Raw genomic sequence first — 56352 nt, 5'->3', positions numbered from 1 at the left:
AGTATACTAAAAGAAGCGTAGTAATAATATAGTGATTCAGGTAAACCTTTTGTAATCGGTGAATCAGTGTTCACTACGAAATTTGTATAATGATAAGCTTGGGTTTTTCTTATGTTATTCGGACCTATTGCCCAATCTCCCTGTTGCCATCCCATACACGCACCGCCAAAGTAGAGAACACCTCCATTTGCGACCCATTCATCTATTTCGGCCATACGAGTTCGCAAAACATAATAGACGCTTTGTGGTTGGTCTGAAGCTAACACTATACGATCAAATTGACTAAAATCTACGGTGGCAAGTTTAGTTGAGTCAACGACAGTATAAGTCATATTATGTTCATTAAATGTTTGATTCCAGATGCTCGATTCCCAAGGTAAAACTTGTTGAATTAAAAGAATGTTTTCTGCTCTGAACTGCAATTTAGACGGAGTATAAAATTCAATGACTTTTTGAACACTTTGTTTATTTACAGCATCAGAGTATGTGTTATCTTGGGAAGTGATGGTTAAATTGACGGTTTCAGCTTTGTTATTACGTAAGCCGATGCTGCCTTCTCCATTATCATCCTCATCTATTACCAAGGGATTTGATTTCAACGTGGAGCTATCACTCGTAACATGTACTGTTGCATTAGTAGCTGGATTTCCATAATCATCTGTAACTTTTATATTCACTTTTCCTTCTTCTTTCGTAGAAACCCGTGCGTTTTCCACTTCAGCCCAAAGATTTGTTGCTTCTCCTATAGCCGAGCCCGTTTGAAAAGAAAAAGTATAACTAGCATTATTTGAGTTGTTCTCTGTGCTTTTTAAGTCGGCTTTAACCGACAGGGTAACCTCTTGAATTGAATGGCGTTTTAGATTTCCATGAGTAACGGTAATTCGTTTGCTCTCAGGATCGTATGTACTTTCGGTGGAAATGCCGTTTATGGCAACATCAAATTTTCCGCTTGAAATCTTTTTTTGAAACCTCTTGAATGCGGGAGCCTTCTCATCCAAACTGATTTCAATTTGTGTATCAGGTCGAACACCAGTAGCTCCATCATCAGGCATTACTGAAGCAATAGGTAACATCTTTTGTAGTTGGGACTCTCCATTTACCTGAACTGCGGTCTGTGGATTTTGAATTGATGAAGCCGCTTCCGCCGTCCATGCTAGTGAAAAGGCCAGCAAAAAAACTAAAATCGATGAAAACAATTTTTTCATAAAAAACTCCCCCATAGCTTTTTATACAACGATTCAAGTTATTCTCCTTTCCTACAAAAAATACCTCTTTATATCTAGTTAATTATCTGGACAAATTGTGGCCTTAGTCATAATCTTTTCAATCGACTGGACCTTTAGACTTATTTGCATAAAACTTGTAATATGCTCATAACCATTTTGAGAAGCATTTCAGCTTCATTGTTCTGAGATTGATTGAGATAGGTGGTGTACACATGGCTGTTCCAGGTAATCAACGGGAATGAAAGTTTTGTAAAACGTAATGATAACCAAAAACAACAAAGATTTGGTTAATTTTTTTGTTGTATAGAAGCAACGGGAACCATTGAAAATGGTACCAATACCTTTCCGAGTGGAGTGATTAAAAGATGGCCGACCAGCTTAAGCCGGGGCAAGAACTAACAGCAAACCAACAGATCACCGCAAACAATGGGCGAGCATTCCTGATCATGCAGGATGATGGGAACTTCGTACTCTATGAAGTACACCGAGGCAACAACATACCGGTTTGGGCGTCCGGCACCGACGGCAGTGGTGCCGTGAAAGCAGTCATGCAGGATGATGGCAACCTTGTCGTCTACAAGGCAAATGGACAGGCGGTCTGGTCTTCTGACACCTGGGGGAACGCCGGAGCATATCTCATTCTTCAGGACGATGGGAATGCGGTGGTCTACACCAACCAGGGAAATGCGATCTGGGACTCAGGAACGTGGCGCCATAGTCGAAAGCTTGGTTTTAACCCAGCGGATCACGGGTTTTTGTTTCCAAACAGTTTCATCAATTCTGTGGCTAAGATTCCGGGCTATGGACAGGTGACAACCGAGGGACGGTGCGGCGGAATGGCTTTTGCCGCGCTCGACTACTTCCTCGGGGGCATTCCAGTTCCGAAATACGCCGGGAACTTGTTTAATGCAAATGTTCCCCCGGATGGACACTGGCTTGCGGATTACATTTACAGTCGGCTTATGGACAGCTTCCTTGTACCTTCCTCCATCAAGTATATTCATTGGTCCGTAGCGTCCGATCATGCTACCACCTTTGGAGGAAAGGGAGTTACCCGCTGGACGAAGGAGGAAGAATTTCCAAAGCTACGGTCGCGCATCGATGCCGGTCAGCCGGTTGTCCTCGGGCTGATAGATGCAACCAGCCTCGGGGAGATCGGATCGAAGAATCACCAGGTTCTAGCCTATGGGTATGAGTGGCATTCGAAAGCTGACATTATGAAAGTGTTCGTGTACGATAACAACACGGTAGGAAGGGAGGTAGTTTTGTCCTCCGAACCAGGCAACCCTCACTTTGACGCCACGAACACCGACCCTTGGCGGGGATTTTTCGTAGTCGACTACCAGCAGAAGACCCCGCCTGTGTTCACGACCATGCCGCCTGCGGCCAATGCTGCGGTCCGATACGGTCAGACCATTAAGGTAAGTCATCTCATGACGGGGCTGACTCTCCATTCGCACGCACTGAACTACGGCCACCGCGGCAGCTCAGGTCAGCAGCAGGTAACCTGCTTCAGAGGGGCAGATGACAATGACCTCTGGAGGGTCAAGGGACCACATGGTACGGAAGCGAATCATAGGAAAGATGAAGTAGTCCAACATGGCGATGTGATCCGGCTTGAGCACGTGGTTACGCAATGCAACCTGCACAGCCACTCGGGACACCCTTCCCCTGTCACCGGTCAGCAGGAGGTGACCTGCTTTGGCGCCGGAGATCAGGGAGACGACAACGACAACTGGCGGGTCGAGGTCGACGGTGGTGGTCAGTGGACCGCTCAGCGACGAGTCCGACTTGTCCACCTGAGCACCAACCATACGCTTCACTCCCACCGCGGGCTCAGCGATTCCCGCTGGACTGCCGGCCAACAGGAGGTAACCGGCTTCGATGGCCGTGACCACAATGACTGGTGGTGGCTCCTCGAAATTCGATGAGAGTGATCATGTTTCAAGTTGTCGGGTGACATGAAGAAAGCCGCTTACCGGGTAAAGAACCGGCAGGCGGCTTTCGTGTAATCCATACCCCCAATCTTAACAACCTCGTGATTTCCTCGATTGGGCCACAGTAACCTGCGACCTCGCCGTCCGCGTTTTTGACGATAAAAAAAGACCGCTATTCAACTAAACAGCTCCGTTCTTTTATGTGCACCTTTGTTTAGAATGGTTTATTAAATTTTTTATAATTCATAAATAAAATACGATACCTTTATAAATATTCCGTGATCAGAGTGTAGCAAGAAATTTAATGGCATCCAACATATATAGGTGGTTTAAAATTACTTTTTTTCTAGTACCGTTCCCTCTAGATTGATATGTGGTCAAAATCGTTTTCAGGCATAAAAAAGACCCCCAAACCAAAAGGTCTGAGAGCCTTCCAAACGCCAATAATTAACGTTTTGAGAACTGAGGTGCACGGCGAGCGCCTTTAAGACCGTATTTTTTACGTTCTTTCATGCGTGCGTCACGAGTCAGCAAGCCTGCACGTTTAAGAGTCAAACGGTATTCTGGATCCGCTTGAAGAAGTGCGCGGGCAATTCCGTGGCGGATTGCTCCGGATTGTCCTGCGTAGCCGCCTCCATTTACGCTAACCAATACATCATAGTTAGAAGCAGTTTCCGTAAGAGTTAGCGGTTGTTTGATATCTTCAATAAGAGCTGGAGATGGAATGTAATCTGTAATTTCACGTTGATTAACAACGATACGTCCTTCGCCTGGTACTAAACGCACGCGTGCTACAGAGCTTTTGCGGCGGCCTGTACCGTAATATTGAACCTGTGCCAAAATAGTTAACCTCCCTTAATTATCCTCGAAGCTCGTAAACTTCTGGTTGTTGTGCCTGATGCGGATGCTCAGCGCCACGATATACATTTAATTTCTTGAACATTTGGCGGCCTAAAGAGTTTTTAGGAAGCATGCCTTTGATCGCTAGTTCAAGCATTTTTTCTGGATAGTTTGTACGCATCTCAAGAGCAGTTCTTGATTTTAACCCACCTGGATGTTGAGTATGGCGGTAATAGATTTTGTCTGATAGTTTTTTACCAGTCAATTCGATTTTTTCAGCGTTGATGATGATCACATGATCTCCTGTATCAACGTTTGGTGTATAAGTCGGCTTATGCTTGCCGCGCAAAATTGAAGCAACTTCAGTAGACAGACGACCAAGCGTCTTATCAGCTGCGTCAACAACATACCATTTACGTTCAACTGTACTTGCTTTTGCCATTGGTGTTGTACGCATTATATTTCCCTCCTGGTTCATTTCCATATGTTAAAGTTTCAATAAACAAATTGCTACGTTCTATTTCAAAACACGAATAAGTTTCCGGGGCTTATTTGTGGGGTTGAAATACATACCATATGATATCTTATAACTTTCTAGTCCTGATGTCAAGCTAATGTTACACCTGGATTAGTTGTCATAATTCACTTGCCATAAATAGAGGCCGTGAGCAGGTGCTTTTTTTCCTGCAGCCTGCCGGTTTTTAGCCTCTATGATATCCGTAATGTGATCCAGCGATATTTTGCCTGAGCCAACAGCAAGGAGCGTTCCGACAATAATCCGGACCATATTATATAAAAAGCCATTCCCAACAATGATCATCTGCAGGCCTTCATCGGTTTTCTCCCATTCCAGCTTATAAATGGTTCGCACTTTGTTTTCTTTACCGCTTTTAGGAGAACAAAAGCTGGTGAAATCATGGGTACCGACAAGGAGGTTTCCTGCCTCCTGCATCGCTTTCAGCTCAAATGGATATGGATAATGATAGCTATACAGGCGACGAAAGACGTCAGGATGCTTGCTTGTATCGATAAAATAGCGGTATTCCTTCCAACTCGTCCCGTATCTGGCATGAAAGCTTTCATCCACCGTCTCCGCTTGTCTGACAACGATATCAGGCGGCAGCAATGAATTTAAGGCATAAGGCCATTTGTGATCAGGGATCGAAAGCGGAGAATCGAAATGAACACACTGGCCGACTGCATGGACACCGCTGTCTGTTCTCCCTGATGAAATGACACTGATTTTCTCTTTCGATTTATGAAGCACTTTCAATGCTTTTTCAAGCTCTTCTTGCACCGTTCGTTGGTTCGGTTGGACCTGAAATCCGTAAAACCGACTTCCGTCATAGGATAAAATTAATTTTATTCTCATACAGATCACCTAAGTTCGCAAAACAAATAATACGACAGCCAGAATGCATAGGCAAAACAGGGCTGCTGTATCCTTCAAGCCCCAGACAAGCTGCCGGTATTTCGTTCTCCCTTCGCCTCCTTGATAACCTCTTGCTTCCATCGCAGTAGCAAGATCCTCAGCGCGTTTAAAGGCACTGACAAATAAAGGGACTAAAAGAGGAACAATGGCTTGAATCCGGTCTTTTATCGGACCGCTTGTGAAGTCTGCACCTCTTGCCATTTGCGCCTTCATTATTTTATCTGTTTCCTCTAAGAGGGTCGGAATGAAGCGCAAAGAAATCGACATCATCAATGCGAGCTCATGAACAGGCAGCTTGATTTTTTTCAAGGGACCCAGAAGGCTTTCAATGCCATCTGTCAATTCAATGGGAGTCGTCGTCAAAGTTAGAAGGGTTGTAATCATAATAAGATAAACGAACCGCAACGAAATAAAGACCCCTTGAACCAAGCCTCCCTGGTGAATATTAAGAAAACCAAGATCTAAAAGAACCGGGCCTTCTTTTGTCATCAATATATGAAGCAAAAACGTAAATAAAATAATAATTAGAACTGGTTTTAACCCATTAAGCAAAAAACGCCACGGCAGCCTTGTCAGAAGCACCGTAAAAAGTGTAAATAGGCCGAGTATCACATAAGTAAGGAAGTTATTGGCTAGAAATACGATAAAGACAAAGAAAAAGATCGATAATAGCTTTGATCTCGAGTCAAGCCTGTGAACAATCGATGAGCCGGGTACATATTTACCAATAATGACGCTATCTATCATAAGGCATTCTCCTTCTGCAGGAGTGCGAGGATTTCGTCAGCCGTTTCTTCGATTGACAAAGCCGGCAAGGAAAAAGATTTTCCCAGCTTTTGCTGAAGCAGGCTCTGAAACTTTATTGTTTCAGGCATGTCCAACCCGAGTGAGGATATATCCGTTTCTTTTGAAAAGAGTTCACGCGGGGTTCCTTTAGCTTTCACCGTACCTTTGTTCATAACGATCATTTCATCTGCATATCGTGCGGCATCCTCCATGCTGTGTGTGACAAGAATCGTCGTCACGCCGCTTTTTTGATGAAGGTCATAGAACATGTCCATAATTTCCTGCCTTCCTCTTGGATCAAGCCCTGCCGTCGGCTCATCGAGAACGAGGACTTCCGGCTCCATTGCCAGCACTCCCGCAATCGCGACCCTGCGCTTTTGACCGCCGCTTAATTCGAAAGGAGATCGTTCCAGAACGTCTTCAGGTAAATGGACCATGTGAAGCAGCTCTTTCGCTTTTTCTTCGGCTTTCTGTTTACTGACTCCGAAATTCATTGGCCCGAATATGATATCCTTCAACACGGTTTCCTCAAATAGCTGATACTCGGGAAATTGAAACACGATTCCTACCTTTTTTCGCAAGCTTTTTAAATCCTTATTCTTTTTTCCTGCTTCTAATACTGTGCCGCCCAATGTAACGCTCCCTTTTGTCGGCTTTAAAAGGCCATTCAAATGCTGAAGCAGGGTGGATTTCCCTGATCCCGTATGGCCGATTACTGCGACGTAGCTTCCTTCATTGATCTCGGCGTTGACGTCAAAAAGAGCAAGCCTTTCAAAGGGAGTCTTCATCTGGTATCTGTGCTCTAAATCTTTGATTGTAATGTCCAAAGCTCATCCACCAGCCCTTCATGCGTCAAATGATCTTTCGTAAGCGGCACTCCCTTTTCTTTTAACAGCCTGCTCAAACGAAATGAAAAAGGCAAATCGAGACCAATTTCGACAAGCTGGTCATCCATTTTAAAGATATCATCAGGGGTGCCTTCCGCATATTTTTTTCCGTCATTCATGACGATGATTTGGTCAGCCTTGGCTGCTTCGTTCAAATCATGGGTAATCGAAATGACGGTAACCATGCTTTTGTCTTTTAACTGCCTGACTGTTTCCAAGACTTCTTCTCTTCCGCGCGGATCCAGCATAGACGTTGCTTCGTCTAAAATGATCAGATCGGGCCGGGCGGCAAGAACTCCCGCAATCGCTACCCTTTGCTTCTGCCCGCCGGATAGATGGTGCGGCTCTTGATCAAGAAAGTCTTGCATATTTACCTGTTTGGTCGCCCAATCAACTCGTTCGATCATATCCTCGCGGGGTACACCGTTATTTTCTAAACCAAAAGCCACATCATCACGTACGGTGCTGCCGACGAACTGATTATCAGGGTTTTGGAAGACCATGCCGATCTTCTTTCGAATGGCCCATATTGAGTCTTTTGTAAGCTGCAGGCCATCAACGATAACTTCCCCCTCATCCGGAAGAATCAATCCATTTAAGACGCGGGCAAGCGTTGATTTTCCAGAGCCGTTATGTCCTACGATCGCCAGCCATTTCCCGCGCTCCACTTGAAATGAAACGTTATCTAAAGCCGGCTTGGCCGAATTCTCTTGATAACGGAATGTAATGTTATTGGCAGTGATCAGCGTCTTATCGTCCATAGCCCGGCACCCTTTCCTTCTCCAACGTAAAAAAGCTAAAAAAAAGGGCATAGATTCAGTTTATCAACTGCCACGCCCTTCTTTTTAATCGCACACGATATTTGATTAAACGAGTTCGATGATAGCCATCGGAGCTCCGTCACCACGGCGCGGTCCAAGCTTCATAATGCGAGTGTATCCGCCTTGGCGCTCCTCGTAGCGAGTCGCAACATCAGAGAATAGCTTTTGAAGAGCATCTTGGTTGTTCTCTTCATTAGCAACCTCATTGCGTATATATGCAGCTGCTAAACGACGGGCATGCAAATCTCCGCGTTTACCAAGCGTGATCATTTTTTCAACTACTGAGCGAAGTTCTTTCGCACGTGCTTCAGTTGTTTCGATGCGCTCGTTAATGATTAAATCAGTCGTTAAATCACGAAGCATCGCTTTACGCTGAGCACTTGTACGTCCTAGTTTTCTATATGACATGTGGATTCCCTCCTTTAAACGAAATTCCTTTCTTACACAAGAAAATGCTAGTTCACATGGTAACTAGTCAATCATCCTTGCGAAGGCCAAGCCCAAGCTCTTCCAGCTTCGCTTTTACTTCTTCTAGCGATTTGCGTCCAAGGTTGCGAACCTTCATCATATCTTCTTCTGTTTTGTTCGCGAGCTCTTGAACGGTATTAATGCCAGCGCGCTTTAGGCAGTTGTAAGAACGAACAGAAAGATCAAGCTCTTCAATCGTCATTTCAAGAACTTTTTCTTTTTGGTCTTCTTCTTTTTCCACCATAATTTCCGCGTGCTGAGCTTCGTCAGTTAAACCGACAAAAATATTTAAGTGCTCTGTTAAAATCTTTGAGCCTAGTGCTATGGCTTCTTTTGGTCCAGTACTTCCATCTGTCCAAACATCGAGTGTAAGTTTATCGTAGTTTGCAATTTGGCCTACACGAGTGTTTTCGACCTGATAAGAAACGCGGGATACCGGAGTGAAAATAGAATCAATCGGGATAACGCCAATCGGCTGGTCATCTCGCTTGTTTGCATCAGCACGAGTATATCCACGACCTCTTTGAGCAGTCAAACGAACTCGAAAACTCGCATTCTCTCCCAAAGTAGCGATTTGAAGATCCGGATTTAGAATCTCTACATCACTGTCATGCGTAATATCGGCGGCTGTAACAATACCTTCACCCTGCACATCAATTTCAAGTGTCTTCTCCTCTTCGGAGTAGATTTTGAGTGCGAGTTTCTTAATGTTTAAGATGATCGATGTAACATCTTCAACAACGCCTTCGATTGTTGAGAATTCGTGCAGAACACCGTTTCGATTTTTGGTTTTTCAATTTCAATCATCACATAAAACCCTCCTTCAAAACGTCGAAACCCCGGAAAGAATCAAGAGATTCTAACCGAAATTCCCCAATGTTCAGTCCCGTATGTGCTAGGAAACGAAACGCTGATTCGTTTCATAAATAACTGTATCATAACCCATTATTGACAGGGACACAAAATCTATACAAACAATTTATACACGGCGACGTTTTGGCGGACGGCATCCGTTATGAGGAACTGGTGTTACGTCTCTGATTGCAGTAACTTCTAGTCCGGCAGCTTGAAGGGCGCGAATTGCAGCTTCACGGCCTGAACCAGGACCTTTAACAGTAACTTCCAACGTTTTCAATCCATGCTCAATTGATGCTTTTGCAGCAGTTTCTGCAGCCATTTGAGCAGCGTATGGAGTCGATTTACGAGAACCTTTGAATCCTAGGCTTCCGGCACTAGACCAAGAAACAGAATTACCTTGTGTATCCGTAATCGTTACAATTGTGTTATTGAACGTTGAACGGATATGAGCGATACCAGCTTCAATATTCTTTTTTACACGGCGTTTACGTGTATTTGTTTTACGAGCAGCAGCCATTCTAAATTACCTCCCTTACGTTATTTTTTCTTGTTAGCTACAGTACGACGCGGACCTTTGCGGGTACGTGCGTTGTTTTTTGTGTTTTGTCCGCGAACAGGCAAGCCACGGCGATGACGAATTCCTCGGTAGCTTCCGATTTCAATCAGACGTTTAATGTTAAGAGATACTTCACGGCGAAGGTCACCCTCAACTTTTAATTTGTCAATGCTGTCACGGATTTTTCCTAGTTCTTCCTCGGTCAAATCACGGACGCGTGTATCTTCAGATACTCCCGCTTCTTTAAGAACCTTGCTTGCAGTTGAGCTTCCGATTCCAAAAATATAAGTCAAAGAAACAACGATACGCTTGTCGCGCGGGATATCTATTCCAGCAATACGAGCCATGCTTTTGGCACCTCCTTAAATTTATCCTTGTTTTTGTTTATGTTTTGGGTTTTCACAGATCACCATTACTTTGCCTTTTCTGCGAATAACTTTACATTTTTCACAGATCGGTTTAACAGATGGTCTCACTTTCATGTGTTTCCAACCTCCTTCAGTGTCCGGAGTGCTTTATTTGTAACGGTACGTAATTCTGCCACGGGTTAAGTCATATGGAGATAATTCTACCGTAACTTTGTCTCCAGGTAAAATGCGAATGAAGTGCATGCGAATTTTACCAGATACATGAGCCAAAACAGAATGACCATTCTCAAGTTCAACTTTAAACATCGCATTTGGCAGAGTTTCTATAACAGTGCCTTCCACTTCAATTACATCGTCTTTCGCCATTCAAGTGTCTCCCTTCTTCAAATCAGTAACTTGCTTTCTGACAAATCCAATTTGTCACATGCCCTGTTTCGTATATACTGTTCTGAACTTCCGGAGATACGCGGGTCGTAAAGGTTACATGATTGATATTTCTTCTTAGGAGAATGAGATTTACGTCTCTCCGTTTGTAATTAGGATACGTGAATCATCATATATGCCTGCCTACAACAACATCCTGCTTTTCTTACAGATTGAGTCAGGTTAAACCTCTCATCAAGCGAAGTTTTGCTTTCATTCGACTCCACTAGGCTTTTGTCAGTATATCAAAACCCGAGTCAGTAATCGCGATTGTGTGCTCAAAGTGAGCGCAACGCTTTCCATCTACCGTAATGACCGTCCAGTTATCAGCCAGCGTTTTTACATACCGGCTGCCGGCGTTCACCATTGGCTCAACGGCAAGTACCATACCCGGCTTTAATCGCGGTCCTTTGCCAGGAGGGCCATAGTGGGGAATTTGCGGATCTTCATGCAATTCCTGACCTACTCCGTGACCGACATATTCTCTGACGATGGAAAATCCTTCTCCCTCCGCATAGCTTTGTATCGCATGGGAAAGATCAGATAAACGGTTGCCCGGTTTCGCTTCCTGTAAGCCTCTATATAAAGATTCCTCTGTTACATCCAAAAGATTTTGATCTTCTTCTGAGATCGTTCCAACTGGATATGTCCAAGCAGAGTCACCGTGATATCCATTGTATTTAGCGCCAATGTCAATACTGACAATATCACCATCATGAAGCACACGGCTTCCTGGAATGCCATGTACCAATTCTTCATTTACCGAAATGCAAATGCTGCCAGGAAATCCGTTATAACCTTTAAAAGATGGGATTGCCTCATGCTGCCTAATGAAACGATCTGCAATCTGGTCTAACCTTTTCGTTGTTACACCCGGCTTAATATGCTGCTTTAATTCCTGATGTGTTAACGCAACGATTTGACCGGCCCTTCGCATAATTTCCAATTCGCGGGGCGTTTTACAGATAATCATTTGTTTAAGCTCCCAAGCAAATCCTTGATATCTCCATATACTTCATTGATGTTCTTTTGGCCGTCAATATCGACGAGATAGCCTTTATCAGAATAAAACTCAAGCAGCGGCTTTGTCTGCTTTACATTGACTTCCAACCTGTTGGAAACCGTTTTTTCGTTATCATCTTCCCGTTGATAAAGTTCTCCACCGCACTTATCGCATACCCCTTCTTTTGAAGGAGGATTAAAAACCAAATGATAAGTGGCGCCGCAATTCTTGCAAATCCTGCGGCCTGTCAGCCGTTCCATCAATATATCTTTATCAACGTTGATGTTTATCACATAATCAATTGACTTATCTTGCTTAGCTAAAATGTCTTCAAGAGCACCTGCCTGAGCGACGGTCCTTGGAAATCCGTCTAACAGGAATCCATTGCTGCAATCATTCTTTCCAAGTCTCTCTTCGACGATACCTATTGTCACCTCATCGGGGACAAGTTCACCTTTATCTATAAAGGACTTCGCTTTGAGACCCAGAGCTGTTTCTTCTTTCATCGCAGCACGAAACATGTCGCCAGTCGAGATGTGAGGGATGCCGTAATCTTCTACAATTCGTTCAGCCTGGGTGCCTTTACCGGCTCCCGGCAGCCCCATTAAGACTAAGTTCATTTCCGTTTCCCCACACTTTCTCTTGTTTTAGAGGAATGGGATGCCCCATCGCCTCTAGCCTTTCATAAATCCGCGATAATTCCTTTTAACAAGCTGACTTTCAAGCTGTTTCATCGTCTCAAGGGCAACTCCCACGACGATTAGCAAGCTTGTTCCGCCAATCTGTGCATTTTGGGGCAGACCGGCAACTTGGATGAAGATAATAGGAAGAATCGAAATTACTGACAGGAATATCGCACCAACAAACGTAAGTCGATACAATATACTCGTTATTTTCTCCTGCGTCATCTTCCCAGGTCGAACCCCTGGTATATAACCGCCTTGTTTCTGCAGATTCTCAGCCATCTGCTCTGGATTAACCTGAACAAACGCATAAAAATAAGTGAAAGCAATAATCAAGGCTACGTAAATAATCATTCCGACAGGCTGTGAGTAATTAAACGTATTTTGAATCCAGTCTGTTACAGCATTTGAGCCGAAGAAACCGGCAATTAGAGGCGGTGTATAGATAAATGACACAGCAAAAATAACCGGGATTACCCCCGCAGGATTCACCTTAAGCGGAAGATGGGTAGACTGTCCTCCAGCTTGAGGCGTGCGGCCAGACCCTTTTGCGTACTGAATGGCGATTTTCCTCACTGCCTGTTGAATAAAAATAACTCCAACAATAACAGCTAACACAGCAAGCACGATGAGGATTGATGTTAAAATTCGCATAAACAGCTGATCCCCAACATCAGTAAACTGTTGAGCGTAAATCTGATTCAACGTCTGCGGGATTCCTGCAACGAGGCCCGCAAAGATAATGATTGAGATTCCGTTCCCAACGCCGTGTGAAGTGATTTGTTCACCTAACCACATTAAAAAAGCAGTTCCGGCTGTGAGTACGACAGCAATAACCAAATACGTACCAATGCCCGGATTCTGAATTAACATGCCACCGGCCATACTATTAAACCCGTATGACATGCCCAATGCTTGGATAAATCCGAGGACGATAGTAAAGTACCTTGTAAACTGAGCTAATTTACGGCGGCCAACCTCACCTTGCTTAGACCATTCGGTAAACTTCGGAACAACATCCATTTGCAAGAGCTGAATGATGATCGAAGCTGTAATATAGGGCATGATCCCCATTGCCAAAATGGAAAAATTGAAGAGAGCACCGCCGCCAAACGTATTGAGAATACCAAATACGCTCATCTGATCCTGCTGCTGCAGAACATCTGCATTAACATTCGGAACCGGTATAAACGCACCGATTCGAAAGATGATTAGCATTAAAAGGGTGAAAATGATTTTGTTCCGGATATCACGCACACGCATAAAGTTGGAGATTGTCTTAAACAAGTTAGATCACCTCAGCTGTACCGCCAGCAGCCTCAATTGCTTCTTTAGCAGAAGAGGAGAATTTATTGGCTTTTACAGTTAATTTTTTCTCTAATTTACCGTTGCCAAGAATCTTTATTCCTGATCTTAATTTGCTTACTGTACCAGTTTCTAAAAGAAGTTCAGGAGTAACTTCTGTTCCTTCTGCAAAGCTGTTCAGTTTTTCAAGGTTAACTACAGCGTAATCCTTGCGGTTAATGTTTGTAAATCCACGCTTAGGAAGACGCTGGAACAAAGGCATTTGCCCACCTTCAAAACCCGGACGTACGCCGCCGCCTGAACGAGCGTTTTGACCTTTATGACCTTTACCTGATGTCTTACCATTGCCAGAGCCGATTCCGCGTCCAACACGATTACGTGTTTTACGAGAGCCTTCTGATGGTTTTAATTCATGAAGTTTCATCGTGACACCTCCTTAGCTTGAAAAGTTAATTATTGTTCTTTTACAGAAACTAAATGTGATACTTTATTAATCATACCGCGAATCGCCGCGTTATCTTCGTGAACAACCGTTTGGTTTGTTTTCTTTAAACCAAGCGTTCTAACTGTTACACGTTGATCTTCAGGACGGCCGATTACACTGCGAGTGAGGGTAATTTCTAATTTGTTAGCCATAATCGTTCCCTCCTTATCCTAACAGTTCTTCAACTGATTTTCCACGTAGCTTTGCAACTTCTTCTGCACGCTTAAGTGAGCTTAAGCCTTGAATAGTTGCGCGGATCATGTTGATCGGTGTATTTGAACCAAGAGATTTAGAAAGAATATCAGCTACTCCAGCAAGTTCAAGTACGGCACGAACCGGTCCTCCGGCAATAACACCAGTACCTTCTGAAGCAGGCTTAAGCAGAATGTTTCCTGCGCCAAAACGTCCAATGACTTCATGTGGAATAGTGCTTCCGACTGTAGGCACTTCAATTAAATTCTTTTTCGCGTCTTCTACTGCTTTGCGGATCGCTTCAGGTACTTCTTGTGCTTTACCTGTTCCAAATCCGACATGGCCGTTTTTGTCACCAACAACGACTAGAGCAGCAAAACGGAAACGACGACCACCTTTAACAACTTTCGCAACACGGTTAACGGTTACTAAGCGCTCTTCTAACTCTAATTTGTTTGGATCTATTAGTTTACTCATTTTTTATGTGTCCCTCCTTTTTTCCTTAAAATTCAAGACCTGCTTCACGAGCAGCGTCAGCAAGGGCTTTGATACGTCCGTGATACAAATAACCCCCACGGTCAAATACAACATTCGCAATGCCTTTTTCAGCTGCGCGTTTTGCAACGAGCTCGCCTACTTTAGCAGCAGCAGAGACATCTCCGCCGTTGTCAGCGTTCAATTCTTTATCCAAAGTAGAAGCACTCGCCAATGTAACTCCGTTTACATCATCGATCACTTGTGCGTAAATGTTTTTGTTAGAGCGGAAAACATTCAGACGCGGTCTTTCAGCCGTTCCTGAGATCTTTGAGCGAACACGAGCGTGTCTTTTTAGACGAGTAGCGTTTTTGCTTGCTTTTGTAATCATTAGGGTCACTCCTTTCTTCACTTTAAGCGGTGTTACTTAGCAGATTTACCTTCTTTGCGGCGAACCATTTCACCCTCATAGCGAATTCCTTTGCCTTTGTATGGCTCAGGGGAGCGGACGGCGCGAATGTTAGAAGCAGTGGCACCTACACGTTCTTTGTCCGTTCCTTTTACTACGATTTTTGTTTGTGATGGCACTTCAATTTCAATACCTTGTTCAGGGACGATTTCAACCGGATGAGAGTATCCAACGCTTAAAACAAGCTTATTGCCTGATTTAGAAGCACGGTAACCGACACCGACTAATTCTAATCCTTTTTCAAAGCCTTTATTCACACCTTCTACCATGTTGCCGAGCAAGCTTCTTGTTGTACCATGAAGAGCACGGTGTTCTTTGTGGTCAGAAGGACGGTTTACAGTTAGTACATTGTCCTCGATCTTAATTTCAATATCAGGGTGAAACGTACGGGTTAATTCTCCTTTAGGACCTTTCACAGTTACAGTGTTGTTATTGTTCGTTACTGTAACACCTGAAGGGATCTCAAGCAGCTTTCTTCCTACACGAGACATATTTTACACCTCCATCCTTATTATACTTATTACCAAACGTAAGCTAGTACTTCTCCGCCGGCTTGTTTCGCACGGGCTTCTTTATCAGTCAAAACTCCTTGAGAAGTTGAGATGATAGCAATCCCTAAACCGTTCAAAACGCGAGGAACTTCGGTTGATTTTGCATAAACACGAAGACCAGGCTTACTGATTCTTTTTAAGCCAGTGATAACTCGTTCGTTGTTTTGGCCGTATTTCAAGAAAACACGGATGATTCCTTGCTTGCTGTCTTCAACGAATTCGACGTCACGGACGAAACCTTCACGTTTTAAGATTTCAGCAATTTCTCTTTTAAGTTTAGAAGCAGGGATTTCAAGCTTCTCATGACGTACCATGTTCGCGTTGCGAATACGAGTCAGCATATCTGCAATCGGATCTGTCATAACCATTATTAATTAACCTCCTTCCCGTTTACGGGGATTACCAGCTGGCTTTTTTAACGCCAGGAATTTGTCCTTTATATGCAAGTTCACGGAAACAAATACGGCAAAGTTTAAACTTACGAATAACGGAATGTGGTCGACCGCAGCGTTCGCAGCGAGTATATTCCTGAACTTTAAACTTAGGCTCTCGTTTTTGTTTCGCAATCATAGACTTTTTAGCCATGATTTCGCCTCCCTTTCCTATTTATTTCTGGAACGGCATACCTACTTGAGTCAATAGTTCACGAGCTTCTTCGTCTGTATTTGCAGTCGTAACAATAACGATATCCATACCGCGAACCTTAGTTACTTTATCGTAATCAATTTCAGGGAAAATCAACTGTTCTTTAATGCCCAATGTGTAGTTTCCGCGACCGTCAAATGATTTTTTAGAGACTCCGCGGAAATCACGTACGCGTGGTAAAGAAACAGCAATAAGTTTATCAAGGAAATCATACATGCGCTCTCCGCGTAGAGTTACTTTCGCTCCGATCGGCATTCCTTCACGAAGACGGAATCCAGCGATTGACTTCTTCGCACGAGTAACAACAGGTTTTTGACCAGCGATAAACGTAAGCTCTTCAACTGCTGTGTCGATTGCTTTCGCGTTTTGTACAGCATCGCCAATACCCATATTAATTACAATTTTTTCGATTTTCGGCACTTGCATGACAGAATCATAATTGAACTTTGTCATTAATCCAGGTGTAATTTCTTTTTTGTACTTTTCTTTAAGGCGGTTCATGAGATAGACCTCCCTTCCTTTATTACTATTTATCTAGAACTTGGCCCGATTTTTTAGCAACACGGACTTTCTTTCCGTCTTCCGTTTTATAACCAACACGTGTGCCTTTCCCTGATTTCGGATCAATCGGCATAACGTTGGACACATGGATAGGTGCTTCTTGGTTTAAGATTCCACCTTGTGGATTTGCTTGTGTCGGTTTTGAGTGCTTTTTAACGATATTCACACCTTCAACCAAAACACGCTCTTTCTTTGGAAAAGATGCAAGGATCACTCCTTCTTTGCCCTTGTCTTTACCGGAAATAACCACTACTTTATCGCCTTTTTTAACATGCATTCTGATCGCACCTCCTTAGCAAGGCATTTCATTCATTAAATAACTTCTGGAGCTAGAGAAACAATTTTCATAAAGTTGTTTTCACGCAATTCACGGGCTACTGGTCCGAAAATACGAGTACCACGCGGGCTTTTGTCATCACGAATAATGACACAAGCATTTTCATCAAAAGTGATGTAAGAACCGTCATTGCGGCGTGCACCGCTTTTCGTCCGAACGATAACAGCTTTTACCACATCACCTTTTTTGACAACGCCTCCTGGTGTTGCTTGTTTAACCGTACAAACAATGACATCACCAATATTTGCTGTTTTGCGGCCTGATCCACCCAAAACCTTAATCGTTAAGACTTCACGTGCACCAGAGTTGTCAGCGACTTTTAAACGAGACTCCTGTTGAATCATTTTGCGACCTCCCTTCGGAATAAATCCCGAACTTTAATTAGATAACAATAGCTTCTTCGACAACTTCAACTAAACGAAAACGTTTCGTCGCAGATAACGGACGAGTTTCCATGATTCTTACGATGTCACCGATTTTAGCTTGATTATTTTCATCATGCGCTTTGAATTTTTTAGAGTATTTAACACGCTTGCCGTAAAGCTTATGCTTTTTGTATGTTTCTACAACAACCGTAATGGTTTTATCCATTTTATCAGAAACAACACGGCCTTGATAAACCTTGCGTTGGTTACGTTCACTCATGGTACGAAACCTCCTATCTTTTCTTATTTGCTGGAAGCAAGTTCTCTTTGGCGAATCACGGTTTTCATACGCGCAATTGATTTGCGCACTTCACGGATGCGAGCTGTATTTTCAAGCTGTCCAGTCGCAAGTTGAAAGCGAAGGTTGAAAAGCTCTTCTTTAAGAGATTTTACTTTTTGTTCAATTTCAGCAGTGGTTAGGTCACGAATTTCATTAGCTTTCATTTGATTCACCACCAATTTCTTCACGTTTTACGAATTTAGTCTTAATTGGAAGCTTGTGTGCAGCAAGACGTAAAGCTTCACGAGCAACTTCTTCAGATACACCCGCGATTTCAAATAAAATTTTACCTGGTTTTACTACAGCAACCCATCCTTCAGGAGCACCTTTACCGGAACCCATTCGAACTTCAAGTGGCTTTGCAGTATATGGTTTTGAAGGGAAAATTTTAATCCAAACTTTACCGCCACGTTTCATGTAACGAGTCATGGCAATACGAGCAGCTTCAATTTGACGGTTCGTAATCCAAGATGCTTCTAGAGCTTGAAGACCATACTCACCGAAGTTTACCTCAGTTCCGCCTTTTGCACGACCGCGCATTTTTCCACGGTGTTCTCTGCGGTATTTCACACGTTTAGGCAATAACATGATTATTTTCCTCCTTCCTGAGTGTTCTTCTTAGCAGGAAGTACCTCTCCACGATAGATCCATACTTTAACGCCAAGCTTACCGTAAGTGGTGTCAGCTTCACATGTAGCGTAATCGATGTCCGCACGTAGTGTATGGAGTGGAACAGTTCCTTCACTGTAATATTCAGAACGGGCAATATCTGCACCGCCAAGACGACCTGAAACCATTGTTTTAATTCCTTGTGCTCCAGCACGCATCGTACGTTGGATCGCTTGCTTTTGCGCACGGCGGAAAGAAATACGGTTTTCTAATTGACGAGCGATGTTATCTGCAACAAGCTGAGCATCTAGATCAGCTTTTTTGATTTCAAGAATGTTGATGTGTACACGTTTCCCGGTTAGTTCGTTAAGGGCTTTACGAAGTGCTTCAACTTCCGAACCACCTTTACCGATAACCATACCAGGCTTCGCTGTATGAACAGTAATATTCACACGGTTAGCAGCACGTTCAATTTCCACTTTAGAAACAGAAGCGTCAGCTAGGCGTTTGCTGATGTATTCACGGATTTTAAGGTCTTCATGCAATAAGTCAGCGTAATCTTTACCAGCGAACCATTTAGATTCCCAATCACGAATAACTCCAATGCGAAGACCGACTGGATTTACCTTTTGACCCACGAGTTATCCCTCCTTCTTTTCTGATACAACGATTGTAATATGACTCGTACGTTTGTTGATTTGGCTTGCACGTCCCATAGCGCGCGGACGGAATCTTTTCAACGTCGGGCCTTCATTTACGTAAGCTTCAGTAACAACTAGGTTGTTTGCGTCCAATTCATAGTTGTGCTCAGCATTGGCAATAGCAGAGTTTAATACTTTTTCAATAATCGGAGAAGCAGCTCTTGGTGTATGGCGTAGAATTGATACTGCTTCACCTGCTTGCTTGCCTCGAATCAGGTCCATTACTAGACGAGCTTTACGAGGAGCAATGCGTACTGTTTTTGCAACAGCTTTAGCGTCCATTTAGGTTGCCTCCTCTCTTAGCGTCTTGTTTTTTTATCATCACTAGCATGGCCTTTGTAAGTACGAGTTGGTGCAAATTCACCCAACTTGTGACCTACCATATCTTCTGAAATGAAGACAGGTACATGTTTGCGTCCATCATAGACAGCAAGTGTGTGACCGATAAATTGCGGGAAAATGGTTGAACGGCGTGACCAAGTTTTAATCACTTGCTTTTTATCCGTTTCGTTTAACTTTTCGACTTTCGTCATTAAATGTTCATCGACAAATGGTCCTTTTTTCAAGCTGCGAGCCATTTTGGAACCTCCCTTCGTGATTGCACTACGGTCCGAAATGAACCGTAGACAATCGCGTTATTTTTTACGGCGACGTACAATAAATTTATCTGACTTGCTCTTTTTCTTACGAGTTTTAAATCCAAGTGTCGGTTTGCCCCAAGGTGACATTGGTGATTTACGTCCGATAGGCGCACGTCCTTCACCACCGCCATGAGGGTGATCGTTAGGGTTCATAACAGAACCGCGGACTGTCGGGCGAACACCTTTCCAGCGAGAACGTCCAGCTTTACCAGTGTTGATTAGTTCATGCTGTTCGTTTCCTACTTGGCCAACCGTTGCACGGCAAGCAGAAAGAATCATGCGAACTTCACCAGAATTAAGTCTTACGAGTACGTATTTGCCTTCTTTACCTAGAACCTGTGCAGACGTTCCTGCAGAACGAACAAGCTGTCCGCCTTTTCCAGGTTTCAACTCAATGTTGTGCACAACTGTACCAACAGGAATGTTGACGAGCGGAAGTGCATTTCCTACTTTGATATCAGACTCTGCACCAGAAGAAATTTCCGTACCAACTTCGATTCCTTTCGGAGCCAAGATGTAACGTTTTTCTCCATCTGCATAGCTGATTAGAGCAATATTTGCTGAGCGGTTAGGATCGTATTCTACTGAAGCAACGCGTCCAGGTATACCATCTTTATCGCGCTTAAAGTCAATGATACGGTATTGACGCTTATGTCCGCCACCTTGGTGACGTACAGTCATTTTTCCTTGGTTGTTGCGTCCTCCTTTTTTATGAAGGGGAGAAAGCAAAGATTTTTCTGGTTTATCAGTTGTGATTTCAGCAAAATCTGAAGTTGTCATCCCACGACGTCCATTAGAGGTCGGTTTATACTTTTTAATCGCCATTTTGAGTTTCCCTCCTTCTTTTTATAATTTAGGCTTCAAAAATTTCGATTTCTTTGCTATCTTCAGTAAGTTTAACAATCGCTTTTCTGCGACGGTTTGTTTTACCAGTATAGCGTCCAACTCGCTTGAACTTGCCTTTATAGTTCATAATGTTGACTTTTTCAACCTTCACACCGAAAATCGCCTCAACCGCATCTTTCACTTCGGTTTTATTGGCTCTTACATCTACGTCGAACGTATATTTCTTCTCTTCGGACATTAATTCAGCAGAACGTTCAGTAATAACGGGGCGCTTAAGAACATCACGATGATCTTTCATTACGCGAGCACCTCCTCTACTTTTTCAACCGCTGCTTTCGTAATCAGAAGCTTCTCATGGTTTACAACGTCTAATACGCTGATACCATCAACATTGACAACAGTAACTCCAGGAATATTACGAGCAGATAATGAAACTGTCTCGTTATGATCAGCAGTTACGATTAAAGCTTTCTTCTCAACAGAAAGACCTTTAAGGATCGTTGCCATTTCTTTCGTTTTAACAGCTTCAAGCGTTAAATCTTCAAGAACGACTAGATTGTTGTCAGTTACTTTAGAAGACAATACTGATTTGATCGCCAAGCGGCGAACTTTTTTAGGTAGCTTATAAGAATAGCTGCGTGGTGTTGGGCCAAAAACAATTCCACCTCCGCGCCATTGCGGTGAACGGATTGAACCTTGACGGGCACGTCCTGTACCTTTTTGGCGCCATGGTTTGCGGCCTCCGCCACGTACTTCAGAACGATTTTTAACTTTATGTGATCCTTGGCGTAAGGATGCTCTTTGCATAAGGATGGCATCGAATACGACACTCTCATTCGGCTCGATTCCGAATACAGATGCGTTTAATTCGATGTCTCCGTTTGAAGAGCCGTTTTGTTTATATAATGTTACTTTTGGCATGACCATTTTCCTCCTTTCCTAAGAGAATTATTTAGATTTAATTGCGCTTTTTACAGTTACCAATGATTTTTTAGGTCCAGGGACATTCCCTTTTACTAAAATAACATTGCGTTCAGCATCTACTCTGACAATCTCTAGATTTTGAACAGTAATTTTTTCTCCGCCCATGCGGCCTGGCAATGCTTTGCCTTTAAATACACGGTTTGGATCAACCGGTCCCATTGAACCTGGACGACGGTGGTAGCGTGAACCGTGAGTCATAGGTCCGCGAGATTGTCCGTGGCGCTTAATTGCACCTTGGAATCCTTTACCTTTCGATACTCCTGTTACATCTACAATTTCTCCAGCAGAGAAAACATCAACTTTGACTTCCTGACCAACTTCATACGCATTCACATCTACACCGCGTAATTCTTTTACGAAGCGCTTAGGTGCAGTTTCTGCTTTTGCAACGTGACCTTTTTCAGGTTTGTTTGAAAGCTTTTCACGTTTGTCTTCAAAACCGATTTGGATCGCTTCGTAGCCATCGTTGTCAGCTGCCTTCTTTTGAAGAACGACGTTTGGGTTCGCTTCAATTACAGTCACTGGAATTAGATCACCGTTTTCAGCAAATACTTGCGTCATACCAATTTTTCTTCCTAAGATTCCTTTGGTCATTCGTCACACCTCCTGTTAATTTAAATGGTTTATTCTATAAACTTATAGTTTAATTTCGATATCTACACCTGATGGCAGGTCTAAACGCATAAGTGCATCGACAGTTTGTGGAGTCGGGTTCACGATGTCGATTAGACGCTTATGTGTACGCATTTCGAATTGTTCACGAGAATCTTTGTATTTATGAACCGCACGAAGAATCGTGTAAACTGATTTTTCAGTTGGCAACGGAATCGGACCTGATACATTAGCACCAGAACGTTTTGCCGTTTCTACAATTTTCTCAGCTGATTGATCAAGAATTCTATGATCATATGCTTTTAAACGAATACGAATTTTTTGTTTTGCCATTATTTTCCCTCCTTTTCGCCTACTTTAAGTTAGACAGTTCTCCGTGAGAAAACCTCACTCACCTTGCCATGGCAAAGCGGCCTGGTGTGTCAGCAACCTCTCACTTCATCGCAGTCAAAGACCAACATGCACTATTATACAAAAATACGAGGCATGATGCAAGAAAATATTAAAATTCCTGTGCTTTGCACACTTTTTTCATTATACAGATTAACCCTGCCGACTTCAAGAGTAATCATTTTCTAATTTTATCCCTTATACGGGATTCTCATAACAGGGGTTATTGGTCATTAAGGGAGGGCTGGAAAGAGGAAGATAAGGTTGGCTTCAGGTGACGATGATTGATGATGAACCAAATAGAAAAAAGCGAGACCCTATTAGGATCTCGCTTTTTTTATATATTGATTATTCAACGATAGTTGTAACAACACCAGATCCAACAGTACGTCCGCCTTCACGGATAGAGAAGCGAGTACCATCTTCAATAGCGATAGTTGAAATCAATTCAACATCCATTTCGATGTTGTCTCCAGGCATAACCATTTCTACGCCTTCAGGAAGCTGAATGATACCAGTTACATCAGTTGTACGGAAGTAGAACTGAGGACGGTAGTTTGAGAAGAATGGAGTATGACGTCCACCTTCTTCTTTAGAAAGAACATAAACTTCAGCTTTAAATTTGTGGTGCGGAGTGATCGTACCTGGTTTAGCAAGTACTTGACCACGTTGGATATCTTCACGGGCAACACCGCGAAGAAGTGCACCGATGTTGTCTCCAGCTTCAGCATAATCAAGAAGCTTACGGAACATTTCAACACCAGTAACTGTAGTCTTTTTCTTATCTTCAGCAAGACCAACGATTTCTACTTCGTCACCGACTTTAACTTGTCCGCGCTCAACACGGCCAGTAGCAACTGTTCCACGGCCAGTGATTGAGAAAACATCCTCAACAGGCATCATGAAAGGCTTGTCAGTGTCGCGTTCTGGAGTTGGGATGTATTCATCAACAGCATCCATTAGTTCAAAGATTTTTTGCTCGTAATCAGCATCTCCTTCAAGAGCTTTAAGAGCTGAACCTTGAATTACAGGAATGTCATCTCCAGGGAAGTCATATTCAGAAAGAAGATCACGAACTTCCATTTCAACTAGTTCAAGTAGTTCTTCGTCATCAACCATGTCGCATTTGTTTAAGAATACAACAATGTAAGGAACACCAACGTTTTTAGAAAGAAGGATGTGCTCACGAGTTTGTGGCATTGGACCATCAGCAGCAGAAACAACTAGGATTGCTCCGTCCATTTGAGCCGCACCAGTGATCATGTTTTTAACATAGTCAGCGTGTCCAGGGCAGTCAACGTGTGCATAGTGGCGAGTATCAGTTTCATACTCAACGTGTGCAGTTGAAATTGTGATTCCGCGCTCACGCTCTTCTGGAGCACCATCAATTTGATCGTAAGCCATTGCTGCACCTTTACCAGATTTCTTATGAAGTACTGTTGTGATAGCAGCAGTTAAAGTTGTTTTACCATGGTCAACGTGTCCAATTGTGCCGATGTTGGCATGTTGTTTGGAACGGTCGAATTTTTCTTTAGCCATTCTATAAAATCCTCCTTAAAAGCTTGTTTTTAATGTATAAAGAGTGATAGAAAGTGAAAGCAAAAGTTTCACTTTCTCATCTTACACTAGTAGTTATACTTTAATGAAGCGGCAAAATCAATTATTCACCGCGATTTTTTTTGATAATTTCTTCGCTGATGCTTTTTGGCACTTCTTCATAGTGATCAAAGTGCATTGAGAATACACCGCGACCTTGTGTGTTAGAGCGAAGTGATGTTGCATAGCCGAACATTTCTGATAGTGGAACCATCGCGCGAACGATCTGTGCGTTACCGCGGGCATCCATACCTTCAACACGTCCGCGACGGGATGTTACATCACCCATGATGTCACCCATGTATTCTTCAGGGATAACAACTTCAACCTTCATGACTGGCTCAAGAATAACCGGGCTACATTTTTTAGCGGCATTTTTCAATGCCATAGAAGCCGCGATTTTAAAGGCCATTTCATTCGAGTCAACGTCATGGTACGAGCCGTCATACAGCTTAGCTTTAATATCAACTAGCGGATATCCGGCAAGTACACCGTTTTGCAATGAATCCTCAAGTCCGGCTTGAACCGCTGGGATGTACTCACGAGGAACGACACCACCGACGATTGCATTTTCAAATTCGAAGCCTTTTCCTTCTTCGTTTGGTGAAAATTCAATCCAAACGTGTCCGAATTGTCCGCGTCCGCCAGACTGACGCACGAACTTTCCTTCTACTTGAGCAGGAGAGCGGAAAGTTTCGCGGTATCCAACCTGTGGAGCACCAACGTTAGCTTCTACTTTGAATTCGCGTTTCATACGGTCAACGATAATGTCAAGGTGAAGTTCACCCATACCTTCGATGATGGTTTGACCTGTTTCTTGATCCGTATGCGCACGGAATGTTGGATCTTCTTCAGCAAGCTTACCAAGGGCGATAGACATCTTGTCTTGGTCAGCTTTTGATTTTGGTTCGATCGCAACAGAGATAACCGGCTCAGGGAATTCCATTGATTCCAAGATAACCAAGCTTTTCTCGTCACAAAGAGTATCGCCAGTTGATGTATCTTTTAGACCAACTGCTGCAGCAATATCCCCCGCATAAACAGTCGAAATTTCTTCACGGCTGTTTGCGTGCATTTGAAGGATACGGCCGACACGCTCACGCTTACCCTTAGAAGAGTTTCTTACGTATGAACCGGAATCAAGCGTTCCTGAGTAAACACGGAAGAAGGTAAGTTTACCAACGTAAGGGTCAGTCATAACTTTAAACGCTAAAGCTGAGAAAGGAGCATCGTCGGAAGATTCACGAACGACTTCTTCTTCAGAATCTGGAAGAATCCCTTTAATTGGTGGTACATCAATCGGAGCCGGAAGGTAATCAAGAACTGAGTCAAGAACCAACTGTACTCCTTTATTTTTGAACGCAGAGCCGCATAGAACCGGATAGAACTCAACATTACAAGTTCCTTTACGGATCGCAGCCTTTAGTTCAGGAATTGTGATCTCTTCACCTTCAAGGTACTTCTCCATAAGCTCTTCATCAAGCTCAGCAACTGCTTCTACTAAGTTCGCACGATGCTCTTCTGCAAGTTCTTTGTACTCGTCAGGGATTTCTTTCGCTTCTGAGCGTGTACCCAAATCATCCTCATAGAAATAAGCTACGTTCTCTACAAGATCGATAATTCCTTCAAAGTTATCTTCAGCGCCAATTGGTAATTGAATCGCATGAGCGTTAGCTTGAAGGCGGTCTCTTAACGTACCGACAGAGTAAAGGAAATCCGCACCGATTTTATCCATTTTGTTGACAAATACAACACGCGGTACTCCGTATGTTGTTGCTTGGCGCCAAACAGTTTCTGTTTGAGGCTCAACACCGGATTGCGCGTCAAGTACTGCCACAGCGCCATCAAGTACCCGGAGAGAACGTTCAACTTCAACTGTGAAGTCTACGTGTCCCGGTGTATCGATGATGTTAATGCGGTAACCTTTCCAAGACGCAGTTGTTGCTGCGGATGTAATTGTAATACCGCGTTCTTGCTCCTGTGCCATCCAGTCCATTTGTGAAGCTCCTTCATGAGTTTCACCAATTTTATGGATACGGCCGGTATAGAACAAGATGCGCTCTGTCGTTGTTGTTTTACCGGCATCAATGTGAGCCATGATACCGATATTACGTGTTTTTTCTAAGGAGAACTCTCTTGCCATTTGGTAACTTCTCCTTCCTTATTAGGAAATTAATTATTTTAGTATATTGAAGATTACCAGCGATAATGAGCAAATGCTTTATTTGCTTCCGCCATTTTATGAGTATCTTCACGTTTTTTCACTGCTGAACCAGTGTTGTTTGCTGCATCAAGAATTTCATTAGCTAAACGCTCTTCCATAGTTTTTTCACCACGAAGACGAGCGTAGTTTACTAACCAACGAAGACCTAAAGTTGTACGGCGCTCTGGACGCACCTCAACAGGAACTTGATAGTTTGAACCGCCGACACGGCGAGCTTTTACTTCTAGTACAGGCATGATGTTTTTCAATGCTTGTTCGAAAACCTCCATTGCTTCGTTGCCAGTACGTTCTTTAATGATGTCGAATGATTTGTATAGGATTGTTTGAGACTTTCCTCTTTTACCATCAATCATCATTTTGTTGATTAAGCGTGTAACAAGCTTTGAATTGTAAATTGGATCTGGTAACACGTCTCTTTTTGCTACAGGACCTTTACGAGGCATCTGAATATCCTCCCTTCATAGAAATTGATTATTGATTTCTCTTAAATTACTTGCCTTTAGGGCGTTTTGTACCGTATTTAGAACGGCCTTGCATACGATTTTCAACTCCAGCAGTATCAAGCGCACCACGTACGATGTGGTAACGAACTCCCGGTAAATCCTTTACACGTCCGCCGCGAATTAGGACAACACTGTGTTCTTGAAGGTTGTGCCCAATTCCAGGGATGTATGCTGTAACCTCGATGTTGTTAGACAAACGAACACGAGCATACTTACGAAGTGCAGAGTTTGGTTTTTTCGGTGTCATTGTACCCACACGAGTACATACCCCGCGTTTTTGTGGTGAGGATACGTTTGTCATTTCTTTTTTGAAACTGTTGTATCCTTTGTTAAGCGCAGGTGATTTTGAAGTTTCAACCTTGCTTACGCGACCTTTGCGAACTAATTGATTAATAGTTGGCATGATATTGTTTCCTCCCTTCCTTGCTTTTTATAACCCACATACCCAGGTGGTTCATTAATAGGTAAAAAACAATGCCTTTGCATTACAAAGAAATAACGCAAAAACAAGTACGTTATTGAATAATGGCAACAGCTGCTGCCCTAACCTCTATTCCGCAAGCTTTGCCGAGCTTTTTCATGGAATCAACCATAGAGACTGCCACTTCCCGTTCTTTGGCAAGCTGGATCACACCAGCCGTCAAATGAGGGTCGGCATCTTCTGCTACGACTATTTCCTTGACTGAATTTCGTTTAAGAGCTTTTACTGTTTGCTTCGTACCTATAATAATCGTTTCTGCCTGCATTACTTTATCATAAGACACGAATATATCCTCCAAAGTAACAGGTTTAGTTTTTCACACCTTGGATATAGTATCATTCAAAAAGAAGGATGTCAACATTCTATGACATATTTTAGTGACATCCTTCATTTTCTATTTTTTATTCAACCGGGACCATATCCTCTGATGGCTGAACATGTGATACTGGTTTAACTTTACGGTAATTTTGCATTCCTGTACCTGCAGGAACAAGCTTACCGATAATGACGTTTTCTTTCAATCCAAGCAGCTCGTCGCGTTTTCCTTTAATTGCAGCGTCGGTAAGAACACGTGTTGTTTCTTGGAAGGACGCAGCAGATAAGAAGGAATCCGTTTCAAGCGATGCTTTTGTAATACCGAGGATCACAGGACGGCAGGTTGCCGGACGGTTCCCTTCCAATAGCACCTTTTTGTTTGCTTCTGTAAACTGGTGGATATCAAGAAGAGTCCCTGGCAATACTTCAGTATCTCCAGCATCAATGACACGCACTTTTTTAAGCATTTGACGTACCATAACCTCAACGTGTTTATCGCCGATTTCAACACCCTGCATACGGTAAACCTTTTGTACTTCATGAAGCAGATATTCTTGTACAGCCGTAATATCTGTTACTTTTAAAAGTTCTTTCGGATCAATCGATCCTTCAGTAAGAACTTGGCCTCTTACAATTTGATCTCCTTCTACTACTTTAAGGCGTGCGTTGTAAGGTGCTGTATATGAACGAGATTCTACCTCGCCTTGAATGACAATCTCTTGTTGTTTATCCCGAACATCATTAACCTCAGTAATGACGCCGTCGATTTCGGAAATTGTCGCTTGGCCTTTCGGATTTCTTGCTTCAAACAGCTCTTGAATACGCGGCAAACCTTGAGTAATATCGTCCCCCGCAACTCCACCGGTGTGGAAGGTACGCATGGTAAGCTGCGTTCCCGGCTCTCCGATCGATTGGGCAGCAATAATTCCAACCGCTTCGCCTACTTCTACATCTTGGCCAGTTGCAAGGTTGCGTCCGTAGCATCGTTTACATACCCCGTGAGGAGTATTACAAGTAAACGCAGAACGGATCCAAACCTCATTAATGCCAGCTTCCACAATTTCAATTGCTTTGTCCTCATCGATCAGTTCGTTCTCTTCGATTAACACAGCGCCCGTTTCAGGATGCTTGACGGTCTTGCGGGCAAATCGTCCAACCAAGCGTTCATCAAGGCGTTCAATAATTTCTGTTCCTTCTTTAAGATCCTTTGCAAGAATTCCTCGATCTGTACCACAGTCTGTTTCTCTGATGATAACATCCTGGGCAACATCAACGAGCCTTCTTGTCAAATAGCCAGAGTCAGCCGTTTTAAGAGCTGTATCGGCAAGACCTTTCCGTGCGCCGTGAGTTGAGATAAAGTATTCCAATACTGTTAAGCCTTCTCGGAAGCTCGATTTAATTGGAAGTTCGATAATGCGTCCAGAAGGGTTGGCCATCAAACCGCGCATACCAGCAAGCTGGGTAAAGTTCGAGGCGTTACCACGGGCTCCGGAATCACTCATCATGTAAATTGGGTTGACTTCGTCTAATGACTTCATCAACTTGCTCTGAATCACATCTTTTGCTGAGCTCCAGATGCTGATTACACGTTCGTATCTTTCTTCCTCCGTGATTAATCCACGTCTGAATTGCTTAAGAACATTGTCTACTTTTCCTTGTGCTTCTTCAAGAATAGCCTGTTTGTCATCAAGGACGACGATATCAGAAACACCAACCGTAATACCAGCTTTTGTTGAATACCTAAAACCGAGATTTTTCATACGATCAAGCATCTTAGATGTTTCGGTAATATGGAACTTCTTAAAGATTTCGGCAATAATTTTACCTAATATCCCTTTTTTGAATGGAGAATTGATTTCTTGCTTTTCAATTACATCCTTTATATCCGCACCATTATCAACGAAGAAACGATCAGGTGTCTTCTCTTCAATATTGCTTTTGGTCGGCTCATTCATATAAGGGAATGACGGCGGTAAAATTTCATTGAAAATTAATTTCCCGACAGTTGTTACCAGCAATTTCTTACGTTGTTCTTCGGTAAATGTTGTGTTTTTCAATGAATTTACAGCTACAGCTACCCGCGTATGCAAATGAACGTAGCCGTTTTGGTATGCAAGCAGCGCTTCATCTGTATCCTTAAAGACCATACCTTCCCCGATCGCGCCCTTGCGCTCTAAGGTGAGATAATAGTTCCCGAGAACCATATCTTGAGAAGGGGTAACAACCGGTTTACCATCTTTAGGATTCAGGATGTTTTGTGCCGCAAGCATCAATATACGTGCCTCAGCTTGAGCTTCAGCAGATAACGGAACGTGAACAGCCATTTGGTCGCCGTCAAAGTCCGCATTATACGCTGTACACACCAATGGGTGAAGACGGATTGCCCGGCCTTCAACAAGCGTTGGTTCAAATGCTTGAATTCCCAATCTGTGAAGTGTCGGTGCACGGTTAAGAAGAACCGGATGCTCTTTAATAACAGACTCAAGCACATCCCATACCTCTGGCTGCACGCGCTCAATTTTACGTTTTGCACTTTTAATGTTATGAGCTAAACCTTTTTCAACAAGCTCTTTCATAACAAAAGGCTTAAACAGCTCCAACGCCATTTCCCTTGGCAGCCCGCATTGGTACATTTTCAGATTCGGCCCTACAACAATAACCGAACGTCCTGAATAGTCAACGCGTTTTCCTAATAGGTTTTGACGGAAGCGCCCTTGTTTACCTTTCAGCATATGTGAAAGAGATTTAAGCGGCCTGTTGCCAGGTCCTGTTACAGGACGGCCGCGGCGGCCGTTATCGATTAAAGCGTCAACCGCTTCTTGAAGCATCCGTTTTTCATTTTGTACGATAATGCTTGGAGCCCCAAGATCCAGCAACCGTTTTAAACGGTTGTTACGGTTAATGACGCGGCGGTATAAGTCATTTAAGTCGGAAGTCGCAAACCGTCCGCCGTCAAGCTGAACCATTGGGCGCAGCTCAGGAGGAATAACAGGAAGCACATCAAGGATCATCCAAGATGGTTTATTTCCTGAATTACGGAAGGCTTCCAACACCTCAAGGCGCTTAATGGCACGTGTCCGCCTTTGACCTTGGGATGTTTTCAATTCTTCTTTCAGCGTATCTACTTCTTTATTTAAATCAATATCGGATAGAAGCTTGTTAATAGCTTCAGCTCCCATTGACGCATGAAATTTATTGCCGTACTTATCATAATAAGAACGGAATTCTTTTTCAGAAAGAAGCTGTTTCTTTTCAAGCGGCGTATTGCCCGGGTCTGTCACCACGTAAGACGCAAAATAGATAACTTCCTCCAAAGCGCGCGGAGACATATCAAGCACGAGGCCCATGCGGCTTGGTATTCCTTTGAAGTACCAAATATGAGAGACAGGGGCAGCCAATTCGATATGCCCCATTCTCTCACGACGTACTTTTGCACGTGTAACTTCCACTCCGCAGCGGTCACAAACAACGCCTTTATAACGTACCCGCTTGTATTTGCCGCAATGACATTCCCAGTCTTTTGTAGGACCAAAAATTCGTTCGCAGAACAAACCGTCTTTTTCGGGTTTTAACGTCCGATAGTTTATTGTTTCGGGTTTTTTTACTTCACCAAATGACCATGAGCGGATTTTATCAGGTGAAGCGAGACCGATGTTCATATACTCAAAATTGTTCACATCTAGCAAGGGGCTTACCTCCCTTTTAATCTTCGGGTTATACCCATTTCACTTGCTGAAAAAATTGTCAGCTGCTTATTCTTTCGTCACAACACCACGTTCTAGATCAGCGGGAGCAAATTCTTCAGCAGGGTCATCGTTCGTCAGAACCAAGTCCTCAGCTTGCTTTGCTTCCTCATCATCTTCCAGGTCTCTCATCTCTATTTCTTCTTCATCGCCGGAAAGAATCTTCACATCCATACCCAAGCTTTGAAGCTCTTTAATTAATACTTTAAATGACTCTGGAACACCCGGCTCCGGAACATTGTCGCCTTTCACAATCGCTTCATATGTTTTTACACGTCCGACAACGTCATCGGATTTCACGGTTAAGATCTCTTGAAGGGTATAGGCTGCACCGTATGCTTCAAGGGCCCATACTTCCATTTCTCCAAACCGCTGTCCGCCGAATTGCGCTTTACCGCCAAGAGGCTGCTGCGTAACAAGAGAGTAAGGTCCGGTTGAACGGGCATGAAGCTTATCATCAACCATGTGCGCAAGCTTAATCATGTACATAATTCCAACAGATACCCGGCTGTCAAATGGCTCTCCGGTACGTCCGTCGTACAAGACTGTTTTTGCATCTCTTGCCATTCCAGCTTCTTCGAGAGTTTCCCATACATCTTCTTCACGAGCGCCATCAAAAACAGGTGATGCGACATGAAGTCCGAGGCTGCGTGCAGCCATACCGATGTGAAGTTCAAGCACTTGCCCGATATTCATACGGGAAGGCACTCCAAGTGGGTTTAACATGATATCAATCGGCGTTCCGTCCGGCAAATAAGGCATATCTTCTTCAGGAAGAATTTTAGAAATAACCCCTTTGTTTCCGTGACGTCCGGCCATTTTATCTCCTTCAGAAATCTTACGCTTCTGAACAATGTAAACTCTGACCAGCTGGTTAACGCCTGGAGGCAGTTCATCTCCATCTTCACGATTAAAGACTTTGACATCAAGAATAATACCTTCTCCTCCATGAGGTACACGAAGAGACGTATCTCTGACTTCACGGGCTTTTTCACCAAAGATGGCGTGCAGGAGGCGTTCTTCTGCTGTAAGCTCAGTAACCCCTTTTGGCGTTACTTTACCGACCAATAGATCGCCGTCTTTTACTTCGGCGCCAACACGGATAATACCTCGTTCATCGAGATTGCGCAGCGCATCCTCTCCGACATTTGGTATATCGCGTGTGATTTCTTCCGGTCCGAGCTTGGTATCACGGGCTTCTGACTCGTATTCTTCAATATGGATTGAAGTATAGACATCATCCTTAACGAGACGTTCGCTCATAATAATGGCATCCTCGTAGTTATATCCGTCCCAAGTCATAAATCCGACCATGACGTTTCTTCCGAGAGCAAGCTCACCTAATTCCATAGATGGACCGTCGGCAAGAATTTCACCCTTTACGACTTCATCACCCACACTGACAATCGGGCGTTGGTTGTAGCACGTACCTTGGTTTGAGCGAATAAACTTTAACATGCTGTATTTATCAAGGTTGCCTTTTATCTTTTGACCGTCTACTTCTTCGTAACGGCGAACCCACACATTTTTGGCTTCCACACGTTCAACGACACCAGGATAGCGGCAAATAACGGCTGATCCTGAGTCTTTGCCGGATACATACTCCATACCGGTACCAACAATAGGGGCTTCAGGATTCATAAGAGGGACAGCCTGCCGTTGCATGTTTGCTCCCATTAACGCACGGTTTGAGTCATCGTTTTCTAAGAATGGGATACATGCTGTCGCTGCAGAAACTACCTGCTTAGGCGATACATCCATGTAATCGACACGGTCTTTTGGAACAACGGTATTTTCCCCGCGGAACCTGGCAACAATTTGGTCATCAATAAATGATCCGTCATCGCCTAAGCGTGCATTTGCTTGGGCAACTACATAGTTGTCCTCTTCGTCTGCTGTCAGATAATCAATTCTAGGCGTGACTTTCCCTGTTTCCGGATCAACGCGGCGATAAGGGGTTTCGATAAACCCAAAACGATTGACTTTCGCAAAAGAGGAAAGTGAGTTAATCAAGCCGATGTTCGGACCCTCAGGTGTTTCGATCGGGCACATACGGCCGTAATGGGAATAGTGAACGTCGCGCACTTCCATGCCGGCGCGCTCACGAGTTAAGCCTCCTGGCCCAAGGGCAGACAAGCGGCGTTTATGTGTCAATTCCGCTAACGGATTTGTTTGGTCCATGAACTGTGAAAGCTGAGAGCTTCCGAAGAACTCTTTAATCGATGCAATCACAGGTCGTATGTTTATCAACTGCTGTGGTGTAATGGTATTCGTATCCTGAATCGACATTCTTTCACGAACGACGCGTTCCATCCTGCTGAGTCCAATGCGGAATTGGTTTTGCAGCAATTCGCCAACGGAACGAAGGCGACGGTTACCAAGATGGTCGATGTCATCAGTGTCCCCTACACCATGAAGCAGGTTAAAGAAATAGCTGATTGAAGAAATAATATCTGACGGCGTTATGTTTTTAACACCCTCTTCAATAAACGCATTTCCGATTACATTTATAGTTTGCTCCCCGTCTTTATCAGCAGGAGAATAAATTTTAATTGACTGAAGCAGTACATCGTCTTCCACCACTCCGCCATTCGGGTGAAGCTTTTTGAAGCCAATACCGTTTTCGAGATACGGCAATACTTTATCAAGAGCTCTTCTATCTAAAATGCTGCCTTTTTCCGCTAAAATTTCTCCTGTTTCAGGATCAACTAGCGTCTCAGCTACTCTCTGATTGAACAAACGGTTTTTGATATGAAGCTTCTTATTAATCTTGTAGCGTCCAACGCTCGCAAGGTCGTATCTTTTCGGATCGAAGAATCTAGAGTCAAGCAAACTCTTCGCATTATCCACTGTTGGCGGTTCTCCAGGACGAAGGCGCTCATAGATTTCAAGAAGCGCTTTTTCTGTCGTTTCTGTATTATCTTTATCTAGTGTATTGCGTAAAAACTCGTTTTCACCAATCAAGTCGGTGATTTCTTGATCTGTTCCGAAACCAAGTGCACGCAAAAGAACCGTAACTGGCAACTTACGAGTACGATCAATACGGACATACACCACATCTTTCGCATCAGTTTCGTATTCTAACCATGCGCCACGGTTTGGAATGACAGTCGCAGTAAATCCTCTTTTACCGTTTTTGTCTACTTTACCACTAAAATATACACTTGGAGACCGTACAAGCTGGGATACAATGACACGTTCAGCACCATTAATAATAAATGTACCTGTGTCGGTCATGATAGGAAAATCACCCATAAAGACATCCTGGTCTTTTACTTCACCTGTTTCTTTATTAATCAATCGAACCTTCACTCGAAGCGGCGCAGAGTACGTCACATCACGTTCTTTTGATTCTTCCACAGGATACTTCGGATCTCCCAAACTGTAATCAATGAACTCTAAAGAGAGGTTGCCAGTGAAATCCTCAATTGGCGATATGTCTTGAAACATCTCTCTAAGTCCCTCATCAAGAAACCACTGATAAGAAGAGGTTTGAATTTCAATGAGATTTGGTAATTCTAACACTTCGCTAATACGTGCATAGCTTCTGCGTTGGCGGTGTCGTCCATACTGAACAAGTTGACCTGTCAACTGATTCACCCCTCAAATCATACGTAATATATGTGTAGAAGCATCTCATTAATTGAGATCCTTTTACAAGACAAAACAAAAAAGGGTTTCTTCCTGAGAAAACCACAATCCTGAAACAAAATTCCGATTTTATTAGTTTTTCCATAAAAACGCAATATATACATAAAAATTTCCAAACGAACTGTATACATTGGCATTTTATAATATTAACATAGCCTAAATTACGAGTCAAACTATTTCGCCTGGATAATAAAGTATCCTTTCTTTTTTTCTATCACGGATACATTTTGAAAGAGTGATTCTAATTTTTTTAACGCCGATGCTGCACCTTGTTTTTTTTGGATGACGACCCAAAGCTCACCTGAGTCAAGCAAATAATCCGCACTTTTTTCAAAGATTTCATGTACAACTTTTTTTCCGGCGCGTATTGGGGGATTGGTTACTATAGAAGCAAATGAATGAACAGGATTCACATTCGAAAATAAATCGCTTTGATAAATTTTCGTATTGGTGATTTGGTTGATTGCTGCATTTTCAACGGAAAGCTCTACAGCTCTTTCATTAATATCCACCATATGAACGGTTCGATCTTTGTAATCAGAGGCAATTGATAATCCAATCGGTCCGTAGCCACACCCGAGATCTAAAATATCTCCACTCACTTTAGGTTCGGTGAAGGTGTCTACTAACAACCTGGAGCCAAAGTCTACTTCTTTTTTTGAAAACACACCGCTGTCACTGACAAATGTGAATGGATGATTTCTCAATGTGTACGTCCATTTTTTTCTATCACTTTTCACTGCAGGTTTTTCCGAATAATAGTGGTCACTCACGAGTTAACCTCCTACCGTGTCTTAATGCTGATGCCCTGCTTTATATACATATCAGAGAAAGCCCGCTTATTCAAAAGCGGGCTTTCTCAAGGGAAGGTTAAGCAAAAATTACTTAACTTCTACAGAAGCGCCAACTTCTTCAAGCTTAGCTTTAAGTTCTTCTGCTTCTTCTTTAGCAATACCTTCTTTAAGTGGTTTTGGAGTGTTGTCAACTAGTTCTTTCGCTTCTTTCAAGCCAAGACCAGTGATTTCGCGAACAACTTTGATTACTTTGATTTTTTGAGCTCCAGCACCTTCAAGTACTAGATCAAATTCAGTTTGTTCTGCAGCAGCATCTCCGCCGCCAGCTCCACCAGCTACAGCTACAGGAGCAGCAGCAGTTACGCCAAACTCTTCTTCGATTGCTTTTACTAATTCATTTAACTCAAGAACACTTGCTTCTTTTACGGAAGCAATGATTTCTTCGATATTTAAAGCCATTTGTAATTCCTCCATATTAATTTATTTTATTGAAATACTGTTTGTTTTAAGCACCTTGTTCTTCTTTCTGTTCTGCAACAGCCTTAGTTGCAAGAGCAAAATTGCGGACTGGAGCTTGAAGAACGCTAAGCAACATAGAAAGAAGCCCTTCGCGTGATGGAAGTTCAGCTAGTGCTTTCACATCTTCCACTGTCGCAACTTGTCCTTCTATAACGCCAGCTTTGATTTCCAACGCGTCGTTTTCCTTCGCAAAATTGTTGATCACCTTTGCAGGGGCAATTACGTCTTCTGCGCTGAAAGCAATCGCGTTTGGACCAGTCAATACTTCGCTAAGTCCGTTAAGTTCAGCCTGTTCAACTGCACGGCGAGTCATTGTGTTTTTGTACACTTTGAACTCAACGCCTGCTTCACGAAGCTGTTTACGAAGCTCAGTTACTTGCGCTACATTTAGCCCGCGGTAATCAACAACTACCGTTGACTTGCTTTCACGCAATTTCGTTGCAATTTCATCAACGATTACTTTTTTTGTTTCAATTACGCTGCTCATTGTTACACCTCCTGTGCTTTTTGTGCAACACTTATACCGATCTGGTGATCACTTTCTTTACTAAAATCGGATTTCATATAAAAAGCCTCCATAGGCATGGAGGCTGTATATACAATTATACGATGTACGTAAAAACTGTGAGATATACACCTCGGCAGGAAATTAAGCGCGGGATTGGCACCTGCTGTCTACGGTATAAATGAATATTCTATTTTACAACGACTTGAATTATATCAAATCTGCAGATCATAAGTCAATACTTATTTTACAGAGAAGGATGACGGATCAACTTTTACGCCAGGTCCCATTGTAGAAGTAACGGCGACGTTTTTCATGTAGATCCCTTTAGCTGCAGCTGGTTTTGCTTTTAGCAGCGTGTCATACAATGTTGTGAAATTTTCTGCAAGTTTTGCTTCATCGAAAGATACTTTTCCAATCGGCGCGTGTACGTTACCTTGTCTGTCAACACGGTATTCCACTTTACCTGCTTTAATTTCTTTTACTGCTTTTTCAACTTCAAATGTAACAGTTCCTGTTTTAGGGTTAGGCATTAAACCTTTTGGTCCAAGCACACGGCCAAGTTTACCAACTTCACCCATCATGTCAGGAGTTGCAACGATAACATCGAATTCGAACCAGCCTTGTTGAATTTTGTTAACAAATTCAGCGTCTCCAACGTAATCTGCACCAGCAGCTTCAGCTTCTTTCGCTTTTTCTCCTTTAGCGAAAACTAGAACGCGCTGAGTTTTACCTGTACCGTTTGGCAAAACAACTGCTCCGCGGATTTGCTGGTCATTCTTCCGAGGGTCAACTCCCAGACGAAATGCCACTTCAACTGTTGCATCGAACTTCGCTGTATTTGTTTTTTTCACAAGCTCAACCGCTTCGTTCACACCATATGCTTTTGTACGGTCAACAAGCTTGCTAGCTTCTGTGTATTTCTTACCTTTTTTAGCCATTTTTATTTCCTCCTTAGTGGTATTAGCGGAATAACCTCCCACGAATAAGGGTTGCGAAATTCGCAACCCAGAAAAATTAGTCTTCGATCACAATACCCATGCTGCGGGCGGTACCTTCAACCATACGCATTGCCGCTTCAACATCTGCCGCATTCAAATCAGGCATTTTTGTTTCTGCGATTTCACGTACTTTGTCGCGATTCAATGTAGCGACTTTATTACGGTTCGGTTCACCTGAACCAGACTCAATTCCAGCCGCTTTTTTCAACAATACAGCTGCTGGTGGAGTTTTCGTAATAAATGTAAATGAACGGTCTTCAAAAACCGAAATTTCAACTGGAATAATTAAGCCAGCTTGGTCAGCTGTACGAGCGTTAAACTCCTTACAGAATCCCATGATGTTTACACCTGCTTGACCCAATGCTGGTCCTACTGGCGGAGCTGGATTTGCTTTTCCGGCAGGAATTTGCAATTTTACAATTTTAACTACTTTTTTAGCCACGAGACACACCTCCTTAAGTCCGTGATGTGGTCATAGGGTCTCAGTATTGCACCCTCCCACTCAACTGTTCATTCTTTATATGAATGAGAAAATAGTAACTATAGATTGTCTTTGTCCCCAAGACATACTGACCTAAACATGTTACCACTTTTCATTTGCTATTTCAAGCCAATTTCAATTACAATTTATCAATTTGGGAGAATTCCAATTCAACGGGTGTTTCTCTTCCAAACATATTCACGTAAACTTTCACTTTATGTTTATCATGATCAATTTCTTCAATGCTACCTGTGAAATTGGCAAATGGTCCGTCAATGACTTTCACTGTTTCTTTCAGCTCAAAATCGACTTCCACTTTCCGTTCTTCAAGTCCCATTCTTTTTAGAATTCTATCCGCTTCTCCCGGAAGCAAAGCCGTTGGTTTTGACCCTGATCCTGCAGATCCGACGAAACCTGTTACTCCGGGCGTATTCCGAACGACGTACCATGAATCGTCCGTCATTAAAATCTCTACCAAAACATATCCGGGGAACACTTTCTTTTTCACTACTTTTTTCTTGCCGTTTTTATAATCGGTTTCTTCATCTTCCGGAACAACGACACGGAAAATCTTATCCTGCATTCCCATCGATTCAACGCGCTTTTCAAGGTTAGCTTTCACTTTGTTCTCATACCCTGAGTACGTGTGCACAACATACCAATTCTTTTCCATTTCATCAGGACTGTTCGTCCTTCCCTCCCCTTGATTTCAATATATTTATTCTTGCTTCATCTCGATTCTCACAATCATTTTGAAACAATGAAAAAACCCGCTCAAACGGGTTTTGGGCAGTCATATTAAATTCTATTATAGCACGAGTTGCGTAAAATTATTCAACTATTAAACGAATTAGCTGAGAAATTCCCAAATCTAAAACAGCAAAAAAGATAGTAAAGAAGATGACAGTTGCAATAACAATAATGGTGTAACGAGTTAGCTCATTGCCTTTAGGCCAGCTAACCTTCTTCATTTCTTTCCCTACACTTTTAAAAAATTTAATCATTACGAGACCTCCACAGAATAAAAAACAAGCCCGAATTACTTTGTTTCTAAATGACTAGTATGTGAATTGCAAGTTTTGCAAAATTTTTTAACTTCAAGGCGCTCTGCAGTATTTGTGGAGCTTTTCTTCGTGGTATAATTTCTGTTTCCGCACAAGCTGCAAGCTAACGTTATTTGTTTTCTCATGTTTACACCTTTTTTTCATCTTTCATTTCTCAAGTAAGATACCATAATCTAAAAAAATTTGTCAACAGGCGTCTAAACGGCACAAAAATTGAAAGCATTGTCATCTATAGGCTGATTTCACGCAGCTCAAGATATTTTTCAAGTTTTCTTTTGACCCGTTGAAGTGCATTGTCAATCGATTTCACGTGACGATTTAAATCTTCAGATATTTCCTGATAGGATCTGCCGTCAAGGTACAGCGCTAAAACCTTTCTTTCGAGATCACTGAGGAGCTCTTCCATTTTCAGTTCAATATCGTGAAACTCTTCTTGATTAATAATCAATTCTTCAGGGTTGAGTTCCTTCGTTCCGGAAATGACATCTAATAATGTCCGATCCGATTCTTCGTCGTAAATCGGCTTGTCCAAAGAAATATAAGAATTTAAGGGAATATGCTTCTGGCGAGTAGCAGTTTTAATAGCGGTAATAATTTGGCGGGTAATGCATAGCTCTGCAAATGCTTTAAAGGATGAAAGCTTGTCTTCTTTGAAATCACGGATGGATTTATAAAGGCCAATCATTCCTTCTTGCACAATATCCTCCCTGTCGGCTCCTATCAAAAAATAGGATCTGGCCTTCGCTCTTACAAAATTGCGATACTTCGTAATGAGGTAATCAAGCGCATCACTGTTTCCTGCATGAACCTGTTCAACAATCTGCTCATCTTCTAAAACGGTAAATTGCTCTTTGTTGAGTTTCTGCTGGTTGTTTTGTAAGTTCACTCCTATCCCCCCGACCGCACGTAGATAGAAATATTATACAGTAGCAGACAAAACAGCGTCAACCTAATCAAGGTCTCCCCGCCTCCATTTTTCAAACGTTTTCATAACGTCCTCGGATAAACGGATTTTCCCTGAAGGTTTTTCCGATGTGATCTGCTTGACCTGTTTGCCAATTTTCTTTTCAATCGCTTCAATTTCTCTCAGCAGTTCCCTGGCGGATTTTCTTAAAGCTCCCTGCCCGAATATCGCCCATTGCTCAGTGTAATCGGATGTAGCCACGTGAATTTGGGTCCTGACGTTATTAAGGACCGAGGCCAGCTTCTCAATCCGTTCATCCGCAGTTTCGTTTTCTTTGGTAAAAATGATTTCTACTTTATGTTTCATGCGCTTCTTTTCAATGCCTTTTACATGATGGGCGTCAAATACGATAACCACTCGGTAGCCCGTGTAAGATTGGTATTCTGCCATTTTTTCAATAAGCACATCTCTGGCTTGTTCGAAATGGTTTTTTTTCAAATCTTTTAGTTGAGGCCAGGCTCCAATCATGTTGTACCCATCTACCAGCAGGATATCCATTTTATTTTATTCCCCTAATGGCTGACGTTTCCGAAGTACTTCATACATGAGAAGCGCAGCAGCAACAGATGCATTCAAAGAACTGACATGTCCGGCCATTGGCAGGCGGACGAGGAAATCGCACTTTTCTTTGATTAAACGCCCCATTCCCTTTCCTTCGCTCCCGATTACGAGTGCTAACGGCATATTCCCATCCATTTGGCGGTAGTCGTCTAATCCTGCGGCATCTGTGCCAACGATCCATACTCCGCTGTCCTTTAATTCATCAATCGTACGTGAAAGATTGGTCACCCTGGCTACCGGTACATGCTCAATAGCGCCTGTAGATGCTTTTGCCACCGTTGTGGTTAAGCCGACAGACCGGCGCTTCGGTATAATAATTCCGTGCGCTCCAGCTGCATCTGCAGTCCGCATAATTGATCCCAAATTATGAGGGTCTTCTATTTCATCCAATACGAGAAAAAACGGCTGTTCATTTTTTTCCGCAGCTTTTCGAAAAAGATCGTCAACATTTGCATAATCGTAAGCCGCCACTTGGGCAATAACTCCTTGATGATTGCCGGAAACCATCTGATCCAGTTTTTTTCTCGGGACATACTGGATAGTGATTCCTTGATCTTTTGCCAGGTCAATCACCTGCTGCGCTTGTCCTTTTCCTGTATTCTCCGCCATCCAGAGCTTGTATAGCGTCCGATTGGATTTTAACGTTTCAATGACTGCATTTTTACCAATCACATAATCATGCTGGGTGCTCATTGTGATTCCCCTCCCGTCGTTTTTATTCTTAGCGCCGCACCCACCAGTTCGTTCAGCCGGCTTTCTTTTTTTCCAAGAAACAAATATCCTATGACGGCTTCAAAAGCAGTGCTGTATCTGTAGGTTTGGACATCGGTGTTTTTCGGAATCGTACCGGATTTGGCATTCCTTCCTCTTCTGATTACTGCTTCTTCTTCTTCGGTAAAAAAGGATTGCTCCTGAAGATTGAACAGGATCCTTGCCTGGGATTTTGCCGACACGAGCTGACTGGAGCGTTTATGAAGCTCGTTTGGCTTGACGATTCCCAGCTTAAGCAGGTGATGCCTGACGTAAATTTCAAACACGGCATCACCTATATAAGCAAGCGCCAAACCATTTAACTGCTTGAAATCCTTTATTTCTTCCAATTCAAGCATATTCTTAATCTCCCCGTTTCCATCTGGTTCCCTGAGGAGTATCTTCTAAAATGATATTTAACTCTTTTAAGTGGTCACGAATCTCATCAGAAGTTTGAAAATCCCTGTTTTTACGGGCTTCAATTCTTTTTTGGATTAATTTTTCAATCTCTTCATCAACAATTTCATTCTCTTTCAGAGAAAAACCCAGGACGTTAGATTGCTCATCGAAAAGACGAATCATATGATCAATAACCTCTGTGCTCGTATGTTTTTCGTTTAAATAAAGATTGGCTTGTTTCGCAAGCTCAAACAGCACGGATATAGCATTTGCCGTATTGAAATCATCGTCCATCGCTTCTTCAAATTCCGCTCTCAACTGATTTGCGATTTCTATCCAGTGTTCATTGTCTGAAGTTAGGTTTGTGCTGCTGTTCTTTCTGTGCTGCAAATTTGCGTAAGAGGTTTTCAATCTTACAAAAGCATTTTTTGTGCTTTCCAACAAGTCAAGCGAGTAGTTAATCGGATGTCTGTAATGAACCGACAACATGAAAAATCGCAAAATTTGCGGATCGTGCTCTTTAATAATGTCATGAACAAGAATGAAATTCCCCAATGATTTGGACATTTTTTCATTGTCTATATTAATATATCCGTTGTGAAGCCAATAGTTAGCAAACTGCTTTCCTGTCATCGCTTCAGATTGGGCAATCTCATTTTCGTGATGCGGAAAGGTTAAGTCTTGGCCGCCGGCATGAATGTCAATGGTATCCCCTAAATATTTTCTCGCCATGGCCGAGCATTCAATATGCCAGCCGGGACGCCCTTCTCCCCATGGGCTCTCCCATGAGATTTCGCCTTCTTTCGCAGCTTTCCAGAGCACAAAATCAAGCGCGTCTTCTTTTTTATCGCCAACCTTAATTCTCGCTCCGGATCTCAGCTCGTCGATCGATTGATGTGAGAGCTTCCCGTATCCATCGAATGATCTCGTTTTGTAATATACGTCTCCGTTAGCTTCATACGCATATCCTTTATCAACCAACGCTTGGATGAAATCGATAATATTATCCATGTTTTCCGTGACGCGAGGATGCACATTTGCTTTTTTGCAGCCAAGCGCTTCTACATCGTCAAAATACGCCTTAATAAACCGCTCTGCAATCGCCGGAACGTCTTCACCTAAAGTATTCGCAGCCTTGATGAGCTTATCGTCCACATCTGTAAAATTTGAAACGAAATGAACATCATACCCTTTGTACTCCAAATACTTTCTGATAGTATCGTACACAATCGCAGGGCGCGCATTTCCTATATGAATATAATTATAAACAGTCGGACCGCAAACATACATTTTGACCTTGCCCTCTTCAAGGGGAACAAACTTTTCTTTTTGCCTGGATAACGTGTTATACAAATAGATTGTCATTTTCCTTCTTCCCTTTCTATTCGGCGAAGTTCTTCCTTCAATTCCTGAATTTGCTTTTCCAGCTCACGGAACTTGTCTGCTACAGGATCTCCTATATCTTGATGATTTAAATCCTTATCGACTTTTTTTCCGTTTCTCCTGACAACTCGGCCCGGAATGCCTACTACAGTTGAACAATCTGGTACATCGTGCAATACAACAGAGCCTGCACCGATTTTAGAACCCTTGCCGATCGTTATTGATCCTAGCACCTTTGCTCCAGTAGCGATGAGGGTGTCATCTTGGATAGTGGGATGCCTTTTTCCTTTTTCTTTTCCAGTGCCTCCAAGAGTCACACCTTGAAAAACCGTTACATTGTTCCCGATTTCACAAGTTTCTCCGATGACGACACCCATACCATGATCGATAAAAAACTTTCGCCCGATTTTCGCTCCGGGATGAATTTCAACCCCGGTAAAAAATCGGCTGAGTTGAGAAATAACGCGGGCAATAAAAAACATTCTTCGTTTAAAAAAGCCATGAGCGATCCTGTGGGCCCAAATCGCATGCAATCCTGAATAAGTCAAAATCACTTCAATACGGCTTCTGGCTGCTGGATCTTGTTCGAATATGACATCAATATCTTCTTTGAGAAGCTTTAAAAACACTTTGTTCCCCCATTCTCCCTTATCAAGCTCTTATCAATAGAAAAACGCCTCTGTCAATGACAGAGACGTTTATTACGCGGTTCCACTCTGTTTAGAAAGCAGCCGCACTGCTGCCTTCCCAACTCTCATCCTGTTAACGGTGGATCAGCCGCCTCTGAATACTTGAGTTTAACAATGGACTTTCTTCAAAGAACTTAAGGGTGCATTCCAAAGCTGGGCGCCTTGAGCCTCTTTCAGCCGGGGAAGCTCTCTCTGCAAAGGTCCTGGTTTTGTACTTTTCCCTCTCAACGCTTTTCGATTATATGTTGCTTATGCGATGCAGCACAGTATCTATGCCCAACAGCTCTATCGCTTGAGGCAATTCCGGACCATGGGTTTGACCCGTCGTTGCTACGCGGATCGGCATAAATAATTTTTTCCCTTTATGTCCGGTTTCTTTTTGTACTGCTTTGATTGCTGACTTAATATGATCGGCAGTGAATTCATCTAGCTGCTTCAGCTTTTCTGAAAACACATTCATAACCTCGGGAACTTGCTCTTCTTCCAATACTGTTCTCGCATCAAGATTATACTCGATTTCTTTCTTGAAAAACAACTCTGTTAACTCAACAATTTCAGCTCCGAAGCTCAATTGCTCTTGATATAGTGAGATGAGTTTTTTCACCCATTCAAGTTCACCCTCATCAGGGGCTTCAGAAACCTTGCCCGCTTTTTTCAGATGCGGAAGAGTGAGCTCAACCAACTGATCGAGGTCAAGCTTTTTCAAATACTGATTATTAACCCATTTTAATTTATGCGCATCGAAGACTGCAGGTGATTTTGACAAACGGGAAGCATCAAATATTTCAATCAGCTGCTCCTTAGTAAACAGTTCTTCTTCCCCAACAGGAGACCAGCCAAGCAAACTAATGAAATTAAAGAGCGCTTCAGGAAGATAGCCCAATTCTTCGTATTGTTCGATAAACTGAATAATGGACTCGTCACGCTTGCTTAACTTTTTGCGGTCTTGATTGACAATTAACGTCATATGGCCAAACGTTGGGACATCCCAATTAAACGCTTGATAGATCATGATCTGCTTTGGTGTGTTGGAGATGTGGTCTTCTCCCCTTAACACATGGGAAATCTTCATCAAGTGGTCATCAACCGCCACAGCAAAATTATAGGTTGGCGTGCCGTCTTTTTTTACAATGACAAAATCGCCGATGCCATCTGTCTCAAATGAAATATCTTTTTTCACTATATCATCAAAACGAATGACCTCGCCCTTTGGAACCCTGAAGCGGATGCTCGGTTTTCTGCCTTCCGCTTCAAACTGCTGCTGTTCTTCAGGTGTCAGATTCGCATGCTTTCCTGAATAACGGGGCATTTCGCCGCGGGCAATTTGTTCTTCGCGCTCTTTTTCAAGCTCTTCTTCTGTACAGTAGCATTTATAAGCCAAATTTCTATTTAAAAGCTCTTCGTAATATTCTTTGTAAATGTCATTTCTTTCAGACTGGCGGTACGGACCGTATGATCCGCCGATATCTATACTCTCATCCCAATCGATTCCCAGCCATTTCAAATAATTCAGCTGGCTTTCTTCTCCGCCTGCGATATTTCGCTTTTGATCTGTATCTTCAATGCGAATGATAAATTTTCCGCCTTGACTGCGTGCAAATAAATAATTAAATAATGCCGTTCTCGCATTTCCGATATGTAAATGTCCTGTCGGGCTTGGAGCATATCGGACTCTTACTTCGCTTCCCATTTGTCGACTTCCTTTCGTTCCATCTTGTTTTAGTTTACCACCAAACGACAGTCTCTTCAAAATGGCAAGGATTATCCTTTTTGCAAAAGAATGACTGCCTGAGAAGCAATCCCTTCTTCTCTTCCGGTAAATCCAAGCTTTTCCGTTGTCGTTGCTTTTACGTTCACCTGCTCTAGATCCGCTTCCAGCGCTTCGGCAATACGTTCTTTGATTGCCGGAATATATGGTGCCATCTTCGGTTTTTGCGCAATAATAGTGCAATCAAGATTTCCCAGAATATAACCCTTTTCTTTTACAATAGCCCATACGTGTTGTAAAAGCTTGAAAGAATCTGCGTCTTTAAAATCCGGATCTGTGTCGGGGAAGTGCCTGCCGATATCTCCTTCCCCTACAGCGCCGAGACATGCATCAGCAATCGTATGCAAGAGCACATCAGCATCGGAGTGCCCAAGAAGCCCTTTTTCATAAGGAATCGTGACTCCTCCGATAATCAAAGGCCGATTTTCCACCATCTGATGAACATCAAAACCTTGTCCAATTTTAAACATTTACATTCCCGCCTTCAGCTTCGATTATTGCTTTAGCTACCAGTAAATCATCTGGTGTAGTCAATTTAATATTAGTATAGCTTCCTTCTATGACGGAAACCTTTATTCCGATCTTTTCTGCCAGGCTTGCATCATCTGTTGCGATCCAGCCTTCTTTTTCTGCACGGCGGTGGGCTTCCTTAATGAGGGAAAGACGAAAAGCCTGCGGGGTTTGCACCGCCCACAAGCTTGCTCGATCGATTGTCTCTATCACCGTATGGTCTTTTACCCGTTTTATCGTATCCTTTACAGGAACAGCAACGACCGCAGCTCCTGAGCCGGCTGCCTCTTTGATCAGGCGATTGATTTGAGTATGGGTAATAAAAGGTCTTGCCCCGTCATGAATGAGTACCATGTCGATATGATTAACGGCTTTTAACCCTTCATATACACTTTGCTGCCGTTCAGTACCGCCATCAACCATATGAATGGGGGTGGAAAATAATTCTTTATCCAAAACCTCCCGAAACAATGGACGATCCTCTTTGCTGACGGCAAGAATGATTTGCCGGCAATTCGGATGTTCGTCAAACACTCTCAACGTGTGTGCAATGACCGGACTGCCCATGATATCGATAAACTGCTTGTTCCGGCCGGCTTTCATTCGTTTTCCTTGCCCTGCAGCAGGTACTACTACGACAAAATCCATTTTTTTCTCCCTTATAATGCCTTCTCCAAAAGCTTGGGCTTCGCAAATATCATGCGGCCCGCAGCCGTTTGCAATACACTGGTAACGAGCACATCAATATGCTTGCCAATGTAATTGCGTCCTTCTTCGACAACAATCATCGTGCCGTCATCCAGATAAGCGATTCCCTGATTGTGTTCTTTCCCGTCTTTAATGACTTGAACCTTCATTTCTTCTCCTGGCAATACAACCGGTTTCACTGCATTAGCCAAGTCATTAATATTCAAAACGGCTACTTTTTGAAGCTCGCATACTTTATTTAAATTAAAATCATTTGTCACAACCACACCGGACGTTAACTTCGCAAGTTTCACAAGCTTGCTGTCCACTTCATGGACATCTTCAAAATCTCCTTCATAGATCTCGACTTTAATGTCCAGTTCTTTTTGAATTCGATTCAGAATATCAAGCCCTCTGCGTCCTCTGTTTCGTTTCAACACATCTGAAGAATCAGCAATATGCTGAAGCTCTTCCAAAACAAACTGAGGAATAACGATAACGCCTTCGAGAAACCCGGTTTGGCAAATATCCGCAATTCTCCCATCAATAATAACACTTGTGTCTAAAATTTTCAGCCTTTTATTTTTTTCCTCAGCTTCCTCTTCATTCAGTAATTTCTTTTTCCCTGATTTGGGAAGCGTAAAAAGATTTGTAAGCTCCTCTTTTTTTCTAAACCCTACTCGGAAGCCCAAATATCCTAAGAAAAAAGCCAGGAAAATTGGAATAATAATACTGAATATCTGGTATGGAATGTAGCGCAGCGGGATAACGTTTACAATAAGATAAGCAATTATGAGTCCAAATACTAAACCTAGTCCGCCAGATAATAAATCCGAAACATGGGCTTTTAAAAGGGATTCCTCAATCCACTTCATCCAATTGACGATATAATCCAAACACCATACACTGATTAGGAAAAATAGAATTGCACCTATAACTGCTGATGAATAAACATTTGTTATTAAAGGTATGTCCTGAATGTTGATTAAATTAAATATTCCTGGAATAAGGAAAATACCGACAACGCCACCAAGAATAATAAAAAACGCTTGAATGATTCTCTTTAACATACCTTCACCTCCTTTAAATTGTAGCCATTTTGTAATAGCAAAAGTACAACTATTATACCCATGTACTTGGCCTTCTAATCTGACAAAAGGAAACTTTTTCGTTATAACTGACGATCAATATAATATTTCTCTTGCAGACGCTTTAAGCCTTTGCTGATCTTTCTTGCCCTGACTTCTCCAATTCCTTCCACTTCATCAAGATCTTCCACATCCGCTTCTAAGATCCGCTGTAAATCGCCAAATTCATCAACTGTATTTTCAATAATCAACATTGGCAGCCGCGGAATTTTATGAAGGAGCCTATACCCTCTCGGCGAAATAAAAGCTTCTAAATTCATTGAGGACGTGTACCCCAGCAATTTATATAAAACCGTATCATCCAACAGCTCGATGCTTGACATATCTTGAAGCTGCTTTAAAAGAACGTACGGATCATCAATAACTTCCTTGGAATAATCCTTTAAGAAGAGTGCTGCTTCCTGCTCCATATCCGTAATTAGTTCTCCTACTTGAAGTTTAATCAAATTCCCCTCTGTTCCCAGCTCACTAATGTACATATTAATCTCATTTTTGATTCTAAGCACCATTTCATAGTGATGCAGCACAGAAAGTATATCTTTGAACGTGACCAGCTCTTCAAACTCAAGAGCGCTGAGATTGGCAATTGCTTTATCAAGTATCGATTTATATTTTTCAAGCGTTTGTATCGCTTGATTGGCTTTAGTCAAAATAAATCCAATATCCTTTAATGTATACCTTAAGTTTCCGTGGTAAAGAGTAATAACATTCCGCCTTTCGGAAATCGCTATGACAAGAGCGCCAGTTTGCTTTGCTACCCGCTCCGCCGTCCGATGCCTCATGCCGGTTTCCGAAGAAGAGATCGTCGCATCAGGCATGAGTTGGGTATTGGCATAAAGAATTTTCTGGCCTGAATCGCTTAATATGATCGCTCCATCCATCTTTGCCAGTTCATACAAATGAGCTGGAGAGAATGCGGAATTAATGTGAAATCCTCCATCTACTACTCCTTTGATTTTATCGTTATACCCTACGACAATCAGGCCTCCGGTATTCGCCCGCAGTACATTTTCAATACCCGTTCGCAAAGGCGTTCCTGGTGCGACAAACTGCAATATTTCTTGTAAATTTAGTTTTGGAGTTTTTTTATCCATCTATCATGTTCCCCCTAAAGATGTACGAAGTGCTTCTGATACGTTCCCCACACCGATGACATCCACACCAGCTGGCTTTGTCCAGCCTTCCATATTAGCCGAAGGTATAATCATTCGCTTAAAGCCAAGCTTGGCTGCCTCTTGCACGCGTTGTTCAATTCTGGACACCCTTCTCACCTCTCCTGTCAGTCCAACCTCTCCAATAAAGCAATCGGCAGGGCCCGGCGGCATGTCTCGAAAGCTGGAAGCGATACTGACAGCAACGGCTAAATCAATGGCGGGTTCATCCAGTTTTATTCCTCCTGCTACTTTTAAGTATGCATCTTGATTTTGAAGCAGAAGCCCGACTCTTTTTTCTAACACGGCCATGAGGAGAGACACTCGATTATGATCAATTCCCGTTGCCATTCTGCGCGGATTTCCAAAGCTGGTAGGAGAAATCAGCGCCTGAATTTCGACCAATACCGGCCTTGTTCCTTCCATTGAGGCGACGACACTGGATCCAGCCACGCCAGCTGACCGTTCCTCCAGAAAAATTTCTGATGGATTTAACACTTCTGTCAGTCCTTCTTCTCTCATTTCAAAAATGCCCATTTCATTGGTTGAACCGAAGCGATTTTTCACTGCACGTAATATTCGGAATGTGTGATGCCGTTCACCTTCAAAATAAAGAACCGTATCTACCATATGCTCTAGTAATCTTGGGCCGGCAATCGACCCTTCTTTCGTCACATGGCCGACAATAAAAATCGGGATGCCTTTCGTTTTTGCAATTCTCATCAATTCTGCTGTACACTCTCTTACCTGTGAAACACTTCCCGGCGCAGAAGTGATTTCGCTTTGATAGACAGTTTGTATAGAATCTACAACAACAAACGAAGGATTCATCTCTTCTATAGCAGACGTAATATAATCCAAATCGGTTTCAGATAAAACATGCAATAATGGGTTATTTATTCCGAGCCTGTCTGCGCGAAGCTTTGTTTGCCGGACAGATTCTTCTCCAGATATGTACAATACGCTTTGCTTTAAATCCGAGAGTTGATTTGAAACTTGAAGCAGAAGCGTGGATTTGCCAATACCCGGATCCCCTCCTATAAGAACGAGTGAACCTTTTACAATACCGTTTCCCAGCACTCGGTTAAATTCTCCTAAATTGGTTTGCAGACGGGGTTCTTCACTAGTTTCTATATTCGTAATCGGGGATGGTTTTTGAACTTTTTGGTTTGAATGGGCAAAAGCAGTTCTTCTTCCGGGAGACTCTTTTTTTATCTTTTCTTCCACCATCGTATTCCAAGCAGAGCACCCGGGGCATTTCCCCATCCATTTCGGCGATTCATAGCCGCAGGACTGGCATAGGAAGATCGTTTTTGATTTTGTTTTTGCCATCTTGAATTTTTCCTCTCTCTTGAAGGTTCAAATGCCTATAAGTAAGAAAGCGAGGCATACTTTCACACTGTATGCCTCTGTCTCTTTCTATATTAATTCGTACGTGCTTTTGTTTTTACGACAAACTCTCCATCTTGAACGTCCAAAACGATATGCTGCCCTTTATCGATTTGCCCTCTTAGGAGCTCTTCAGACAAGCGGTCCTCAACATGCCTTTGGATTGCTCTTCTAAGCGGCCTTGCGCCATACTCAAGATCTACGCCTTCTTCAGCCACTTTTTCAATTGCAGCCGGCGTTAATTCGATAGAAAGATCCTGTTCTTTCAGGCGGCTCGTAAGCTGTTCTGACATAAGAGTCACGATTTCTTTCAAATGCTTTTTCTCCAACGAATGGAAGACGATGATTTCATCAATCCGGTTGATGAACTCCGGACGGAATGCCCGTTTTAATTCTCCCATGACTTTGTCTTTCATATCTTTGTAGTCGCGGTTTTCATCCTGTACATTGAAACCAACGTATTTGTTGCGTTTTAGCTCGCTTGCTCCAACGTTTGACGTCATGATTAAGATGGTATTGCGAAAATCGACTGTACGTCCTTTTGAATCAGTCAGCCTTCCATCTTCAAGCACTTGGAGCAAGATATTAAATACATCAGGGTGAGCTTTTTCAATTTCGTCAAGAAGTACGACGGAATACGGTTTTCTTCTTACTTTTTCCGTAAGCTGTCCGCCTTCATCGTAGCCGACATATCCCGGAGGAGAGCCAACCAGACGTGAAGTCGAATGTTTTTCCATGTACTCTGACATATCAATGCGGATCATCGCTTCTTCATCGCCAAAAATTGATTCGGCAAGTGCTCTTGCAAGCTCCGTTTTTCCGACCCCTGTCGGCCCCAGGAAGATAAATGAACCGATCGGACGTTTAGGGTCCTTAAGGCCTGCCCTCGCCCGTCTAACGGCCTTTGCAACCGCCGTAACGGCCTCGTCCTGGCCAATAACGCGAGAGTGAAGAAGGTTTTCCATATTTAATAATTTATCGGTCTCTGTTTGCGCAATTTTTGATACAGGCACTCCTGTCCAACTTGCGACGACAAGGGCGATGTCCTCAACAGCGACTTCGGAATTTTCCTGGCCTTGTTTTTCTTTCCAATTTTTCTTCGTTTCTTCAACCTGTTCTCTCAGACGCTGTTCAGTGTCACGGAGAGAAGCGGCTTTCTCAAATTCCTGGCTTTGAACCGCTGCGTCTTTTTCTTTGCGAACCTCGTCAAGCTTTTGTTCAAGCTCCTTCAAGTTCGGAGGAGTCGTAAATGAACGCAGTCTTACTTTTGATCCTGCTTCATCAATTAAGTCGATCGCTTTATCTGGAAGGAAACGATCAGAAATATATCTGTCAGAAAGCTTAACCGCCGCTTCAATGGCATCATCAGTTATTGATACGCGATGGTGAGCTTCATAGCGGTCACGAAGGCCTCTTAAAATTAAGATGCTTTCTTCCACAGATGGCTCATCAACTTGGATTGGCTGGAAACGTCTTTCGAGCGCCGCATCCTTTTCAATATATTTACGATATTCATCCAGTGTAGTCGCTCCGATACATTGCAATTCACCACGTGCAAGAGACGGTTTTAAAATATTTGAGGCATCAATGGCACCTTCTGCTCCACCAGCACCGATTAACGTATGAAGCTCATCGATGAATAGAATGATGTTGCCCGCCTGGCGAATTTCATCCATGACTTTCTTTAAGCGGTCTTCAAATTCACCACGGTATTTAGTTCCGGCAACGACCGTTCCCATATCCAGTGTCATTACTCGTTTATCACGAAGGATTTCCGGAACTTCATTATTTATGATCTGCTGGGCTAACCCTTCAGCGATTGCGGTTTTACCTACCCCTGGCTCCCCTATTAACACAGGATTGTTTTTCGTTCTGCGGCTAAGCACTTCGATCACGCGCTGGATTTCTTTACTGCGGCCTATCACAGGATCCAGGCTGTCTTCTCTGGCGATTGCCGTCAAATCTCTGGCAAGGCTGTCGAGAGTAGGCGTATTTGCATTGCTGTTCGTTCCAGCTCCGCCAGTTCCGGTTTCATTACTGCCGAGCAGCTGAAGCACCTGCTGCCTTGCTTTATTTAAGCTGACACCAAGATTATTTAATACCCTGGCAGCCACGCCCTCGCCTTCCCTGATGAGGCCAAGCAAAATATGCTCAGTTCCAACATAGGAATGGCCAAGCTTTCTCGCCTCATCCATTGAAAGCTCGATCACCTTTTTTGCTCTCGGCGTATAATGGATCGTCTGCGAAATTTCTTGTCCGCGTCCGATTAATCCTTCTACTTCTTTTTGAATTTTTTCAGAGCCAAGCCCTAATGCCTGCAAGGCTTTTGCTGCAATACCTTCCCCTTCTCGTACAAGGCCGAGCAAGATATGTTCTGTTCCTATATTATTATGGCCAAGGCGAAGAGCTTCTTCCTGTGCAAGAGCTAAAACCTTTTGAGCACGTTCAGTAAATCGTCCAAACATCATATTGATTCATCCTCCTGTCGTTTCGGGCTTGCTTCGAGCTTCAGGCGTTCCCTGATTAACGCCGCCCTCCGAATATCTCTCTCGTCTGGTTTCAATGCACCTCCAGCATACTGCTGCAAGAAACCAGGCTGTGTTAAAATCATGAGTTCATTTAAAATACTGCTTGATATTCCATTTATTATACCTAAGTCTATACCTAATCTCACGTCGGAAAGGCATCTGGCTGTTTCTTTTGACTCGATCATCCTGCAGTTTGATAACACTCCATATGCCCGATAGACTCTGTCTTCCAATTGAATTTTTGAAGTCTGATAAAGAGCATTTCTTGCCGATCTCTCTTCTTCAATAAGTTGAGCAACCACACTCTTCAGATCTTCAACGATGTCTTCCTCGGATTTCCCTAAAGTAATTTGATTTGAAATTTGAAAGATATTACCTAAAGCTTCGCTGCCTTCTCCATAAATTCCTCTAACAACAAGCCCCAATTGGTTAATTGCAGGAATAATTCGATTGATTTGCCTAGTTAGAACAAGTGCAGGCAAATGCATCATGACTGAAGCCCTAAGCCCTGTCCCTACATTTGTAGGACAGCTGGTCAAGTATCCTCTTTGCTCAGAAAACGCATAGTCGACCTTTTCTTCTATCCAATCATCGACAAGGTTGGCTGCATTCAACGCATTTGCAAGCTGGAAGCCGGGGAATAGGCATTGGATTCGAATGTGATCCTCTTCATTCAGCATGACACTAACCTCTTCATTTTCAGAAAGGAGGCATCCGCCAAACGGAGACTCCGTTAAATGCGGGCTGATCAGATGCTTTTCCACGAGAACCCTTTTTTCTAACGGCTGGGCATCGTCCATTTTTACTAAGAGAAACCTGCCTATCTCTTGTAAATGCTGATCAGTAAACTGTTTTTCAAATAGGTCTAGAATGCGTTTTGCTTCCTCATTTGAAAATTGAGAAGGATATCGGGTGCTTTCAAGATTACGGGCAAGGCGCACCCGGCTGCTAAGCACAATGTCATTGTCTGGACCATTTTGGCTCATCCAATTGCTAAGGGCATTTTGAATAAAATGCTTTAACGACATTTGTTCTATTCCTCCTCCCTCTTCTCAGATAATTGTTGCTCAAGAAGACGAACACGGTCTCTAATCGTTGCGGCTTCCTCAAATTCCTCTTGTTGGATCGCATCGATTAACTCTTTTTTCAACGTTTCTAATTCTCTTCGTAAATGGAGGTTTCCACCGATTCGTTTAGGTATTTTACCGCTGTGAACTGTATTGCCGCCATGAACCTTACGGAGAATAGGGGTAATGTAGGAGTGGAATGTTTTATAGCATTCTGCACACCCAAAACGGCCGGTTTTTCTAAATTGCTGCATGGTCATGTGGCACTTATTGCAGTGAACTGAGTCAGGTTGATTAAATACTTGATTTGTGCTTGAAATGGCTGAATCGAAATTTAGAAGCCCCGACAACAAATTGTGAATGGTGAAGCCCCCGTTTCCATCCATAGCATATGACTCGCTGCTTTCCTTTGCACATTGTTCACAGATATGCATTTCCTTTTTCTCGCCATTAAGTACTTTAGTAAAATGAAAAGTGGCAGGTCTTTTTTTACATTCTTGACAAATCAATTGTTTCACCTGCTTTTATTTGAATTTTAATGAGGTGAGCATTGCTTTCATCATTCTGGCTCTCAATTCATCTCGTACAGGTAAATCTATATAGATTACCGAGCGATCCATTACACTCACCATCATTTTCGCTTCTCTTTCAGTTATGACACCATTTTCAACCAATCGAATAATAATGCCGTCAGAAGCCGCTTGGGAGAGATGGGAATTGATTTGAGAAATAATGGCATCAAGCAGTTCGATTTCATCACTTGCTTTAATTTTATAAATTCTGATGTATCCGCCGCCGCCTCTCTTACTCTCTACAATGTACCCTCTTTCACTCGTAAATCTTGTATTGATGACATAGTTGATCTGGGAAGGCACGCACTGAAACTTATCTGCAATTTCACTGCGCTTTATTTCCAACAGCTCTTTGCCGTTCGTATCTAACACTTGCTTCAGATACTTTTCAATAATGTCAGATATATTATTTCCCACTCAACCCCCTCCTTCATTGACTTTGACTATATTTGACTTTAATCTTACTATAAAATGTTTCACGAAATTTTTCAACTTTCTCGCTTGTTCTTTTATATTATTTCCACTTTTAATTTGTGTAAAACATTAAGTAAGGTCTATTATATTTTAGTTTCTTATTTTTAGATAAGTTTTTATAGAACGTTCCATAAGAAGTATTTAACCTAATGCATTGCTGATTTATTAGGTACTCCAATCCCAGATATTAAAGTCATTGTCCCCCATAGTTTCGTTGTTTTCTCAGGCTTGAACGGGGCAATATTTAATTTTGTACTTATTTATTTTGGAAATTAAAAAGCAGAGGAATTTTTTCAGTCCTTCTGAAAATGGGAAGGTCATCAGATTTATCAACTTAGGTTACCCAGACTTTGCAGCTCCGAAAGAACCTAAGAAAACAAGTATATGAAATCGATTTGCTGTTAGCTTGAGGGGGGAAGGGATTATATTTCTTGAAGCGTTAAAATATATCCGACCATTGTAGGAATATATCCGTCTTTGGCTAAAAAAAGCTTCCGAAAACAAAAAAAGACCAGCTTGGATAAGCTGATCCTTTTTCTATCATGTGCTTGGCGGCGTCCTACTCTCACAGGGGGAATCCCCCAACTACCATCGGCGCTGAAGAGCTTAACTTCCGTGTTCGGCATGGGAACGGGTGTGAC

68 protein-coding genes, 1 rRNA gene, 1 pseudogene and 2 other annotated features (1 of these 72 only partly in view) are annotated in these 56352 nt (G+C 42.8%); of the genes and pseudogenes, 1 reads left to right on the top strand and 69 read right to left on the bottom strand.

The annotated features are described in order from the left end of the window. Positions 1-1205, bottom strand: the 5' portion of a protein-coding gene (locus JOC74_RS22540; RefSeq protein ID WP_053605206.1) for an Ig-like domain-containing protein. The gene continues 202 nt to the left of window position 1, outside the view; 1205 of the gene's 1407 nt are visible here — the first part of the coding sequence; the start codon lies at positions 1203-1205; its stop codon lies beyond the left edge, outside the window. A 386-nt stretch (positions 1206-1591) separates the two neighbouring features. Here JOC74_RS22540 and JOC74_RS22535 point away from each other — a divergent pair, with 386 nt between their 5' ends. Beyond that, positions 1592-3157, top strand: a complete 1566-nt coding sequence (locus tag JOC74_RS22535; RefSeq protein WP_053605205.1) for an MIR domain-containing protein — start codon at positions 1592-1594, stop codon at positions 3155-3157. A gap of 453 nt (positions 3158-3610) precedes the next feature. Here the strand turns inward: JOC74_RS22535 and rpsI are convergent, their stop codons facing one another. The 68 genes and pseudogenes from rpsI to rrf form a co-directional block, all read right to left on the bottom strand. Continuing rightward, a complete protein-coding gene (rpsI, locus tag JOC74_RS22530) occupies positions 3611-4003 on the bottom strand; it encodes a 30S ribosomal protein S9 (RefSeq protein ID WP_053605204.1) in 393 nt (130 codons plus the stop codon). 19 nt (positions 4004-4022) lie between these two features. Continuing rightward, on the bottom strand, positions 4023-4460 hold the full coding sequence (gene rplM, locus JOC74_RS22525; RefSeq protein WP_211086329.1) for a 50S ribosomal protein L13: 438 nt from the start codon (positions 4458-4460) through the stop codon (positions 4023-4025). Between the two features lie 171 nt (positions 4461-4631). Then, positions 4632-5375 carry a tRNA pseudouridine(38-40) synthase TruA gene (truA, locus tag JOC74_RS22520; RefSeq protein ID WP_053605202.1) on the bottom strand — a complete coding sequence of 248 codons (744 nt, stop codon included), beginning with the start codon at positions 5373-5375 and terminating at the stop codon, positions 4632-4634. Positions 5376-5384: 9 nt separating this feature from the next. Then, positions 5385-6182, bottom strand: a complete 798-nt coding sequence (locus tag JOC74_RS22515; RefSeq protein WP_053605201.1) for an energy-coupling factor transporter transmembrane component T family protein — start codon at positions 6180-6182, stop codon at positions 5385-5387. Then, positions 6179-7048, bottom strand: a complete 870-nt coding sequence (locus tag JOC74_RS22510; protein WP_053605200.1) for an energy-coupling factor ABC transporter ATP-binding protein — start codon at positions 7046-7048, stop codon at positions 6179-6181. Before JOC74_RS22510 ends, JOC74_RS22515 begins: the two co-directional genes overlap by 4 nt. After that, a complete protein-coding gene (locus JOC74_RS22505; protein ID WP_053605199.1) occupies positions 7024-7869 on the bottom strand; it encodes an energy-coupling factor ABC transporter ATP-binding protein in 846 nt (281 codons plus the stop codon). Before JOC74_RS22505 ends, JOC74_RS22510 begins: the two co-directional genes overlap by 25 nt. 105 nt (positions 7870-7974) lie before the next feature. Next, positions 7975-8337, bottom strand: a complete 363-nt coding sequence (gene rplQ / locus JOC74_RS22500) for a 50S ribosomal protein L17 (protein WP_053605198.1) — start codon at positions 8335-8337, stop codon at positions 7975-7977. A 67-nt stretch (positions 8338-8404) separates the two neighbouring features. Beyond that, a pseudogene (locus JOC74_RS22495) lies at positions 8405-9175 on the bottom strand (DNA-directed RNA polymerase subunit alpha); the annotation flags it as partial. A gap of 201 nt (positions 9176-9376) precedes the next feature. Next, entirely contained in the window at positions 9377-9772 is a 396-nt protein-coding gene (gene rpsK / locus JOC74_RS22490) for a 30S ribosomal protein S11 (RefSeq protein ID WP_053605197.1), read from the bottom strand. Between the two features lie 20 nt (positions 9773-9792). Then, positions 9793-10158, bottom strand: coding sequence for a 30S ribosomal protein S13 (gene rpsM, locus JOC74_RS22485; RefSeq protein WP_053605196.1), 366 nt, complete (start codon positions 10156-10158; stop codon positions 9793-9795). A 21-nt stretch (positions 10159-10179) separates the two neighbouring features. Beyond that, entirely contained in the window at positions 10180-10293 is a 114-nt protein-coding gene (gene rpmJ, locus JOC74_RS22480) for a 50S ribosomal protein L36 (protein WP_003156543.1), read from the bottom strand. A gap of 33 nt (positions 10294-10326) precedes the next feature. Beyond that, entirely contained in the window at positions 10327-10545 is a 219-nt protein-coding gene (gene infA / locus JOC74_RS22475; RefSeq protein WP_053605195.1) for a translation initiation factor IF-1, read from the bottom strand. Between the two features lie 283 nt (positions 10546-10828). Continuing rightward, positions 10829-11575: a type I methionyl aminopeptidase gene (gene map / locus JOC74_RS22470; RefSeq protein ID WP_053605194.1), complete on the bottom strand. Its 747-nt coding sequence runs from the start codon at positions 11573-11575 to the stop codon at positions 10829-10831. Continuing rightward, entirely contained in the window at positions 11572-12225 is a 654-nt protein-coding gene (locus JOC74_RS22465) for an adenylate kinase (protein ID WP_053605193.1), read from the bottom strand. Before JOC74_RS22465 ends, map begins: the two co-directional genes overlap by 4 nt. Positions 12226-12279: 54 nt before the next feature. After that, complete coding sequence (gene secY, locus JOC74_RS22460; RefSeq protein ID WP_053605192.1) at positions 12280-13575, bottom strand: preprotein translocase subunit SecY; 1296 nt, start codon at positions 13573-13575, stop codon at positions 12280-12282. Position 13576: 1 nt separating this feature from the next. Next, on the bottom strand, positions 13577-14017 hold the full coding sequence (rplO, locus tag JOC74_RS22455; protein WP_053605191.1) for a 50S ribosomal protein L15: 441 nt from the start codon (positions 14015-14017) through the stop codon (positions 13577-13579). Between the two features lie 29 nt (positions 14018-14046). Continuing rightward, complete coding sequence (gene rpmD, locus JOC74_RS22450) at positions 14047-14229, bottom strand: 50S ribosomal protein L30 (RefSeq protein WP_053605190.1); 183 nt, start codon at positions 14227-14229, stop codon at positions 14047-14049. A 13-nt stretch (positions 14230-14242) separates the two neighbouring features. Continuing rightward, positions 14243-14746 (bottom strand): 30S ribosomal protein S5, encoded by a 504-nt coding sequence (gene rpsE, locus JOC74_RS22445; RefSeq protein ID WP_053605189.1) that lies wholly within the window; start codon positions 14744-14746, stop codon positions 14243-14245. Positions 14747-14771: 25 nt separating this feature from the next. Next, positions 14772-15134, bottom strand: coding sequence for a 50S ribosomal protein L18 (gene rplR / locus JOC74_RS22440; RefSeq protein ID WP_053605188.1), 363 nt, complete (start codon positions 15132-15134; stop codon positions 14772-14774). A gap of 32 nt (positions 15135-15166) precedes the next feature. Continuing rightward, on the bottom strand, positions 15167-15703 hold the full coding sequence (rplF, locus tag JOC74_RS22435) for a 50S ribosomal protein L6 (RefSeq protein WP_053605187.1): 537 nt from the start codon (positions 15701-15703) through the stop codon (positions 15167-15169). Positions 15704-15732: 29 nt separating this feature from the next. Continuing rightward, positions 15733-16131: a 30S ribosomal protein S8 gene (gene rpsH, locus JOC74_RS22430; protein ID WP_053605186.1), complete on the bottom strand. Its 399-nt coding sequence runs from the start codon at positions 16129-16131 to the stop codon at positions 15733-15735. Between the two features lie 31 nt (positions 16132-16162). Then, on the bottom strand, positions 16163-16348 hold the full coding sequence (gene rpsN / locus JOC74_RS22425) for a 30S ribosomal protein S14 (RefSeq protein ID WP_053605185.1): 186 nt from the start codon (positions 16346-16348) through the stop codon (positions 16163-16165). A gap of 21 nt (positions 16349-16369) precedes the next feature. Next, positions 16370-16909, bottom strand: coding sequence for a 50S ribosomal protein L5 (rplE, locus tag JOC74_RS22420; RefSeq protein WP_053605184.1), 540 nt, complete (start codon positions 16907-16909; stop codon positions 16370-16372). A 25-nt stretch (positions 16910-16934) separates the two neighbouring features. After that, positions 16935-17246, bottom strand: coding sequence for a 50S ribosomal protein L24 (gene rplX / locus JOC74_RS22415; protein ID WP_053605183.1), 312 nt, complete (start codon positions 17244-17246; stop codon positions 16935-16937). A 35-nt stretch (positions 17247-17281) separates the two neighbouring features. Further along, entirely contained in the window at positions 17282-17650 is a 369-nt protein-coding gene (gene rplN / locus JOC74_RS22410; RefSeq protein WP_053605182.1) for a 50S ribosomal protein L14, read from the bottom strand. 37 nt (positions 17651-17687) lie between these two features. Further along, positions 17688-17951 carry a 30S ribosomal protein S17 gene (gene rpsQ, locus JOC74_RS22405; RefSeq protein ID WP_053605181.1) on the bottom strand — a complete coding sequence of 88 codons (264 nt, stop codon included), beginning with the start codon at positions 17949-17951 and terminating at the stop codon, positions 17688-17690. A 23-nt stretch (positions 17952-17974) separates the two neighbouring features. Beyond that, positions 17975-18175, bottom strand: coding sequence for a 50S ribosomal protein L29 (rpmC, locus tag JOC74_RS22400; protein WP_053605180.1), 201 nt, complete (start codon positions 18173-18175; stop codon positions 17975-17977). Continuing rightward, positions 18165-18599, bottom strand: a complete 435-nt coding sequence (gene rplP / locus JOC74_RS22395; RefSeq protein ID WP_053605179.1) for a 50S ribosomal protein L16 — start codon at positions 18597-18599, stop codon at positions 18165-18167. Before rplP ends, rpmC begins: the two co-directional genes overlap by 11 nt. 2 nt (positions 18600-18601) lie before the next feature. Then, positions 18602-19258, bottom strand: a complete 657-nt coding sequence (gene rpsC / locus JOC74_RS22390; RefSeq protein WP_053605178.1) for a 30S ribosomal protein S3 — start codon at positions 19256-19258, stop codon at positions 18602-18604. 3 nt (positions 19259-19261) lie between these two features. Beyond that, on the bottom strand, positions 19262-19603 hold the full coding sequence (gene rplV, locus JOC74_RS22385; RefSeq protein WP_053605177.1) for a 50S ribosomal protein L22: 342 nt from the start codon (positions 19601-19603) through the stop codon (positions 19262-19264). 17 nt (positions 19604-19620) lie between these two features. Beyond that, entirely contained in the window at positions 19621-19899 is a 279-nt protein-coding gene (gene rpsS, locus JOC74_RS22380; RefSeq protein ID WP_053605176.1) for a 30S ribosomal protein S19, read from the bottom strand. A gap of 57 nt (positions 19900-19956) precedes the next feature. Beyond that, positions 19957-20787, bottom strand: coding sequence for a 50S ribosomal protein L2 (gene rplB, locus JOC74_RS22375; protein ID WP_053605175.1), 831 nt, complete (start codon positions 20785-20787; stop codon positions 19957-19959). 28 nt (positions 20788-20815) lie between these two features. Continuing rightward, a complete protein-coding gene (rplW, locus tag JOC74_RS22370; RefSeq protein WP_053605174.1) occupies positions 20816-21106 on the bottom strand; it encodes a 50S ribosomal protein L23 in 291 nt (96 codons plus the stop codon). Then, positions 21106-21729, bottom strand: a complete 624-nt coding sequence (gene rplD, locus JOC74_RS22365) for a 50S ribosomal protein L4 (protein WP_053605173.1) — start codon at positions 21727-21729, stop codon at positions 21106-21108. Before rplD ends, rplW begins: the two co-directional genes overlap by 1 nt. 27 nt (positions 21730-21756) lie before the next feature. Further along, positions 21757-22386 (bottom strand): 50S ribosomal protein L3, encoded by a 630-nt coding sequence (gene rplC / locus JOC74_RS22360; RefSeq protein WP_053605172.1) that lies wholly within the window; start codon positions 22384-22386, stop codon positions 21757-21759. Positions 22387-22428: 42 nt separating this feature from the next. Next, on the bottom strand, positions 22429-22737 hold the full coding sequence (gene rpsJ / locus JOC74_RS22355) for a 30S ribosomal protein S10 (RefSeq protein WP_053605171.1): 309 nt from the start codon (positions 22735-22737) through the stop codon (positions 22429-22431). Between the two features lie 405 nt (positions 22738-23142). Next, a complete protein-coding gene (gene tuf / locus JOC74_RS22350) occupies positions 23143-24333 on the bottom strand; it encodes an elongation factor Tu (protein ID WP_053605170.1) in 1191 nt (396 codons plus the stop codon). A 121-nt stretch (positions 24334-24454) separates the two neighbouring features. Continuing rightward, a complete protein-coding gene (fusA, locus tag JOC74_RS22345; protein WP_053605169.1) occupies positions 24455-26533 on the bottom strand; it encodes an elongation factor G in 2079 nt (692 codons plus the stop codon). A 53-nt stretch (positions 26534-26586) separates the two neighbouring features. Beyond that, positions 26587-27057, bottom strand: a complete 471-nt coding sequence (rpsG, locus tag JOC74_RS22340) for a 30S ribosomal protein S7 (RefSeq protein WP_053605168.1) — start codon at positions 27055-27057, stop codon at positions 26587-26589. Positions 27058-27103: 46 nt separating this feature from the next. After that, a complete protein-coding gene (gene rpsL / locus JOC74_RS22335) occupies positions 27104-27520 on the bottom strand; it encodes a 30S ribosomal protein S12 (RefSeq protein WP_053605167.1) in 417 nt (138 codons plus the stop codon). A gap of 112 nt (positions 27521-27632) precedes the next feature. Then, positions 27633-27881 (bottom strand): 50S ribosomal protein L7ae-like protein, encoded by a 249-nt coding sequence (locus JOC74_RS22330; protein ID WP_053605166.1) that lies wholly within the window; start codon positions 27879-27881, stop codon positions 27633-27635. A 118-nt stretch (positions 27882-27999) separates the two neighbouring features. Next, on the bottom strand, positions 28000-31599 hold the full coding sequence (gene rpoC / locus JOC74_RS22325; protein ID WP_053605165.1) for a DNA-directed RNA polymerase subunit beta': 3600 nt from the start codon (positions 31597-31599) through the stop codon (positions 28000-28002). Between the two features lie 66 nt (positions 31600-31665). Beyond that, positions 31666-35247, bottom strand: coding sequence for a DNA-directed RNA polymerase subunit beta (gene rpoB, locus JOC74_RS22320; protein WP_211086328.1), 3582 nt, complete (start codon positions 35245-35247; stop codon positions 31666-31668). 233 nt (positions 35248-35480) lie between these two features. Continuing rightward, entirely contained in the window at positions 35481-36080 is a 600-nt protein-coding gene (locus JOC74_RS22315) for a class I SAM-dependent methyltransferase (protein WP_053605163.1), read from the bottom strand. 108 nt (positions 36081-36188) lie between these two features. Beyond that, on the bottom strand, positions 36189-36560 hold the full coding sequence (rplL, locus tag JOC74_RS22310; RefSeq protein ID WP_053605162.1) for a 50S ribosomal protein L7/L12: 372 nt from the start codon (positions 36558-36560) through the stop codon (positions 36189-36191). A 46-nt stretch (positions 36561-36606) separates the two neighbouring features. After that, a complete protein-coding gene (gene rplJ, locus JOC74_RS22305; RefSeq protein WP_053605161.1) occupies positions 36607-37107 on the bottom strand; it encodes a 50S ribosomal protein L10 in 501 nt (166 codons plus the stop codon). Between the two features lie 69 nt (positions 37108-37176). After that, positions 37177-37319 (bottom strand) — a sequence feature (ribosomal protein L10 leader region). A gap of 48 nt (positions 37320-37367) precedes the next feature. Further along, a complete protein-coding gene (rplA, locus tag JOC74_RS22300) occupies positions 37368-38066 on the bottom strand; it encodes a 50S ribosomal protein L1 (RefSeq protein ID WP_053605160.1) in 699 nt (232 codons plus the stop codon). A gap of 76 nt (positions 38067-38142) precedes the next feature. Continuing rightward, on the bottom strand, positions 38143-38568 hold the full coding sequence (rplK, locus tag JOC74_RS22295) for a 50S ribosomal protein L11 (RefSeq protein WP_053605159.1): 426 nt from the start codon (positions 38566-38568) through the stop codon (positions 38143-38145). Between the two features lie 178 nt (positions 38569-38746). Further along, a complete protein-coding gene (gene nusG, locus JOC74_RS22290) occupies positions 38747-39280 on the bottom strand; it encodes a transcription termination/antitermination protein NusG (RefSeq protein WP_053605158.1) in 534 nt (177 codons plus the stop codon). Positions 39281-39437: 157 nt separating this feature from the next. Then, positions 39438-39611: a preprotein translocase subunit SecE gene (gene secE / locus JOC74_RS22285; protein ID WP_053605157.1), complete on the bottom strand. Its 174-nt coding sequence runs from the start codon at positions 39609-39611 to the stop codon at positions 39438-39440. A gap of 35 nt (positions 39612-39646) precedes the next feature. Beyond that, a complete protein-coding gene (gene rpmG / locus JOC74_RS22280) occupies positions 39647-39796 on the bottom strand; it encodes a 50S ribosomal protein L33 (protein WP_082364185.1) in 150 nt (49 codons plus the stop codon). A 104-nt stretch (positions 39797-39900) separates the two neighbouring features. Continuing rightward, entirely contained in the window at positions 39901-40557 is a 657-nt protein-coding gene (gene sigH / locus JOC74_RS22275) for an RNA polymerase sporulation sigma factor SigH (protein WP_053605156.1), read from the bottom strand. 63 nt (positions 40558-40620) lie between these two features. Continuing rightward, the gene (gene rae1, locus JOC74_RS22270; RefSeq protein ID WP_053605155.1) at positions 40621-41133 is read right to left on the bottom strand and encodes a ribosome-dependent mRNA decay endonuclease Rae1/YacP; all 513 of its coding nucleotides are present in this window, start codon (positions 41131-41133) and stop codon (positions 40621-40623) included. A gap of 6 nt (positions 41134-41139) precedes the next feature. After that, on the bottom strand, positions 41140-41889 hold the full coding sequence (rlmB, locus tag JOC74_RS22265; protein ID WP_053605154.1) for a 23S rRNA (guanosine(2251)-2'-O)-methyltransferase RlmB: 750 nt from the start codon (positions 41887-41889) through the stop codon (positions 41140-41142). After that, the gene (locus JOC74_RS22260) at positions 41886-42305 is read right to left on the bottom strand and encodes a Mini-ribonuclease 3 (protein WP_053605153.1); all 420 of its coding nucleotides are present in this window, start codon (positions 42303-42305) and stop codon (positions 41886-41888) included. The genes rlmB and JOC74_RS22260 overlap by 4 nt, the downstream gene beginning before the upstream one ends. A 4-nt stretch (positions 42306-42309) precedes the next feature. Next, entirely contained in the window at positions 42310-43710 is a 1401-nt protein-coding gene (cysS, locus tag JOC74_RS22255) for a cysteine--tRNA ligase (RefSeq protein ID WP_053605152.1), read from the bottom strand. Then, on the bottom strand, positions 43707-44357 hold the full coding sequence (gene cysE / locus JOC74_RS22250; protein ID WP_053605151.1) for a serine O-acetyltransferase: 651 nt from the start codon (positions 44355-44357) through the stop codon (positions 43707-43709). Before cysE ends, cysS begins: the two co-directional genes overlap by 4 nt. A 58-nt stretch (positions 44358-44415) precedes the next feature. Next, positions 44416-44654: a binding site (T-box leader), on the bottom strand. A 1-nt stretch (position 44655) separates the two neighbouring features. Further along, the gene (gene gltX / locus JOC74_RS22245) at positions 44656-46107 is read right to left on the bottom strand and encodes a glutamate--tRNA ligase (protein WP_053605150.1); all 1452 of its coding nucleotides are present in this window, start codon (positions 46105-46107) and stop codon (positions 44656-44658) included. Between the two features lie 71 nt (positions 46108-46178). After that, positions 46179-46655 carry a 2-C-methyl-D-erythritol 2,4-cyclodiphosphate synthase gene (gene ispF, locus JOC74_RS22240; RefSeq protein ID WP_053605149.1) on the bottom strand — a complete coding sequence of 159 codons (477 nt, stop codon included), beginning with the start codon at positions 46653-46655 and terminating at the stop codon, positions 46179-46181. Next, entirely contained in the window at positions 46648-47343 is a 696-nt protein-coding gene (gene ispD, locus JOC74_RS22235) for a 2-C-methyl-D-erythritol 4-phosphate cytidylyltransferase (RefSeq protein ID WP_053605148.1), read from the bottom strand. The genes ispF and ispD overlap by 8 nt, the downstream gene beginning before the upstream one ends. 11 nt (positions 47344-47354) lie before the next feature. Continuing rightward, positions 47355-48452 (bottom strand): PIN/TRAM domain-containing protein, encoded by a 1098-nt coding sequence (locus JOC74_RS22230; RefSeq protein ID WP_053605147.1) that lies wholly within the window; start codon positions 48450-48452, stop codon positions 47355-47357. A gap of 101 nt (positions 48453-48553) precedes the next feature. Further along, complete coding sequence (disA, locus tag JOC74_RS22225; RefSeq protein ID WP_053605146.1) at positions 48554-49624, bottom strand: DNA integrity scanning diadenylate cyclase DisA; 1071 nt, start codon at positions 49622-49624, stop codon at positions 48554-48556. 3 nt (positions 49625-49627) lie between these two features. After that, positions 49628-51013 carry a DNA repair protein RadA gene (gene radA / locus JOC74_RS22220; RefSeq protein ID WP_053605145.1) on the bottom strand — a complete coding sequence of 462 codons (1386 nt, stop codon included), beginning with the start codon at positions 51011-51013 and terminating at the stop codon, positions 49628-49630. A gap of 92 nt (positions 51014-51105) precedes the next feature. Then, positions 51106-53538 carry an ATP-dependent protease ATP-binding subunit ClpC gene (clpC, locus tag JOC74_RS22215; RefSeq protein WP_053605144.1) on the bottom strand — a complete coding sequence of 811 codons (2433 nt, stop codon included), beginning with the start codon at positions 53536-53538 and terminating at the stop codon, positions 51106-51108. After that, on the bottom strand, positions 53535-54626 hold the full coding sequence (gene mcsB, locus JOC74_RS22210) for a protein-arginine kinase McsB (RefSeq protein ID WP_053605143.1): 1092 nt from the start codon (positions 54624-54626) through the stop codon (positions 53535-53537). Before mcsB ends, clpC begins: the two co-directional genes overlap by 4 nt. A 5-nt stretch (positions 54627-54631) precedes the next feature. After that, positions 54632-55174: a protein-arginine kinase activator protein McsA gene (gene mcsA, locus JOC74_RS22205; RefSeq protein ID WP_053605142.1), complete on the bottom strand. Its 543-nt coding sequence runs from the start codon at positions 55172-55174 to the stop codon at positions 54632-54634. 15 nt (positions 55175-55189) lie between these two features. Beyond that, on the bottom strand, positions 55190-55654 hold the full coding sequence (locus JOC74_RS22200) for a CtsR family transcriptional regulator (protein ID WP_053605141.1): 465 nt from the start codon (positions 55652-55654) through the stop codon (positions 55190-55192). 603 nt (positions 55655-56257) lie between these two features. After that, positions 56258-56352: ribosomal RNA gene (rrf, locus tag JOC74_RS22195) — 5S ribosomal RNA — on the bottom strand; the annotation flags it as partial.

Source organism: Bacillus capparidis, from assembly GCF_017832095.1.
Taxonomy (GTDB): Bacteria; Bacillota; Bacilli; order Bacillales; family Bacillaceae; genus Bacillus; species Bacillus gobiensis.
This window is presented reverse-complemented; position numbering and strand designations above follow the sequence as displayed.

Bases quoted from the DNA above. Each gene is read 5' to 3' on its own strand.
- rplF (WP_053605187.1), bottom strand. From the start codon at position 15,703: ATGTCTCGTGTAGGAAGAAAGCTGCTTGAGATCCCTTCAGGTGTTACA.
- rpmC (WP_053605180.1), bottom strand. From the start codon at position 18,175: ATGAAAGCTAATGAAATTCGTGACCTAACCACTGCTGAAATTGAACAA.
- radA (WP_053605145.1), bottom strand. From the start codon at position 51,013: ATGGCAAAAACAAAATCAAAAACGATCTTCCTATGCCAGTCCTGCGGC.
- truA (WP_053605202.1), bottom strand. From the start codon at position 5,375: ATGAGAATAAAATTAATTTTATCCTATGACGGAAGTCGGTTTTACGGA.
- rplE (WP_053605184.1), bottom strand. From the start codon at position 16,909: ATGAACCGCCTTAAAGAAAAGTACAAAAAAGAAATTACACCTGGATTA.
- rlmB (WP_053605154.1), bottom strand. From the start codon at position 41,889: ATGAGCACCCAGCATGATTATGTGATTGGTAAAAATGCAGTCATTGAA.
- infA (WP_053605195.1), bottom strand. From the start codon at position 10,545: ATGGCGAAAGACGATGTAATTGAAGTGGAAGGCACTGTTATAGAAACT.
- JOC74_RS22515 (WP_053605201.1), bottom strand. From the start codon at position 6,182: ATGATAGATAGCGTCATTATTGGTAAATATGTACCCGGCTCATCGATT.
- rplQ (WP_053605198.1), bottom strand. From the start codon at position 8,337: ATGTCATATAGAAAACTAGGACGTACAAGTGCTCAGCGTAAAGCGATG.
- rplC (WP_053605172.1), bottom strand. From the start codon at position 22,386: ATGACCAAAGGAATCTTAGGAAGAAAAATTGGTATGACGCAAGTATTT.
- cysS (WP_053605152.1), bottom strand. From the start codon at position 43,710: ATGACAATCTATTTGTATAACACGTTATCCAGGCAAAAAGAAAAGTTT.
- JOC74_RS22535 (WP_053605205.1), top strand. From the start codon at position 1,592: ATGGCCGACCAGCTTAAGCCGGGGCAAGAACTAACAGCAAACCAACAG.
- rpsL (WP_053605167.1), bottom strand. From the start codon at position 27,520: ATGCCAACTATTAATCAATTAGTTCGCAAAGGTCGCGTAAGCAAGGTT.
- rpsG (WP_053605168.1), bottom strand. From the start codon at position 27,057: ATGCCTCGTAAAGGTCCTGTAGCAAAAAGAGACGTGTTACCAGATCCA.
- rplB (WP_053605175.1), bottom strand. From the start codon at position 20,787: ATGGCGATTAAAAAGTATAAACCGACCTCTAATGGACGTCGTGGGATG.
- JOC74_RS22230 (WP_053605147.1), bottom strand. From the start codon at position 48,452: ATGTTAAAGAGAATCATTCAAGCGTTTTTTATTATTCTTGGTGGCGTT.
- rplN (WP_053605182.1), bottom strand. From the start codon at position 17,650: ATGATTCAACAGGAGTCTCGTTTAAAAGTCGCTGACAACTCTGGTGCA.
- rpsS (WP_053605176.1), bottom strand. From the start codon at position 19,899: ATGGCTCGCAGCTTGAAAAAAGGACCATTTGTCGATGAACATTTAATG.
- rplW (WP_053605174.1), bottom strand. From the start codon at position 21,106: ATGAAAGATCATCGTGATGTTCTTAAGCGCCCCGTTATTACTGAACGT.
- ispF (WP_053605149.1), bottom strand. From the start codon at position 46,655: ATGTTTAAAATTGGACAAGGTTTTGATGTTCATCAGATGGTGGAAAAT.
- rplX (WP_053605183.1), bottom strand. From the start codon at position 17,246: ATGCATGTTAAAAAAGGCGATAAAGTAGTGGTTATTTCCGGTAAAGAC.
- disA (WP_053605146.1), bottom strand. From the start codon at position 49,624: ATGGATAAAAAAACTCCAAAACTAAATTTACAAGAAATATTGCAGTTT.
- rpmJ (WP_003156543.1), bottom strand. From the start codon at position 10,293: ATGAAAGTGAGACCATCTGTTAAACCGATCTGTGAAAAATGTAAAGTT.
- rpmG (WP_082364185.1), bottom strand. From the start codon at position 39,796: ATGAGAAAACAAATAACGTTAGCTTGCAGCTTGTGCGGAAACAGAAAT.
- rplL (WP_053605162.1), bottom strand. From the start codon at position 36,560: ATGGCTTTAAATATCGAAGAAATCATTGCTTCCGTAAAAGAAGCAAGT.
- clpC (WP_053605144.1), bottom strand. From the start codon at position 53,538: ATGATGTTTGGACGATTTACTGAACGTGCTCAAAAGGTTTTAGCTCTT.
- rplP (WP_053605179.1), bottom strand. From the start codon at position 18,599: ATGTTATTGCCTAAACGTGTGAAATACCGCAGAGAACACCGTGGAAAA.
- rpmD (WP_053605190.1), bottom strand. From the start codon at position 14,229: ATGGCTAACAAATTAGAAATTACCCTCACTCGCAGTGTAATCGGCCGT.
- JOC74_RS22505 (WP_053605199.1), bottom strand. From the start codon at position 7,869: ATGGACGATAAGACGCTGATCACTGCCAATAACATTACATTCCGTTAT.
- gltX (WP_053605150.1), bottom strand. From the start codon at position 46,107: ATGGGAAGCGAAGTAAGAGTCCGATATGCTCCAAGCCCGACAGGACAT.
- rplA (WP_053605160.1), bottom strand. From the start codon at position 38,066: ATGGCTAAAAAAGGTAAGAAATACACAGAAGCTAGCAAGCTTGTTGAC.
- rplR (WP_053605188.1), bottom strand. From the start codon at position 15,134: ATGATTACAAAAGCAAGCAAAAACGCTACTCGTCTAAAAAGACACGCT.
- rplD (WP_053605173.1), bottom strand. From the start codon at position 21,729: ATGCCAAAAGTAACATTATATAAACAAAACGGCTCTTCAAACGGAGAC.
- rpsN (WP_053605185.1), bottom strand. From the start codon at position 16,348: ATGGCTAAAAAGTCTATGATTGCGAAACAAAAACGAGAGCCTAAGTTT.
- rpsH (WP_053605186.1), bottom strand. From the start codon at position 16,131: ATGGTTATGACAGATCCGATTGCAGATATGCTGACTCGTATTCGCAAC.
- rpsK (WP_053605197.1), bottom strand. From the start codon at position 9,772: ATGGCTGCTGCTCGTAAAACAAATACACGTAAACGCCGTGTAAAAAAG.
- rplO (WP_053605191.1), bottom strand. From the start codon at position 14,017: ATGAAACTTCATGAATTAAAACCATCAGAAGGCTCTCGTAAAACACGT.
- mcsB (WP_053605143.1), bottom strand. From the start codon at position 54,626: ATGTCGTTAAAGCATTTTATTCAAAATGCCCTTAGCAATTGGATGAGC.
- rpsM (WP_053605196.1), bottom strand. From the start codon at position 10,158: ATGGCTCGTATTGCTGGAATAGATATCCCGCGCGACAAGCGTATCGTT.
- rpsE (WP_053605189.1), bottom strand. From the start codon at position 14,746: ATGAGTAAACTAATAGATCCAAACAAATTAGAGTTAGAAGAGCGCTTA.
- ispD (WP_053605148.1), bottom strand. From the start codon at position 47,343: ATGGATTTTGTCGTAGTAGTACCTGCTGCAGGGCAAGGAAAACGAATG.
- JOC74_RS22465 (WP_053605193.1), bottom strand. From the start codon at position 12,225: ATGAACTTAGTCTTAATGGGGCTGCCGGGAGCCGGTAAAGGCACCCAG.
- rpsJ (WP_053605171.1), bottom strand. From the start codon at position 22,737: ATGGCAAAACAAAAAATTCGTATTCGTTTAAAAGCATATGATCATAGA.
- rplM (WP_211086329.1), bottom strand. From the start codon at position 4,460: ATGCGTACAACACCAATGGCAAAAGCAAGTACAGTTGAACGTAAATGG.
- nusG (WP_053605158.1), bottom strand. From the start codon at position 39,280: ATGGAAAAGAATTGGTATGTTGTGCACACGTACTCAGGGTATGAGAAC.
- JOC74_RS22260 (WP_053605153.1), bottom strand. From the start codon at position 42,305: ATGCTTGAATTGGAAGAAATAAAGGATTTCAAGCAGTTAAATGGTTTG.
- tuf (WP_053605170.1), bottom strand. From the start codon at position 24,333: ATGGCTAAAGAAAAATTCGACCGTTCCAAACAACATGCCAACATCGGC.
- rpsQ (WP_053605181.1), bottom strand. From the start codon at position 17,951: ATGAGTGAACGTAACCAACGCAAGGTTTATCAAGGCCGTGTTGTTTCT.
- secE (WP_053605157.1), bottom strand. From the start codon at position 39,611: ATGATTAAATTTTTTAAAAGTGTAGGGAAAGAAATGAAGAAGGTTAGC.
- rplJ (WP_053605161.1), bottom strand. From the start codon at position 37,107: ATGAGCAGCGTAATTGAAACAAAAAAAGTAATCGTTGATGAAATTGCA.
- map (WP_053605194.1), bottom strand. From the start codon at position 11,575: ATGATTATCTGTAAAACGCCCCGCGAATTGGAAATTATGCGAAGGGCC.
- fusA (WP_053605169.1), bottom strand. From the start codon at position 26,533: ATGGCAAGAGAGTTCTCCTTAGAAAAAACACGTAATATCGGTATCATG.
- rplV (WP_053605177.1), bottom strand. From the start codon at position 19,603: ATGGACGCTAAAGCTGTTGCAAAAACAGTACGCATTGCTCCTCGTAAA.
- rae1 (WP_053605155.1), bottom strand. From the start codon at position 41,133: ATGGATATCCTGCTGGTAGATGGGTACAACATGATTGGAGCCTGGCCT.